The 55,043-nt window shown below is 64.1% G+C and carries 55 protein-coding genes (2 of these 55 only partly in view); 30 read left to right on the top strand and 25 right to left on the bottom strand.

Features of this window, described 5'->3' with window-relative positions:
• Positions 1-102 carry the start of a hypothetical protein gene (locus ACZ2HM_RS19315; RefSeq protein WP_470427245.1) on the bottom strand. It extends 159 nt beyond the left edge of the window, so 102 of the gene's 261 nt are visible here — the first part of the coding sequence; its start codon is at positions 100-102; its stop codon lies off the left edge, out of view.
• 284 nt (positions 103-386) lie between these two features.
• Here ACZ2HM_RS19315 and copC point away from each other — a divergent pair, with 284 nt between their 5' ends.
• Positions 387-767, top strand: coding sequence for a copper homeostasis periplasmic binding protein CopC (gene copC, locus ACZ2HM_RS19310; RefSeq protein WP_096062808.1), 381 nt, complete (start codon positions 387-389; stop codon positions 765-767).
• A 6-nt stretch (positions 768-773) separates the two neighbouring features.
• Entirely contained in the window at positions 774-1,622 is an 849-nt protein-coding gene (copD, locus tag ACZ2HM_RS19305) for a copper homeostasis membrane protein CopD (protein WP_470427244.1), read from the top strand.
• Between the two features lie 80 nt (positions 1,623-1,702).
• On the opposite strand, the gene ACZ2HM_RS19300 is transcribed toward copD, so the two are convergent.
• The 3 genes from ACZ2HM_RS19300 to ACZ2HM_RS19290 all read right to left on the bottom strand — a co-directional run bounded on the left by ACZ2HM_RS19300 (position 1,703) and on the right by ACZ2HM_RS19290 (position 5,739).
• A complete protein-coding gene (locus tag ACZ2HM_RS19300; RefSeq protein WP_470427243.1) occupies positions 1,703-2,410 on the bottom strand; it encodes a cupin domain-containing protein in 708 nt (235 codons plus the stop codon).
• 117 nt (positions 2,411-2,527) lie between these two features.
• Entirely contained in the window at positions 2,528-5,041 is a 2,514-nt protein-coding gene (locus ACZ2HM_RS19295; protein ID WP_470427242.1) for an ABC transporter permease, read from the bottom strand.
• Entirely contained in the window at positions 5,038-5,739 is a 702-nt protein-coding gene (locus ACZ2HM_RS19290) for an ABC transporter ATP-binding protein (protein ID WP_470427241.1), read from the bottom strand. The genes ACZ2HM_RS19295 and ACZ2HM_RS19290 overlap by 4 nt, the downstream gene beginning before the upstream one ends.
• Between ACZ2HM_RS19290 and ACZ2HM_RS19285 the strand changes: the two genes are divergently transcribed.
• Complete coding sequence (locus tag ACZ2HM_RS19285) at positions 5,738-6,451, top strand: arylesterase (protein WP_470427240.1); 714 nt, start codon at positions 5,738-5,740, stop codon at positions 6,449-6,451. The genes ACZ2HM_RS19290 and ACZ2HM_RS19285 overlap by 2 nt on opposite strands.
• Entirely contained in the window at positions 6,444-7,496 is a 1,053-nt protein-coding gene (locus tag ACZ2HM_RS19280; RefSeq protein ID WP_470427239.1) for an oxidoreductase, read from the top strand. Before ACZ2HM_RS19285 ends, ACZ2HM_RS19280 begins: the two co-directional genes overlap by 8 nt.
• A gap of 30 nt (positions 7,497-7,526) precedes the next feature.
• On the opposite strand, the gene ACZ2HM_RS19275 is transcribed toward ACZ2HM_RS19280, so the two are convergent.
• Positions 7,527-8,699 carry an FAS1-like dehydratase domain-containing protein gene (locus ACZ2HM_RS19275; RefSeq protein ID WP_313922040.1) on the bottom strand — a complete coding sequence of 391 codons (1,173 nt, stop codon included), beginning with the start codon at positions 8,697-8,699 and terminating at the stop codon, positions 7,527-7,529.
• 204 nt (positions 8,700-8,903) lie between these two features.
• Here ACZ2HM_RS19275 and ACZ2HM_RS19270 point away from each other — a divergent pair, with 204 nt between their 5' ends.
• The 6 genes from ACZ2HM_RS19270 to ACZ2HM_RS19245 all read left to right on the top strand — a co-directional run bounded on the left by ACZ2HM_RS19270 (position 8,904) and on the right by ACZ2HM_RS19245 (position 14,852).
• Entirely contained in the window at positions 8,904-9,437 is a 534-nt protein-coding gene (locus tag ACZ2HM_RS19270; RefSeq protein WP_470427238.1) for a nuclear transport factor 2 family protein, read from the top strand.
• Positions 9,438-9,450: 13 nt separating this feature from the next.
• Positions 9,451-10,332, top strand: coding sequence for an SDR family NAD(P)-dependent oxidoreductase (locus tag ACZ2HM_RS19265; RefSeq protein ID WP_470427237.1), 882 nt, complete (start codon positions 9,451-9,453; stop codon positions 10,330-10,332).
• A complete protein-coding gene (locus ACZ2HM_RS19260; protein ID WP_470427236.1) occupies positions 10,322-10,870 on the top strand; it encodes a nuclear transport factor 2 family protein in 549 nt (182 codons plus the stop codon). Before ACZ2HM_RS19265 ends, ACZ2HM_RS19260 begins: the two co-directional genes overlap by 11 nt.
• 435 nt (positions 10,871-11,305) lie before the next feature.
• On the top strand, positions 11,306-12,496 hold the full coding sequence (locus tag ACZ2HM_RS19255; protein WP_037475843.1) for an AAA family ATPase: 1,191 nt from the start codon (positions 11,306-11,308) through the stop codon (positions 12,494-12,496).
• Complete coding sequence (locus tag ACZ2HM_RS19250) at positions 12,493-13,509, top strand: ParB/RepB/Spo0J family partition protein (protein WP_470427235.1); 1,017 nt, start codon at positions 12,493-12,495, stop codon at positions 13,507-13,509. The genes ACZ2HM_RS19255 and ACZ2HM_RS19250 overlap by 4 nt, the downstream gene beginning before the upstream one ends.
• A gap of 155 nt (positions 13,510-13,664) precedes the next feature.
• A complete protein-coding gene (locus ACZ2HM_RS19245) occupies positions 13,665-14,852 on the top strand; it encodes a replication initiator protein A (RefSeq protein WP_470427322.1) in 1,188 nt (395 codons plus the stop codon).
• Positions 14,853-15,334: 482 nt separating this feature from the next.
• On the opposite strand, the gene ACZ2HM_RS19240 is transcribed toward ACZ2HM_RS19245, so the two are convergent.
• Together ACZ2HM_RS19240 and ACZ2HM_RS19235 are read right to left on the bottom strand one after the other, a co-directional pair.
• Positions 15,335-16,345: a hypothetical protein gene (locus ACZ2HM_RS19240; RefSeq protein WP_470427234.1), complete on the bottom strand. Its 1,011-nt coding sequence runs from the start codon at positions 16,343-16,345 to the stop codon at positions 15,335-15,337.
• Positions 16,346-16,415: 70 nt separating this feature from the next.
• Positions 16,416-16,604 (bottom strand): hypothetical protein, encoded by a 189-nt coding sequence (locus tag ACZ2HM_RS19235; protein ID WP_470427233.1) that lies wholly within the window; start codon positions 16,602-16,604, stop codon positions 16,416-16,418.
• Between ACZ2HM_RS19235 and ACZ2HM_RS19230 the strand changes: the two genes are divergently transcribed.
• The 6 genes from ACZ2HM_RS19230 (at position 16,603) to ACZ2HM_RS19205 (ending at position 23,728) form a co-directional block, all read left to right on the top strand.
• Positions 16,603-18,051: an NAD-dependent succinate-semialdehyde dehydrogenase gene (locus tag ACZ2HM_RS19230; protein ID WP_470427232.1), complete on the top strand. Its 1,449-nt coding sequence runs from the start codon at positions 16,603-16,605 to the stop codon at positions 18,049-18,051. The genes ACZ2HM_RS19235 and ACZ2HM_RS19230 overlap by 2 nt on opposite strands.
• A 27-nt stretch (positions 18,052-18,078) precedes the next feature.
• The gene (locus ACZ2HM_RS19225; RefSeq protein WP_470427231.1) at positions 18,079-18,750 is read left to right on the top strand and encodes an SDR family NAD(P)-dependent oxidoreductase; all 672 of its coding nucleotides are present in this window, start codon (positions 18,079-18,081) and stop codon (positions 18,748-18,750) included.
• Positions 18,751-18,956: 206 nt separating this feature from the next.
• On the top strand, positions 18,957-19,217 hold the full coding sequence (locus ACZ2HM_RS19220; RefSeq protein ID WP_313921692.1) for a hypothetical protein: 261 nt from the start codon (positions 18,957-18,959) through the stop codon (positions 19,215-19,217).
• A 192-nt stretch (positions 19,218-19,409) separates the two neighbouring features.
• Positions 19,410-21,047 (top strand): FAD-dependent oxidoreductase, encoded by a 1,638-nt coding sequence (locus ACZ2HM_RS19215; protein WP_470427230.1) that lies wholly within the window; start codon positions 19,410-19,412, stop codon positions 21,045-21,047.
• Between the two features lie 79 nt (positions 21,048-21,126).
• Positions 21,127-22,692, top strand: coding sequence for a right-handed parallel beta-helix repeat-containing protein (locus ACZ2HM_RS19210; protein ID WP_470427229.1), 1,566 nt, complete (start codon positions 21,127-21,129; stop codon positions 22,690-22,692).
• A 70-nt stretch (positions 22,693-22,762) separates the two neighbouring features.
• The gene (locus ACZ2HM_RS19205) at positions 22,763-23,728 is read left to right on the top strand and encodes an enoyl-CoA hydratase/isomerase family protein (RefSeq protein ID WP_470427228.1); all 966 of its coding nucleotides are present in this window, start codon (positions 22,763-22,765) and stop codon (positions 23,726-23,728) included.
• On the opposite strand, the gene ACZ2HM_RS19200 is transcribed toward ACZ2HM_RS19205, so the two are convergent.
• Genes ACZ2HM_RS19200 through ACZ2HM_RS19190 form a run of 3 tightly spaced genes read right to left on the bottom strand, consistent with a single transcriptional unit; the run spans position 23,650 to position 27,236 of the window.
• Positions 23,650-25,038 carry an amidohydrolase family protein gene (locus ACZ2HM_RS19200; RefSeq protein WP_470427227.1) on the bottom strand — a complete coding sequence of 463 codons (1,389 nt, stop codon included), beginning with the start codon at positions 25,036-25,038 and terminating at the stop codon, positions 23,650-23,652. The two genes, ACZ2HM_RS19205 and ACZ2HM_RS19200, sit on opposite strands and share 79 nt — an antisense overlap.
• Positions 25,032-26,315, bottom strand: a complete 1,284-nt coding sequence (locus ACZ2HM_RS19195) for a CoA transferase (RefSeq protein ID WP_470427226.1) — start codon at positions 26,313-26,315, stop codon at positions 25,032-25,034. Before ACZ2HM_RS19195 ends, ACZ2HM_RS19200 begins: the two co-directional genes overlap by 7 nt.
• A gap of 9 nt (positions 26,316-26,324) precedes the next feature.
• A complete protein-coding gene (locus tag ACZ2HM_RS19190) occupies positions 26,325-27,236 on the bottom strand; it encodes a dienelactone hydrolase family protein (protein WP_470427225.1) in 912 nt (303 codons plus the stop codon).
• Between the two features lie 166 nt (positions 27,237-27,402).
• Between ACZ2HM_RS19190 and ACZ2HM_RS19185 the strand changes: the two genes are divergently transcribed.
• Positions 27,403-28,416, top strand: a complete 1,014-nt coding sequence (locus ACZ2HM_RS19185; RefSeq protein ID WP_470427224.1) for an aldo/keto reductase — start codon at positions 27,403-27,405, stop codon at positions 28,414-28,416.
• 4 nt (positions 28,417-28,420) lie between these two features.
• Here ACZ2HM_RS19185 and ACZ2HM_RS19180 read toward each other — a convergent pair whose 3' ends face one another.
• The 3 genes from ACZ2HM_RS19180 to ACZ2HM_RS19170 all read right to left on the bottom strand — a co-directional run bounded on the left by ACZ2HM_RS19180 (position 28,421) and on the right by ACZ2HM_RS19170 (position 30,970).
• Positions 28,421-29,368, bottom strand: coding sequence for an acyl-CoA dehydrogenase family protein (locus ACZ2HM_RS19180; RefSeq protein ID WP_470427223.1), 948 nt, complete (start codon positions 29,366-29,368; stop codon positions 28,421-28,423).
• On the bottom strand, positions 29,365-30,558 hold the full coding sequence (locus tag ACZ2HM_RS19175; RefSeq protein ID WP_470427222.1) for an acyl-CoA dehydrogenase family protein: 1,194 nt from the start codon (positions 30,556-30,558) through the stop codon (positions 29,365-29,367). The genes ACZ2HM_RS19180 and ACZ2HM_RS19175 overlap by 4 nt, the downstream gene beginning before the upstream one ends.
• Positions 30,559-30,649: 91 nt before the next feature.
• The gene (locus ACZ2HM_RS19170; protein ID WP_470427221.1) at positions 30,650-30,970 is read right to left on the bottom strand and encodes a Rieske (2Fe-2S) protein; all 321 of its coding nucleotides are present in this window, start codon (positions 30,968-30,970) and stop codon (positions 30,650-30,652) included.
• Positions 30,971-31,087: 117 nt separating this feature from the next.
• On the opposite strand from ACZ2HM_RS19170, the gene ACZ2HM_RS19165 reads away from it, so the two are divergent.
• Together ACZ2HM_RS19165 and ACZ2HM_RS19160 are read left to right on the top strand one after the other, a co-directional pair.
• Complete coding sequence (locus ACZ2HM_RS19165; RefSeq protein WP_470427220.1) at positions 31,088-32,233, top strand: acyl-CoA dehydrogenase family protein; 1,146 nt, start codon at positions 31,088-31,090, stop codon at positions 32,231-32,233.
• Positions 32,233-33,147 (top strand): acyl-CoA dehydrogenase family protein, encoded by a 915-nt coding sequence (locus tag ACZ2HM_RS19160; protein WP_470427219.1) that lies wholly within the window; start codon positions 32,233-32,235, stop codon positions 33,145-33,147. Before ACZ2HM_RS19165 ends, ACZ2HM_RS19160 begins: the two co-directional genes overlap by 1 nt.
• A gap of 41 nt (positions 33,148-33,188) precedes the next feature.
• Here the strand turns inward: ACZ2HM_RS19160 and ACZ2HM_RS19155 are convergent, their stop codons facing one another.
• Together ACZ2HM_RS19155 and ACZ2HM_RS19150 are read right to left on the bottom strand one after the other, a co-directional pair.
• On the bottom strand, positions 33,189-34,586 hold the full coding sequence (locus tag ACZ2HM_RS19155) for an aromatic ring-hydroxylating oxygenase subunit alpha (protein WP_470427218.1): 1,398 nt from the start codon (positions 34,584-34,586) through the stop codon (positions 33,189-33,191).
• 203 nt (positions 34,587-34,789) lie between these two features.
• Positions 34,790-35,974, bottom strand: a complete 1,185-nt coding sequence (locus ACZ2HM_RS19150) for a CaiB/BaiF CoA transferase family protein (protein WP_470427217.1) — start codon at positions 35,972-35,974, stop codon at positions 34,790-34,792.
• A gap of 181 nt (positions 35,975-36,155) precedes the next feature.
• Here ACZ2HM_RS19150 and ACZ2HM_RS19145 point away from each other — a divergent pair, with 181 nt between their 5' ends.
• The 5 genes from ACZ2HM_RS19145 (at position 36,156) to ACZ2HM_RS19125 (ending at position 41,777) form a co-directional block, all read left to right on the top strand.
• Complete coding sequence (locus ACZ2HM_RS19145; protein WP_470427216.1) at positions 36,156-37,322, top strand: acyl-CoA dehydrogenase family protein; 1,167 nt, start codon at positions 36,156-36,158, stop codon at positions 37,320-37,322.
• A gap of 14 nt (positions 37,323-37,336) precedes the next feature.
• The gene (locus tag ACZ2HM_RS19140) at positions 37,337-38,230 is read left to right on the top strand and encodes an HpcH/HpaI aldolase/citrate lyase family protein (RefSeq protein ID WP_470427215.1); all 894 of its coding nucleotides are present in this window, start codon (positions 37,337-37,339) and stop codon (positions 38,228-38,230) included.
• Positions 38,227-39,489 carry an acetyl-CoA hydrolase/transferase family protein gene (locus ACZ2HM_RS19135; protein ID WP_470427214.1) on the top strand — a complete coding sequence of 421 codons (1,263 nt, stop codon included), beginning with the start codon at positions 38,227-38,229 and terminating at the stop codon, positions 39,487-39,489. Before ACZ2HM_RS19140 ends, ACZ2HM_RS19135 begins: the two co-directional genes overlap by 4 nt.
• A gap of 170 nt (positions 39,490-39,659) precedes the next feature.
• Complete coding sequence (locus tag ACZ2HM_RS19130; RefSeq protein ID WP_470427213.1) at positions 39,660-40,427, top strand: enoyl-CoA hydratase/isomerase family protein; 768 nt, start codon at positions 39,660-39,662, stop codon at positions 40,425-40,427.
• Between the two features lie 18 nt (positions 40,428-40,445).
• Complete coding sequence (locus tag ACZ2HM_RS19125; protein ID WP_470427212.1) at positions 40,446-41,777, top strand: aromatic ring-hydroxylating oxygenase subunit alpha; 1,332 nt, start codon at positions 40,446-40,448, stop codon at positions 41,775-41,777.
• A gap of 76 nt (positions 41,778-41,853) precedes the next feature.
• Here ACZ2HM_RS19125 and ACZ2HM_RS19120 read toward each other — a convergent pair whose 3' ends face one another.
• The 7 genes from ACZ2HM_RS19120 to ligK form a co-directional block, all read right to left on the bottom strand.
• Positions 41,854-42,699, bottom strand: coding sequence for a TauD/TfdA dioxygenase family protein (locus tag ACZ2HM_RS19120; RefSeq protein ID WP_470427211.1), 846 nt, complete (start codon positions 42,697-42,699; stop codon positions 41,854-41,856).
• Between the two features lie 80 nt (positions 42,700-42,779).
• Positions 42,780-43,355, bottom strand: coding sequence for a TetR/AcrR family transcriptional regulator (locus ACZ2HM_RS19115; RefSeq protein ID WP_470427210.1), 576 nt, complete (start codon positions 43,353-43,355; stop codon positions 42,780-42,782).
• 67 nt (positions 43,356-43,422) lie between these two features.
• Positions 43,423-44,175: an SDR family NAD(P)-dependent oxidoreductase gene (locus ACZ2HM_RS19110; RefSeq protein WP_470427209.1), complete on the bottom strand. Its 753-nt coding sequence runs from the start codon at positions 44,173-44,175 to the stop codon at positions 43,423-43,425.
• A 117-nt stretch (positions 44,176-44,292) separates the two neighbouring features.
• Positions 44,293-44,796: a nuclear transport factor 2 family protein gene (locus tag ACZ2HM_RS19105; protein WP_470427208.1), complete on the bottom strand. Its 504-nt coding sequence runs from the start codon at positions 44,794-44,796 to the stop codon at positions 44,293-44,295.
• 95 nt (positions 44,797-44,891) lie between these two features.
• Entirely contained in the window at positions 44,892-45,770 is an 879-nt protein-coding gene (locus tag ACZ2HM_RS19100; protein ID WP_470427207.1) for an amidohydrolase family protein, read from the bottom strand.
• Between the two features lie 110 nt (positions 45,771-45,880).
• The gene (locus ACZ2HM_RS19095; RefSeq protein WP_470427206.1) at positions 45,881-46,945 is read right to left on the bottom strand and encodes a 4-oxalomesaconate tautomerase; all 1,065 of its coding nucleotides are present in this window, start codon (positions 46,943-46,945) and stop codon (positions 45,881-45,883) included.
• A complete protein-coding gene (gene ligK / locus ACZ2HM_RS19090) occupies positions 46,938-47,612 on the bottom strand; it encodes a 4-carboxy-4-hydroxy-2-oxoadipate aldolase/oxaloacetate decarboxylase (protein ID WP_037478319.1) in 675 nt (224 codons plus the stop codon). Before ligK ends, ACZ2HM_RS19095 begins: the two co-directional genes overlap by 8 nt.
• Positions 47,613-47,718: 106 nt before the next feature.
• Between ligK and ACZ2HM_RS19085 the strand changes: the two genes are divergently transcribed.
• The 6 genes from ACZ2HM_RS19085 (at position 47,719) to ACZ2HM_RS19060 (ending at position 53,394) form a co-directional block, all read left to right on the top strand.
• Positions 47,719-48,870, top strand: coding sequence for a LysR family transcriptional regulator (locus ACZ2HM_RS19085; RefSeq protein ID WP_470427205.1), 1,152 nt, complete (start codon positions 47,719-47,721; stop codon positions 48,868-48,870).
• A gap of 64 nt (positions 48,871-48,934) precedes the next feature.
• Positions 48,935-49,891: a DUF1932 domain-containing protein gene (locus ACZ2HM_RS19080; RefSeq protein WP_470427321.1), complete on the top strand. Its 957-nt coding sequence runs from the start codon at positions 48,935-48,937 to the stop codon at positions 49,889-49,891.
• Between the two features lie 89 nt (positions 49,892-49,980).
• On the top strand, positions 49,981-51,003 hold the full coding sequence (locus ACZ2HM_RS19075; protein WP_470427204.1) for an amidohydrolase family protein: 1,023 nt from the start codon (positions 49,981-49,983) through the stop codon (positions 51,001-51,003).
• Complete coding sequence (ligA, locus tag ACZ2HM_RS19070) at positions 51,000-51,452, top strand: protocatechuate 4,5-dioxygenase subunit alpha (RefSeq protein ID WP_037475071.1); 453 nt, start codon at positions 51,000-51,002, stop codon at positions 51,450-51,452. The genes ACZ2HM_RS19075 and ligA overlap by 4 nt, the downstream gene beginning before the upstream one ends.
• A 1-nt stretch (position 51,453) precedes the next feature.
• Positions 51,454-52,350 (top strand): class III extradiol dioxygenase subunit beta, encoded by an 897-nt coding sequence (locus ACZ2HM_RS19065; protein WP_037475068.1) that lies wholly within the window; start codon positions 51,454-51,456, stop codon positions 52,348-52,350.
• Positions 52,351-52,455: 105 nt separating this feature from the next.
• Positions 52,456-53,394, top strand: coding sequence for a Gfo/Idh/MocA family oxidoreductase (locus ACZ2HM_RS19060; protein WP_037475066.1), 939 nt, complete (start codon positions 52,456-52,458; stop codon positions 53,392-53,394).
• Between the two features lie 63 nt (positions 53,395-53,457).
• Here the strand turns inward: ACZ2HM_RS19060 and ACZ2HM_RS19055 are convergent, their stop codons facing one another.
• The 3 genes in view from ACZ2HM_RS19055 to ACZ2HM_RS19045 are tightly spaced (at most 31 nt apart) and all read right to left on the bottom strand, a layout consistent with a single transcriptional unit that may run on beyond the window.
• Positions 53,458-53,685: a hypothetical protein gene (locus ACZ2HM_RS19055; RefSeq protein WP_037478237.1), complete on the bottom strand. Its 228-nt coding sequence runs from the start codon at positions 53,683-53,685 to the stop codon at positions 53,458-53,460.
• Between the two features lie 31 nt (positions 53,686-53,716).
• Positions 53,717-54,589, bottom strand: coding sequence for a helix-turn-helix domain-containing protein (locus tag ACZ2HM_RS19050; protein WP_313921665.1), 873 nt, complete (start codon positions 54,587-54,589; stop codon positions 53,717-53,719).
• A 3-nt stretch (positions 54,590-54,592) separates the two neighbouring features.
• Positions 54,593-55,043 carry the 3' end of an MFS transporter gene (locus ACZ2HM_RS19045; RefSeq protein ID WP_470427203.1) on the bottom strand. 842 nt of this gene lie beyond the right edge of the window, so the window shows 451 of its 1,293 coding nt (coding positions 843-1,293); the start codon falls outside the window, past its right edge; it ends in the stop codon at positions 54,593-54,595.

Below are 55,043 nucleotides of genomic sequence, written 5' to 3'. Positions count from 1 at the left end.
GCGGCGGGCAACGCCCTGCATCACCGCATCGTCCAGGCCTTCAAGCCGAGCGTCGGTCGGCATGGCGCGCACTTGGCCCAGCCATTGATCGAGATCATTCATCGCACATACTCCATCCTCATCGCACCATACGCGCGGCGCGCGCCAATCCCTCACGATGCAGAGGCGAGAAAAAATCATGCACCTTGGGCAAGGGGTGGGGCAAGTCCATGCGTAATGTTCCGCAGAGCTTGTCGCGATCGCGGCGGAAAACACTCCCGCCGTTCGCTTCGAGCACAGTCGAGAAGCGGCCAGCGTCGCCCTTGTGTTTCTCGACTTCGCTCGAAACGAACGGACGTGGTTTCTATTCCGACCCATTCGAGCCGTTCATCCAAGGAGTATAGTCCATGTCCCGTTTCCTGATCGCCGCTGCTGCCTTGTCGCTCGCCATCCTGCCGGGTGCCGCGCTGGCGCATAGCAAGCTGGTATCGTCCAGCCCCGCCGCCAATGCGACCGTGGCCAAGCCGACCAAGTTGACGCTGACCTTTTCCGAAAAATTCCTGGCGCCGATGAGCGGCGTGGAGCTGGTGATGACCGGGATGCCAGGCATGGCCGATCACCCGCCGATGCCGATCAAGGGGTTCAAGACCGCGCTCGCGCCCGATGGCAAGACGATGGTCGTCACCCTGCCCCGCGCCCTGCCCGCGGGCGACTATGACCTCAAATGGCATATCGTGGGGGCCGACCAGCATAAGATGGAAGGCGGCTACAGCTTCAAGGTCAAGTAAGCCGTCATGGACGGGGGGATGCTGGTCTTTGCCCGATTCGGCCTGATGGCCGACCTCGCTTTGCTTATGGGCCTACCGCTCTTCTGGTGGGCGATGGGCATGGCGGGGAGCCGGGTGGTGCTGGTGGCGCTGGCGCTGGGCGCCATGGCGCTGTCGGCGCTATGGCTGCTGGCGAGCGGGGCGAGCATGACCGGCACCCCGATGTTGCCATCCGATTGGGCGACGGCGGAGATATTGCTGACGATGACACCGATCGGGCCGGTGCTGGCAGTGCGGGCGGCGGCGTTGCTGGCCGCGCTGGCGCTGGCCTTGGCAGGCAGCACCCGCCTGGTCCTGATCCCGGCGGCGGTCGCGGCGGCGTCGATCGCCTGGACGGGCCATGCGGGCGCGACCGAGGCTATGGTGGGCACGCTTCACCGCGCCGCCGATGTCGCGCATATCTGGGCGGCTTGCGGATGGATCGGCGCGCTGGCGGCGTTGCTCCATGCGGTGACCGCGCGGCGACCGAATGTCGATCGGGTCGCGGTGATGCTGGCGAAGTTTGCGCTGTTGGGGACGGTGTTCGTCGCGACTTTGGTCGTGACCGGGGTGGTCAACAGCCTGATGATCGTGGGGATTGCCGACCTGCCCGCCTTGGCGGGGAGCCGCTATGGCTGGCTGCTCGGCGGAAAGCTGCTGCTGTTCGCAGGGATGCTGGGGTTGGCGGCGCTCAATCGCTGGCGGCTGACACCGGCGCTGGAGCGGGGAGACGGTGCGATCGGGGCATTGCGGCTGTCGCTGGCGGTCGAGACGGGCGCGGCCATTGCGATAATGACGCTTGTGGCCTTGCTGGGAACGCTTGATCCGATGGGCTAAAACCGCCGTTCGTGTCGGGCGAAGTCGAGACAGGCGCGCACGGGCTTCTCGACTTCGCTCGAAGCGAACGGGGTATGGCGTTATGCCGGGCGGTAGATGGCGTAGATTTTCTTGACGTGGACCTGGCTGTCCCAGCTGCACGAGGCGCCCTGTTCGACCAGGAAGATGTCGCCCTTGCCGAACGTGCCTTGTGCGCCCGCGCCATCGACGAAGGTGACGCTGCCATCGAGCAGATACATCAGTTCATAATGGCGGTAGGTCATCGGGCGGCGATGATAGGGGGTGGAATCCCAGGTGCCGCAGACAAACTCGCCGTCGGCCGAACGATAGTCGGTGAAGTTGCGGCAGGAAGGGGTCGGCCCGACCAGCAGTTCAGCGAGCGGCGCGCCGGACGGTTCGAGTTGGGCCAGGGTGTCGATCGGGATAATCTTGCCATCGGCCAAAGAACCACCAGTGCGGCGCACGAACAGCAGGCGCGCGCCCGACGCCACTGTCCAGCCGAACGTCGCGCCTTCGCACAGGACGATGCTGTCGCCTTCGTTCAGCCTGCGCTGATCGATCTGCACCGTGCCGGATTCGACGATGATGAATTCATCGGCGGGCATGGCATCGACCGTGCCGCTGTCCTGCGTCAGAGCGATCAGGCCAATCGTGACCGGACCTTCGGGCTGGGGAAGCAGCGCGCGGGCGGACAGGAAGGCATCGCCCTCCCCTGCCCCGACGCGTGCGTCCGCCGCCCAGGCGCGCAGATCGACGAAGGAGCGGGTCGCGTTTTGGGTGGTCGTCATGGTGGCTGTCCCTCAAAAAAATCGGATTGGGGAGAAGCTAGCCCGGCGGCAGCGGCAGGTTGCACCAAGCGCATAAGGCCGAACCGCGCTTGGTGCCGTTTGCGTGTAACCCGACGTTCAAAGCTGCCGCAGGGCGGTGGCCGGGCGCACCGACAGCAAGGGGATCGATCCGGCGAGGCCAATGCCGAGCGTCAGCAATGCGCCGCCGCCCAGCGTCGCGAGGACGATCAGCCAGTCGGGCGACCAGGTGAAATCGAAGATCTGGACGATGACGAACCAGGCCGCGCCCGATCCGAGCGCCAGCGCGACCAGCGCCAGCATCATGGCGACCAGGCCATATTCGAGCGCCTGGCCGCCCAATATCTGCCAGCGGGTTGCGCCGAGCGTCTTCAATATCACGCTGTCATAGCTGCGCGCCTGGCGCGAGGCGGCGATGGCGCCCACCAGCACCGCAATCCCGGCGAGGATCGCGACCGAGGCGGCCGCGACAATGGCGGATGACATTTGCGTCATGATCGCGCCGACCTGCTCGATCACTTCGCCCACCGCGATCACCGACACGCCGGGGAAGGCGGCGAGCAGGGCGCGCGTGACCTGATTGTCCTGGCGCGGGTCCATGGTGATGGTGGCGGCCAGGCTGTGCGGGGCGGCGGATACGGTGCCGGGCGAAAAGACCATGATATAGTTGAAGCCCATCGTCTCCCAATTGATCTTGCGCAGCGACGCGATGCGCGCGGTGATTTCCCGCCCCAGCAAGCTGACGGTCAGCGTGTCGCCAACGCCAATGCCCAGCGTCCTGGCGGCCTCCGCGTCGAAGGAGACCAGCGGCGGTCCGGCATAATCGGGTGCCCACCATTGCCCCTCCACCAGTTCGCTGCCTTCGGGCAGCGTCGTGCTGTAGGTGATGCCGCGCTCGCCGCGCAGGAACCAGGCGCCGTCGGGCAGTTCCTTCAGGTCCGTGACGCGCTGATTGCCATAGGCGACGATGGTGCTGCGCAGGGCCGGGACGATGTTGAACTGCGCGTCGGGGGCTTGGCTGCGCACGATCGTCTGGAAGCGGTCCCCCTCCCCCGATGGGATGTCGAGGACGAACTGGGCCGGTGCCGTCTTGGGCACGACGTTGCGGATTTCACTGTCGAGGCTGGTCTGGATACCCGCCAGCGTGACGAACAGGGTGAGCGCCAGGCCGAGCGCGACGATCAGCGCGGCGGTCTGCGCGCCGGGGCGGTGGAGATTGGCGAGCGCGAGGCGGAGCAAGGGCCGACGCGGGCGCGGCGCGCGCAGGGCGAGCTGGCGCACGCCCCAGCCGATGCCGAGTAGCAGGAGCAGGACCGCTGCGGTCGCGCCCAATACGGCGGCGGAAAAGAGCGGATCGCGCGCGGTGCCGAGCGCCAGCGCCACCAACAGCGCCCCCGCCGCCGTCATGGCGATCAGGCTGCGCCGGTCGATACCGTGCCGCGCATCGACCACGCCGCGAAAGAGAAGCGCGGCGGGCTGAGTCCGGGCGCGGGCGAGCGGTGGCAGGGTGAAGAGGAAGGCGATCAGCAGGCCATAGGCCGCGCTGGTGACGAGCGGCAGGACATGCAGCCGGAAACCGGGGCTGACCGGCAGCACATCGCCCGCCAGTGCGACGATGGCAGGCGGCAGGAGCGCGCCGACGATCAGGCCGCAAGCAATGCCTAGCAGCGCAATGCAGCCAATCTGGAGCAGATAGATGCGCGCAATGTCGGTCGAGGTCGCGCCCAGCACCTTGAAGGTCGCGATGCCGGGGCGTTTGAGCGCGAGATAGGAGGCGACGCCATTGCTGACGCCGATGCCCGCGATCACCAAAGCGGCGAGGCCGATCAGCGAAAGAAATTGGCCCATGCGGACGATGAAGCGGCTGGCGCCGGGCGCGGCGCGGTCGCGGTCCTTATATTCCCATCCGGCCGAGGCGTAGCGCTTCTCCAGATCCTCACGCACCGCCTGCGCGTCTGCCCCAGGGGATAAGCGCAAGCGATATTTGCTGTCATAGAGGCTGCCGGGCTGGATCAGGCCGGTGCGGCGCAAGCCTTCCAGCGAGACGATCGCCACCGGGCCGAGGGTGAAGCCTTCGCCCAGCCGGTCGGGCTCGTCGGCGATAATGTCGGCGATGGTGAAGGTGGCGGTGCCATAGACCAGCCGGTCGCCGGGCTTGACGTCGAGCCGGTCGGCCAACGCCGGGCCGATGAGGATGCGGTCGGGACCAAGCGGCGCGCGGTAGGCGCCGCCTTGCAGGGCCAGCGTGCCATAAAGCGGATAGGCGCTGTCCACGCCCTTGAGTTCGGTCAGCACGGCGGCCGAGTCCGGCCGCTCGCCCCGCGCCATGGCGCGCAGGCGGATGGTTTCGCTCAAGCGACCGAGGCGACGGAAGGCCGCCTTGTCGCCCTCACCCGCTTCCCGCTGGGTCATGGCGATTTCGACGTCACCGCCGAGCAGCCCCTGGCCGCGCTGGCTCAGTTCCTGCGTGATCGCCGAGGTCAGGCTGCCGATCGCGGCCAGCGTCGCCACGCCGAGGAACAGGCAGAGGAAGAGCAGGCGCAATCCCCGGAACCGGCCGAGCAGATCGCGCCGGGCGATGCGCCAGCTCGACGCCCAACTAAGCGCGTTCACGCCGCGCGGTCCGAGACGATCTGGCCGTCGCGCATTTCCACGATCCGGCCGCAACGGTCGGCGAGCGCGGGATCATGGGTGATGATGACGAGCGTCGCGCCTGCCGCGCGCTGGCGATCGAACAGCAGGTCCATGATGGTGACGCCGGTGGTCGCGTCGAGATTGCCGGTGGGTTCGTCAGCGAACAAGATGGTCGGGCGCGGCGCGACGGCGCGGGCGATGGCGACGCGCTGCTGTTCGCCGCCCGATAATTGCGATGGATAATGATCGATCCGGTGGCCAAGCCCGACCGCGCGCAATTCGTCGGTGGCGCGGGCGAAGGCATCGGACACGCCCGCCAGTTCGAGCGGCACGGCGACATTCTCCAGGGCCGTCATGGTGGGGAGCAGGTGGAAACTTTGCAGCACGATACCGATGCGGCCGCGCCGCGCGCGCGCCAGTGCATCCTCATCCAGCGCGCCGAAATCGACGCCGCCAATATGCACATCGCCGCCGGTTGCGCGTTCGAGGCCGCACAGCACCGCCATCAGCGAGCTTTTGCCCGATCCAGATGCGCCCAGGATCGCGATGCTCTCGCCGCGCAGCAAGGTGAGGTCGACGCCCTTCAATATCTCGACCGGCGCGTCGCGCGTGCCAAGCGAGAGGATGACATTGCGCGCACGGATCGCGATAGTGGCGGGATCGATAGGCATATGCATGAAGAAGGAGCGCTCCTTGGCGGGAAGAATATCGCAATATGGGGCGTTGGCGCTGATTGTCCAACTGGCGAGCGGCTGTTCGGATGGCACACCGCCGCCGCCCCAGGTCGCCAACAGCGCGCAGGCCGCGCCCGCCGCTGCGCCGGTGGCCGATGGCAAGCTGGTGGTGGCGTTTGGCGACAGCCTGTATGCGGGCTATAATCTGGATCAGGGCAAGGGGCTGGCCCCGGTGCTGGAACAGGCTCTGGCCGCGCGCGGCATGCAAGCGCAGGTCGTCAATGCCGGGGTGTCGGGCGATACCAGCGCGGCGGGTCTGGCGCGGCTAGCCTTCACGCTCGACGGGCTGGCGCGCAAGCCGGACCTGATGCTGGTGGGCCTTGGCGGCAACGACATGCTGCGCGGATTGAGCCCGGAGACGACGCGCGACAATCTGGACGCGATCCTTGCCGAGTTGAAGAAGCGCGATATTCCGGTGCTGCTGACCGGCATGCTCGCCTCCCCCAATATGGGGCCGGATTATGCCGCCGCCTTCAACCCGATCTTTCCGACGCTGGCGACGAAATATGACGCCACGCTCTATCCCTTCATGCTGGACGGGGTGATCGGCGATCGGGCGCTGCAATTGCCCGATGGCATTCATCCCAATGACAAGGGGGTGGAAGTGATCGTCGGCAAGCTGACGCCGATCGTCGAAGGGGTCTTGCGTGACTGATGTGATCCGGGTCGGACTGGTCGGCTATGGTCTGGCGGGTCGCGTCTTTCATGCGCCGTTGTTGCGCGCCGTTCCGGCCATGCGGTTGACGACGATCAGCACCAGCCGGGTGGACGAGGTTGCGGCCCTGGACCCGGTCATTGCGTGCGTCGCAACCCCGGCCGAGATTTTCGCCGACCCCGCCATCGACCTGGTGGTGATCGCTACGCCCAGCGCGACCCATGCGCCGCTGGCGGCAGAGGCGCTGCGCGCGGGCAAGCATGTCGTGGTGGACAAACCGTTCGCGCTGTCGTTGCAACAGGCGCTCGATCTCGCCGCCTTGGCGGGCGAATGCGGGAAATTGCTGGCGGTTTTCCACAATCGCCGGTTCGACAGCGATTTCCTGAGCATCCGCGCGGCCATTGCCGAAGGCGTGGTCGGGCGCATTACCCATTTCGAATCGCATTTCGACCGTTTCCGGCCGGACGTGCGCGATAGATGGCGCGAGGATGGATCGGCTGGGTCAGGCATATGGTTCGACCTCGGACCACATCTGGTCGATCAAGCGCTGGCCCTGTTCGGGCGCCCCGATGGCGTGAGCGCCGACATTGCCGCCTTGCGGGACGGATCGCCATCGGACGACTGGGCGCATGTCGTGCTGCGCTATGCCGGGATGCGGGTCATATTGCATGCCAGCATGAGCGCGCCTGCAGGAGAGGCCGGCGGCAGCCCGCGCTTCCTCGTGCATGGGCAGGGCGGTACGCTGGTCAAGATGCGGCTCGACCAGCAGGAAGCGCAGCTCGTGGCCGGATTGCGCCCCGGCGATCCGGGCTGGGGTGCGGATGATGATCCGGTTGTCGTCTATGATAGGCAAGGCGGCAGGACTGTGCGGCCTGCGCTCGCGGGCTGTCAGCAAGATTATTATGCGCAGATGGCGGCGGCGATCCTGTCGGGCACGCCCCTTCCCGTCACGCTGGAAGACGCCGTTGCGGTGCAGGAAGTGGTGGAGGCAGCACAGATTTCCGCACGAGACGGCAGGCAGGTGGCGCTACCGCTGACCGACTGACCCTCCCCTTGTCGGGGAGGGTCGATCCGATCAGCCAGGCTTTTTGGGCAATTCGACTTCGGCCTTGGCCGTCGCCAGCGTCACACCGGCCTGGTTCATCAGGCGACAATCGAGCTGCACCATATGGCGGCCTTCCTCATCGACGAACTTGTCGAGGATGGTGCCGGTCGTTACCGTAATGTCGCCCGTCAGCGCAGGCCCGCGATAGTTGCAGGCGGAATGGCGCACCATGCCCCACTCCCCTGCCCAACCCGCGAAATAATCGGTGATCCACGCCCCCATCGACGCGCCATAGCCATAGCCGCGCGGCATGCCGATGAAGCGCGCCCAACGCGGGAAGAGATGCCCGCGCGACGGGCCGAAATAAGCGCCATCGGTAAATTCAGGGTTGATCGCTTCCATCACCGGATCATTTTCATGCCCCGCCATTTCCTTGACGAAGCCCAAGGCTTCCATGTCGAGGTCGGTACGGCGATGGGTGCCGCCCCATTGGGTGAAGCTATAGGCACGCCATTCCGTGGTGAAGGACACGATCGAATGCGGGCCGATCACCCGTTCGGGCAAGGCCGCGCCGATCGTGACATCGTCCCACCAGCGCCGGTCATGGCCCAGATCGTGCAGCATCTGGATCCATTCCATCTTGCGCGCTTCAAGCGATTCCAGGTCGTCATCTGTCCACACCGGATCATCGAAGCCATCGGTCGGCGCATTATCCTTGCCCGCTTCCTGATTGTAGCGGATCGTCGTCGAACGCTGCTTACAGATCAGGTCGCCAGCCTGATTATAATAGAAATTGTCGCCGCGCTGGAAACAGGTGGGGCCAGCGAATTTGGTGTCCTTGACGGTATAGTCGAAGGGAATCCGCTCGTTCCAGATGCGGTCGCCGCCCTGCATGCGCGGGCCATAAAACCACCATTCGTCACCGCCGAACAGCAGGTGACTGTTGGGGATGCCGCCGACGCAGGCGGGTGCGGAGCCATGGCCGCAATCCATCGTCACGGCAAAACTCTGCGGCGCGACCAGCCCGCCCCAGCGGCTTTGCGCGGCATAGCCCGCATCATAATGGAGGCGGTTGGGATAGTGCATCGCCTGCACCCAGCGGCGGATATCGTTATTGGCGATCGGCTCCACCATGCGGGCGGGCTGGATCGGCTTGCCCAGATATTGGTCGATATCCGAACAATCTAGCGTCGGGCTGCTCACACTGTCTCTCCTGCTCATGATCCGCCCCTTCCTGAGCAGGGGCACGCCCTAATGATGCACGCGCAGGCAGCGATGGAAAACCGGCTTGGCCGACCGATGGCGGGGTTATCGCCGGGCCGATATCCGGGCGCGCTGCTGTCGAGCGGGTGCGAAGCCGTCCATATCGGGTCCATGGCAATCGCTGGAATGAGGGAGAATGGAGCCATGGCTGATGGCGAAGCCTGGCGGCCACTGGCCGACCGGATGGAGATAAGTGACTGCCTGGCGCGGCTGGCCCGGGGCGAGGACCGGCGCGATGCGGCGCTGATCCGCAGCAGCTTCTGGCCCGATGCGACGGTCGATTATGGCATTTTTGCGGGCGATTTCGACGCCTATCTCGCCTGGGTGGTGCCGGGGTCCGACGCGATCGCCGCGACCCAGCATATATTGGGACAAAGCCTGATCCAGATCGACGGCGATGTGGCGAAGATCGAAACTCATGTCAGCGCCTATCACCGGATCGATGCGGGCGAAGGCGCGCGCGATATGTGGCTTGGCGGACGCTATCTCGACGCGATGGCGCGACGGGCAGGTGTCTGGCGGATCGCGAAACGGACCATGCTCTATGACTGGTTTCAGGATGCAGGCGCGGCGGCCGACTGGTCGCAAGGGCTGATGGGGATGCCGTTCAGCGCGCCGCATTTCACCGGACGGGCTGTGGGCGATTTCAGCGACACGTTTTTCGCGCAAGCCGATTGAGGACAGATAGGCGATGGGACAATTGACAGGCAAGGTGGCGGTGGTGACGGGCGCAAGCCGGGGGATCGGCAAGGGGATCGCGCTTGCGCTCGCCGAGCAAGGCGCGACCGTTTATGTGACCGGACGCACGGTCACACCCGGCGCGCATGACCTGCCCGGCACGGTCGGCCAGACCGCGGCGCAGTGCGATGCGCGTGGCGGGCGGGGCATAGCGGTCGCGGTCGATCATGGCGACGACGCGCAGGTGGCAGCCCTGTTCGACCGGGTTGCGCAGGAACAGGGTCGGCTCGACATTCTCGTCAACAACGCCTTCGCCTTGCCCGAAGACCTGACCACCCCCCTGCCCTTCTGGGAAAAGCCGCTGTCCAACTGGCAGATGGTGGATGTAGGCGTGCGGTCCAATTTCACCGCTGCCTGGCACGCGGCGAAGATCATGACGCCGCAGCGGTCGGGGCTGATCGTCGCGATTTCGGGCTATGTCGGCGTCACCTACACCTATGGCACGATATTCGGCACGGCCAAATCGGCAGTCGACCGGATGGCGCGGGACATGGCGATCGAACTGGAGCCCCATGGCGTTGCCTCACTCTCGCTCTGGCAAGGGCTGACCTTTACCGAACGCGCCAACCGCAATCTGGCCGCCAACCCCGCCATGAAAGCGCGCACCGTCACCAACCCGCTGGTCGGCTGCTCGCCTGAATTTCCGGGCCGCGTCATCGCCGCGCTGGCGGCCGATCCCGCGATCATGGCGCGGTCGGGCGGTACCTTCATTACCGCCGAGGTCGCGCAGGATTATGGCATTAGCGATATTGACGGGAAGACCATCCCGTCACTGCGCGCCGAACGGGGATCGCCGATCTGGCGGCCAATCGCGGAGGCTGGCCATGGACGTTGAGCGTATGGCGCGGCTGGACGCGCTGCTTGATCGGCAGGATATTGCCGCCTGCATCGTCCGCTTCGCCCGCGGCATGGACCGGTTCGACCGGGCCTTGTTCCTGTCGGCCTTTCATTCCGACGCGACCATTGCGGCCGGGCCGTGCGTGGGTGGGGCCGAGGCGCTCTATGACTGGGCGACAGGGTTGCACGAGGCCGGGCAGGAGGCGACGCATCATAATCTGTTGAACCAGACGATCGACATCGACGGCGCCCAAGCCCATGTCGAAACCTATTATCTGTTCGTCGGGCGCAACCGTGATGCTAGCAATTGGGTTGCGGGCGGTCGCTATCTTGATCGGCTGGAAAAGCGGGAGGGCCACTGGAAGATCGCGCTGCGCACCAATATCATCGAATGGTCGGGCCTGGTCCCTACCCTGCCGCTGCCCTTTGCCGACTGGCCCGGCATCGCGGCCAATGGCGTATCGGCGCGCGACGGCAGCGACCCTTCCTATCTGAGGCCGCTGGTCAATAACCGGCCTGGCCACGTCCCTGAATGACCGGTATCCAACGTGTTATCACCGCGGATGCATCGTGGTTTCGGAATCGCTTGGTCGTGCTATCAGATTGGATCAGACGTGGGATCGGTTTCATCGGTCGTGCTGCGACTCGCGATGACGGTTGCGTTACAGGTGCGTGACGATGGCGCTAACTCTGCTAATCTCCGAATAAATCCCCTAAGCCGATTGACGGGCGAATGGGGGTCAGGTTTGCTGTCCAAACCACACACAGCGCGTGGATAGAGGTTGAAGGGCTATCAAGGGGCGCTAGACCGTTTCGATGCGTGTCACGGCCGGGGTTGTCGTTTGAGGCAATCGCAGTGCGACAAGTGGCAATTCCCTGCGATGATCTGCTACGGTTTGACTTTGATGCGAAAATGAAGGCATTAAACGCCAACCATTTTCAACAGTCGTGATTCGGCGCTGAGGGGCATCATGTCGTTTACGGTCAACACATTGCGGAATGTCACCACTGCTTGCCAGCAAATGCGCGATCATATCAAGACGATCGTGTTTCGGCCGGACAATCACAAGACGCTCGATATCAGTTTTGGCCCGACGGTCGCCGCTGAACTGATCGGCCGGACACCCGAAGCGCTGGCAAAGGCGGAGGCCAAGGGCCGCCTGCCCCAGCCCAAGCAGCAAGCCAATGGCCGCCGCTACTACACGCTCGAAGACCTGACCCACATCCGCGAGGCGCTGGGCATTCATGTCGGTAAGCAACCCGACGAGGATGCCGTCGTGCTGGCGGTGCAGAATTTCAAGGGCGGGGTCGGCAAAAGCACGATCACCAAGCATCTCGCCGATTATCTGGCGTTGCATGGCTATCGCGTGCTGGTGATCGATTGCGATCCGCAGGCATCGACGACGACCATGTTCGACATTCAGCCTGAAACGCTGATCGACGATGAACAGACTTTGGGCGCATTCCTGTCGCCGCGCAGTACTTTCAGCGACTTTTCGCAGACCATCCGCGACACCCCCTGGCCGACGATCAAGATCGTACCATCGAGCTTGGGCTTGCAGGATGCCGAATGGGATCTGACCGCGACCCTGCGCGAAGGCGGCCAGGCCGTTCGCGAGGGTTTGCAGGCGCTGCGCATTGGCATTGCCAGCGTCACTAAGGATTTCGACGTGATCCTGCTCGATCCGCCGCCAGCCATGGGCTTTCTCGGTCTCAACGTGATGGCCGCCGCGACCGGGCTGCTCATCCCGGTGCCCGCGCGGCAGCTCGATTATCTGTCGACCATCCACTTCATGGATACGATCGCGGACAATATCGAGATTCTCGAAGAAAATGGCACGCCGGTCGATTATGGCTTCATCCGGGTTGTCTGTTCCGCCTTCTCGCCGAGTAAGCCGGGCGAGAATGATATGTGGCGGATCATGCAGGCGACCTATGCGGGATTGCTGCTGGGACAACCCATCCTCGCGTCCGAAGAAATCAAGAATGCGACTCAGGCCTTCCGGTCCATCTACGAATCCAAGCCGTCTGCGTCGCACCAGACCTATACGCGGTGCCGGGACAATCTGGACGCGGTCTTTGCCGAAGTCGAACAGCAAATTCGCCAGCAATGGCCATCGACTAGCCTGACCGCTGATTCCAGCGTGGGTGTGGCGGCATGAGCCGTCGTTCTCTCATCAGCGAAGCTTTGGCATCGGCGCTGAACGATCCGGCCCCTCCCCCGGCGACGAGCGAGCCAAGTCCGGCCGCTCCGCGCACCAATTTTACCAACAAGCGGTTGGAAGCCTTTGGCGAAGCGGCGCGGATCGTCAAGCGACCGACGATCCGGTTGAAGCCGTCTGAATGTTCGGTCTGGCCGGGCAATGCGCGCGACTATTCGATGCTGGACGAGCATCGGTTGCGCAGCCTGATTGACTCGATCCTGGCCGAGGGTAGCAATCGCGTGCCCGCGGTGGTCCGGCGCACGCCCAATGCCGAACTGCCTTACGAGCTGGTTACCGGAACGCGGCGACACTGGGCGATCGCCTGGCTCAACGCCAATCACTATCCCGACATCGAACTGATCGCGATCATCGAGGATCTGGACGATGAGGCCGCGTTCCGGCTGGCGGACATCGAGAATCGCGAGCGCGAGGATATTTCTGACCTTGAGCGCGGCATGAACTACAAGGCGGCGGTCGATAATTTCTATGGCGGCGTGCAATTGCGCATGGCCGAGCGGCTCAAAATTTCGAAGTCGCAGCTCTCGCGCTATATTGCCCTCACCGAAATCCCCCCTGCCCTCGTCAGCGCCTTTCATTCGCCGATGGACCTTCAGGCGAAATATGCCGAGAAGTTGCTGCCGCTGCTGCGCGATCCAGCTTCGCGCGCGAAGCTGGAGGTGGCGGCTGAGCAGATCGCGTCCGAACAGAGTTTTCGCCGATCCGGGGATGAGCAGCCAATTGTCGGGCCGGAGGTCATGGCCCGCTTGCTAAAGGCCATGGTTGCCAAGGGCCGTGTCCAGAAAGCCGCGATCGAAAGCCCCGTTGGTGCTGCGATCGGTCAGGTGGAAAAGGATCAGCAGAAGATATTGACGCTGTCCCTGTCGCCATCGGACTTGTCGGTGGACGAGATATTGGCGGCGCTGCGCCCCATCATCGAAAGAGCGAAGATTTGTACGGCCAAGCGGCGCTAGGCGTGGGTGTGAAAAGCTAAGAATAGCTATATTATCGTTATATTTCATATTGTTATATGGATTTTCCCCCTGGGGGGAAGGCAAATGGGATCATCGTGGTGGAACAGGAGGGCGAACTCAAGACGGCGCTGAAAGAGCGCAAGGTCCAGTTCGAAATGTTCTTCACTCTGCCTGATTTTAGCGATATTTCGCTGCGCGATTATCAGGAAACGATGCAGCGGCCCTTCTTCAGCCTGTCGAAGCGCAGGCGCGTCAAGCCCATCGAATATATCAGTCCCGACAAGTCGGTAACCGTCCATGTCTCCGCCAATCCCACCTATGGCATGGCGACAATCTGGGACGCCGACATCATGATCTATCTTGCGTCCCATCTGAATGAATTGCGCGAGCGGGGGCAGAATGAATTGTCGCCGGTCATTCGAATCCAGCCCGGCGATCTGCTGAAACGCATATGCTGGGGCACCAGCGGGCGTGCTTATGAGCGCCTGGTCAGCGCGCTCGATCGACTGCAGGCTACCACGATCAAGACCAACATCCGCGCCAGCGCCAAAAGCCGGGAAACGACATTCTCCTGGATCGACAGCTACACCCATCTGGTCGACGAGCGGACGGAACGGTCGCTTGGCATGGAGATCACCCTGTCGAAATGGTTTTTCGATGGCGTGATGGACAAGCGCAATATCCTGTCCATCTCCCCGCTCTATTTCGAAATTACGAGCGGCCTTGGCAAATGGCTCTATCGCGCGTCGCGCAAACATGCGGGCGGCAACGGTGCCGAGGGCTTCACCATCGGCTTTGAAACCCTCCATCAGAAAAGCGGTAGCGAGAGCAGCTATCCCGTGTTCAAGCGCAAACTGCTGGAACTGGCCAAGGGCAATGACCTGCCCGATATCAGTTTGGAGGTCATCGACGGCGAGAGCGCACGACCAAAGATGAAGATGGTCATGCGTCGCCACCTCGACGAACAGCCCGGCCGCAAACGTAAAGCGCCTGCGCGTGTGGTCAGCACGAAGGATGATATGGTCGATGCCGGCCTGGCGCTTGGACTCATCTCTCGCGTGTCGGAAGGCATGCGGGTTGCGGATCGGCCTGCGCGCGCCAGCGCACCGACAGGTGGCGCGCGAGCCCCCTCCCCTGCCCGCAGCTCCAGCGCCAGCAAGATGCTCGATCCAGACATTTACGCGGCCATTCGGGCCGATTTTCCGGGTTGGGACTATGACGAACTGATGCGGCGATTCGACGCCTTTCTTGGCGAAAATCCCGCCGAACTGCCGCGCAACTATTCCAAGCGTTTCTATGGCTTCGTAAAGGAGCATCATCGCCGGAATAAATATCGGCTTTGATGGAAGACGGGCGGCTAGCGCCCTCCCCTATCGGCCTTCGACGTGTTTTCGAAATTTCATGAAATCGATGGCCGATCTGTCGGCATTTGCCCGTATCGTTCAGCAGCCACGTCAAAGACCGCGCAATTGCGTGACTTAGGCAGATCGGCTTTCGAGCCTTTCGAGTCGTAAGCGCTTTATCACGATGATTCTGAAAACACGTCGCACAGCAAGATGACGATCGCTCCAAACTAGTGAAGCCATATAGGCCTTGGTCTATCCGCCCCGCCCGGTCCTTGGTGAAGACTGCACGATGCAGCAAACGTGCTTTTAGAATCACGCCTTCGCGCATCGGATGATGCCTCCCCCACCAGCCCCGTATGAAATTTGCCGACTGACTCAGAAGAACAAAAAGAGAAATTGCGAAAATTGGCCGTAGGAGGCCTCTGGGGCGCTACAGCTTCTTCGGTATAGTTTGATACCTGGCGTGGCCTTGTTGGCGCTCAGAAGGCTTCTGGCGAGGCCTCATTTTTCCCGTCACCGGACCAAAATTCATCTTCATGCCAATCTTGATGCAGGGTGGAGGAGGGCAGGGGGCTGTAAGATAGAGACACAGGTATCGCGTAGCTGCGATAGCTTGCCTGCCCAGATTGCTCGATCAGCAATCCAAGGTCGGAGGCAATCGTCAACAGCTTGATGGCGCCTGCCGATGTTAGGCCCAGCGCGGCGGCCACCTGCCGACTGGTCAGGCGCGGCCGTGCCATGGCGAGCAGCAGCACATCCTTCAATTTCCCCGGACGCCGCCGTCCGGCAACATGGCCCATCGCGCGCTTCGCATAGCCCCTTAACCGCATCTCCAGATCAAGCTGGACCTGCGCACCCGCCGCAATCGCCTTCAACCAAAGCAGCGACAATTCGCCCCCCTGCGCCAGTAGCCAAGGGGCGTGGCTGCGCTCAAGGCCCATCGCCGTCATCCCTCCGGCCGATCCATCCCATCGCCCCGGCCCCCAACGATCGCCGATCAATAGGCTCGCCACCAAGTCGCTCCGGCCCAGGGGGGCGTGGCGGCGCCAGAGGCGGGCCAGATCGGCACCGTGAAGTAGGGGCGGGGAGGGGGGCAGGGCGCGGGCGTCTCGTTGCCATCGTTCGATCGCCATCAGCTGGTCCCCGATGGTGCGCCCGCCAGTTGGCGGATGGCGGTCTTGTCCGAGCCAGCGCAACAGCGCAGGTCCATCGTGCACCAGTGCCTCCAGACTGATGGCAGTACAGATGCTATCGCGCGCGGCGCTTAGATCGAAAGGCGAGGTGGAAACCGCGCCCCTTGCGCCTACCTCGATATCCAGGTCGTCCAGCACCTGTCCGTCGATGCGGGCCAAGGCCTGCCGCTCGGCGATCAGGCATCGTGTTCGCCAGGGATGGCGCACCGGACTGAGCCGTCGCCGATCTTCGATCCGTTCGATTGCTGCCTGCGCCTGGGCATAGGCGATAAGCAGATTATGATCGAGAGACGCCATGGCTATGATCCGATACTAGGCCGCTAGGTTCGATTCATATCCGAATTGAAAAACGATATAAATAGTCTAATTACAATTGGATATGACGTATAAATAAACGATAATACAGATATAAAAAGTCATAAATAGGATCGCCGTGTCGATCCTTCGGCAGGCGGTCATCCGGTGCGTTGACGCTGGGATGGGTGCCGATCATCTGTGCATCCTGTTGCTGCCCCGCTGCGTTGATGGCGGACACGCTATTTAGAGGTGCCTTCATGACCATTGCCCTTTCCGACCGCGATCTGCTGCGCCAGCAATGCCTGATCGACGGCGCATGGACCGGTTCGCCCAGCATTGCGGTAACCGATCCGGCGACGGGCGAGACGATCGCGTCCGTTCCCGATCTGGGCGTTGCGGAAACACAGGCGGCGATCGCGGCGGCGGACGCGGCGCTCCCGGCCTGGCGGGCGAAGACGGCGGCCGAGCGGTCGCGCATCCTGCAGCGCTGGTTCGACCTGCTGATCACGCATCAGGATGATCTGGCGATGATCCTGACGCGCGAGCAGGGCAAGGCGCTGGCCGAGGCCAAGGGCGAGATCGGCTATGCCGCGAGTTTCATCGAATGGTTCGCCGAAGAGGCCAAGCGCCTCTATGGCGAAGTGATTCCCAGCCACCGCGCCGACAGCCGCATCGTCGTCGTCAAGCAACCGGTCGGCGTCGTCGCCGCGATCACGCCCTGGAATTTTCCGGCGGCCATGATCACGCGCAAGGCGGCACCCGCTCTGGCGGCGGGCTGTACGATGGTGCTGAAGCCCGCGACCCAGACACCGTTGACCGCGCTGGCGCTGGCGGCGCTGGCCGAAAGGGCAGGGGTGCCCGCCGGCGTGTTCAACGTCGTCACCGGATCGTCGCGGGTAATCGGCGGCAAACTGACGGCCAGCCCGCTGATCCGCAAATTGAGCTTCACCGGATCGACCGAGGTCGGCAAGACGCTGATGGCGCAATGCGCGCCGACGATGAAGAAGCTGTCGATGGAGCTGGGCGGCAACGCGCCCTTCATCGTCTTTGCCGATGCCGATCTGGATGCGGCGGTCGAAGGGGCGATGGCGTCCAAATATCGCAACAGCGGCCAGACCTGCGTATGCGTCAACCGCATCCTGGTGCAGCGCGAGGTCGCGCCTGCGTTCGAACAGAAGCTGGTGGCCGCCGTCAAAGAGCTGAAAGTGGGGCCGGGCACGCAGGAGGGCGTCGCCCAAGGGCCGCTGATCGACGACAAGGCGGTCCAGAAGGTGGAGGAGCATGTCGCCGACGCGCTGGCCAAGGGCGGGCGGATCGTCACCGGCGGGCATCGCCACGCATTGGGGCGCAGCTTCTACGAACCCACTGTCGTTGCAGACTGCACGCCTGACATGCTGCTGGCCCAGGACGAAACCTTTGGTCCACTCGCGGCGCTGTTCCTGTTCGATACGGAGGAGGAGGCGGTCGCGCTTGCCAATGATACCGAGGTCGGCCTGGCAGGCTATTTCTATACGCGCGACCTGGCCCGTGCCTGGCGGGTGGGGGAGGCGCTGGAGGTCGGCATGGTGGGCATCAACACCGGGCTGATCTCGACCGAGGTGGCGCCCTTCGGCGGCATCAAGCAATCCGGCATGGGCCGCGAAGGCTCGCGCCATGGCATCGAAGATTATGTCGAGATGAAATATATGTGCATGGCGGGCCTGTAAGGCGTGGACCAAGGAGAGGGTAGGGCAATGACAGGCATAGTGGCGATAACCGGCGCGGCGGGCGCATTGGGGCGCAAGACGGTCGAGATATTGGGGGCCGCCGGGTGGACGGTCGTGGGCATCGATCTGGGCGAGGTTGCCGCCGACGGCGTTGCGCTGGCGCTCGGCGGGGTCGACCTGACCGATGAAGCGGCGATGGCCGGGGCTGCCGCGCAGATTTCGGCCGAACTGGGCCAGCTCGACGGACTGGTGAATATCGCGGGCGGCTTTGCCTGGGAAACGGTGGCGGACGGCAGCGTCGCGACCTGGGATCGGCTCTATGCGATGAATGTCCGCACGGCGCTGATCGCCAGCCGCGCATTGCTGCCGCTGCTTACTGCGAGCGGAGGGGCGATCGTCAATATCGGCGCGGCGGCGGCCACGAAGGCGGCGGCAGGGATGGGGGCCTATGCCGCGTCCAAGTCCGGCGTCGCCCGGCTGACCGAAGCGCTGGCGGAAGAGGTGAAGGCGCAGGGGGTGCGGGTCAATGCGATCCTGCCCAGCATCCTCGACACCCCGGCCAATCGCGCCGACATGCCCGACGCGGACTTTGGAAACTGGGTAACGCCGACGCAGCTGGCGGGGGTGGCGGCTTTCCTCCTGTCGCCCGCTGCGGACGCGATTACGGGCGCGCTGATCCCGGTGACGGGCCGGGTTTGAGGTGCTTAATGTGAACCGGAGATGAAAAATATCCAAACCTATCGGATATTTCACCAATATGCGGTGAAAATCTTACACTAAATTCCGTGTTAGTGCGGCGAAAGCCCCTATTTTTCGGCGCTTTTTGGAATTGGCACGCTCCCTGCAATGCTGTCGGCATGATCCACAACGGATCGCCACACATTGTTCAGGGAAAGAGAAACATCATGAAGACCATCGCTTTTGTCGCCGCCATCGCCGCCGCCACTGTCGCCGTTTCGGCTGCTGCCACCCCCGCTTTCGCCCAGCCCACCGGCACCTATGGCCAGGCCAAGGTCCGCTACGACCAGAAGACCGAGCGCTATTGCTTCAAGGAAGTCGTGACCGGATCGCTGATCCCCGTCACCACCTGCCAGTCGAAGGAAGAATGGGCGCAGGCCGGCCTCACCATCAGCCACAAGTCGACGGTCCAACTCGCGCAGCGCTGAATGTCTCCGGCCCGGCGGCCGCCCGATCTGGCGGCCAGCCATCCTGACGGCGGGCGTTGTCCATCCTATGATGGGCATCCCCGCCGTCGCGCATTTGGGTAAAGGCCCGCGCGCGCCTTGCCACTATCGCTAGTTGCCCCGCGCCGTTGGAAGACGAGAATGGCGGGACAAAAGACAGGGGAGGGAAGGGCGATGAACGACATCGACGTGATCGTGCTGGGGTCGGGCGCGGCGGCGCTGACGGCGGCCGTGACGGCCCATGAATATGGTGCGCGGGTCGCTGTGTTCGAGAAATCGGACAAGATCGGCGGCACATCGGCTTGGTCCGGTGGGCAAATCTGGATACCCAATCATCCCCATATGGCCAAGGGCCGGACCGACAGCCGGGAAGAGGCGCTGACCTATTTGAGCGCCCTCTCGCATGGCATGATCGACCCGGCGATGGCCGAAACCTTCGTGGATACAGGCGCGGACATGATCCGCTTTCTGGAGGCCCGCACGCCGGTCCACTTCTACAGCATTCCCGATTTCCCCGATTATCATTCCGAATTTCCCGGCGCCAAGCGCACCGGCGGGCGGACGTTGGAATGTCCGCCTTTCCCCTATCAGGAGCTGGGCGACTGGTCCGACCGGATGGAGGCGTCGCCTTATTATCCCGACTACACCATGACCGTCGGTGAAACGACGCTGGGCCAGCCCGTGCCCCAACCCGCCAGTGCAGAGGTCAAGGCACAGCGGCGCGCGGTCGATGCGCGCGGCATGGGGGCGGCATTGGTCGGGCGGTTGATGAAGGCCTGCCTCGACCGGGGCCTTGAACCCCAAACCGGCAAGCGCGCGATGGAATTGATCATGGACGGCGCGGCCGTGGCGGGGGTGCGGTTCGAGGATGGCAGCACGGCGCATGCGCCCAATGTCGTGATCGCGACCGGCGGCTTTGAATGGAACAAGGATCTGGTGCGCGCCTTCACCCGTGGGCCGATGACACATCCGGTGTCGGTGCCGACCAATAGCGGCGATGGCCTGAAGATGGCGATGCGGGTCGGCGCGATGCTGGGCAATATGCGCGAGGCCTGGTGGATGCCGGTGATCGAAGTGCCGACTGACCTCAACAGCATGGGACGCCAGCTCTTCACCTATGAACGAACCATGCCCGGCGGGCTGATGGTCAATCGCAAAGGCAAGCGATTCACCAATGAAGCGTCCAATTACAATGCATTCGGCGCAGCTTTCCATGAGCAGGATGTCAGCGCCTTCACCTATGCCAATCTGCCCTGCTGGTTCATTTTCAACGCCGCCTTCTATGGCCATTATCCGTTCCTCGTCGGCGGGCTGACCGATAGTTTCGAGGCGGGGGCGACACCGCCACAATGGGTGCCGGGCGCGCCGACGCTGCGCGCGCTGGCGGAACGGGTCGGCATCGACCCCGACGGCCTCGAAAAGACGGTGGCCCGGTTCAATCAGCATGCCGAACAGGCCAATGATCCCGATTTCCAGCGGGGCGAGGCGAATAACGACCTGTGGTGGGGCGACCCGCGCTGGCGCGGGGACAAGCGCGCGACGTTGGGGCCGCTGGGAGATGGCCCCTATTATGCGATCGAGGTGAAATCGGGCGCGCTGGGGACCAAGGGCGGCCCGTTGACCGATACGCGCTCGCGCGTCCTCGACGTCGACGGGCAGGTTATCGAGGGGCTGTATTGCGCGGGGAACGCGATGGCCTCGCCCATGGGGATGACATATGGCGGCGCCGGTGGAACGCTCGGCCCGGCCATGGTGTTCGGCTATCTGGCGGGCAAGGATGCGGGCGAACGCAGCGGCGGGACGATGGGCTAAGGGCGCGTCGCCCGTCGTTCAGCATCGATCTATTCCGGGTCTGCCAGAATGGGAATCAATGCTGTGGGACAGGGGACGCATGCCGCTATTACGGGACGAAAAATTGAAGATCGGCCGCCGATCGGGTGCGCTGATGCTGGCGGCGTTGCTGCTCGCGACGGGCGCAACCGCTGCGCAGGCGGCGACCTATTATATCGACGCCAATCTGGGGCAGGACAGCAATGCCGGGTCCGCCACCGCACCCTGGCGGTCGCTGGGGCGGATCAAGGCCACGTCCTTGCAACCCGGCGATCATATCCTGCTGGCGGCAGGATCGGTGTGGAAGGAGCCGCTGGTCATCACCCGGTCGGGCCGCAAGGATGCGCCGATCACGGTCGGGCCGACCGGCATGGGCCAGCGCCCGCGCATCGATGCTGGCGGCGTCGCCGCGCATGGCGTCGCCATCCTGAACGCCGAATATGTGCGGATCAGCGGGCTGGAGGTCACCAATGACGGCCCGCCCGCCGGGTCGCGCTTTGGCGTGCTGGTGTCGGCGCAGGACAGCGGGGTGACGCGCGGCATCCGCATCAGCGACATGTATATTCATGACGTGCGCGGCACCAACGATCGCAAGGATAATGGCGGCATCGTCTTCAGCGCGCTCGGCCCCAAGCGACCGACCCGGTTCGAGGATATCCGCATCGAGCGCAACATCGTGTGGCGCGTCGACCGGTCTGGCATTGCCGGCATCAGCGACCAGGTGACGAAGGCGCGCTGGTTCCCCAGCGCCGGGGTAGTGATCCGCGACAATCTGGTCGAGGATGTCGGCGGCGACGGCATCGTCCCGCGCGGCACCGACGGCGCGCTGATCGAGCATAATATCGTGCGCTATGCGGGTAGCCGTGCGCCGGGCTATACCGCCGCGATCTGGCAATGGAGCACCGACCATAGCCTCATTCAGTTCAACGAGGCTGCCTTTACCCGCACCCGCTATGACGGGCAGGGGTTCGATTCCGATTTCAATTCGCGCCGCACGACGATCGCCTATAATTATAGCCATGATAATGCGGGCGGCTTCCTGCTCGTCTGTTCGCCAAAGCGTAGCGATCAGGACAATCTGGGCAATCGCGGCACGGTCGCCCGCTCCAATGTCAGCCGCAACGACGGCACGCGTGCCTTCCAATTGGCGGGCACGGTCGCCGATGTGCTGATCGAGGGCAATGTCGTCCATGTCGGCCCGAAGCAGGACATACAGATGGTGATCGCCACCCAATGGGATGGCTGGGCCAGCGACGTCCGCTTCCGCAACAATGTCTTCGCGGTGGCAGGCACCGTGCGCTACGGCCATGAGGTCGGTCGCAACGGGCCGGATTATTTGATCGAGCCGGGTTTTGGTCCCGCCACCCATATCCGTTTCCAGGGTAACCGCTTTCTCGGCCGCCATATCGACCCGCCGCAGGATGAGAAGGGCGTGATGCAGCCCGACTATGCGCCGCCGGAGGTCGACTGGGCGGTGCCTATGTTCGATCCGGCGAACCCCGATGGCTTTGCCGCCTTCATGGTCCGCCATCGCGGCTGGATGGAACGGATGCTGGCCCGTGAACTGGGCGCGCCGGTTGTCCCGCTGGAGCCGATGCAGACATCCTTCGTCGAGGCGCGGCGATAGCGGACAGGCTGGCGTCGCGGGCCGATCCCCCTATAGTCCTGCCCATGGACAAAGGGTGGATGAGGCAGCGATGATCCTGAGCGCAGACGCGCTGGCCTTGCTCGCGGCAAGTCACCCGGCGCCGGAGGATTTCGGCCCGCGCAGTGAGCGGCCCTGCCTCGCCTTCGCGCTGGCGGGGAGCGATGTCGGGCTGGCCGACTGGTTGCGGGGGCTGCCCTGCCCGGTCATTGGCATCGGTGCAGGGCCATTGGCCAGCGCCTGCGATATCGTGCTAGCGGACGAGGCGAAATTGGCGGCGATCATCGCCAATGTCGCGGCGCGGCCCTTTGCGGCGATGCTGCTGGTGCAGCAATTGCGCCTGAGCGAACAATTGCCGATGGCCGCCGCGTTGACGGCCGAGAGCCTGGCTTTCGCGACGATCCAGCGCGGTGGAGAATTTCTGGCGTGGCGGGCGGGCGCTGCGCCTGCACCGTCGCACGCCGACGAGGCTGAGCCACCGGTGATTGTGGAGATAGAGGGCTGTCGATTAACGCTGCGTCTCAACCGCCCGGTCAGCCGCAACGCAGTCAATGTGGCGATGCGCGATGCCCTGTATGAAGTTCTGCGCGTCGCTCTGCTCGATCCGGCGATCACGACCATCCACCTGTCGGGTGCGGGGCGCTGCTTTTCCGTAGGCGGCGACGTGGCGGAATTCGGTCTCAGCCATGACGTCGCCGAAGCCCATTGGGTCCGCACGCTGCGCCTGCCCGCCACCCTGCTCGCGCAACTCGCGCCGCGCGTGACGGCCCATGTCCATGGCGCGGTGGTGGGGGCAGGGGTGGAGATGGCCGCCTTTGCCGAGCGGGTCGAGGCGCGGGCGGATAGCTGGTTTCAACTGCCCGAACTCAAATATGGCTTGCTGCCGGGGGCAGGGGGGACGGTCAGCCTGCCGCGCCGGATCGGGCGGCAGAAGACGGCCTATATGGCGCTGTCGATGCGGCGCATCTCGGCATCGCTGGCGCTCGAATGGGGGTTGGTGGACGCTATCGTGCCATAGACAAGGCGGCCCGCGACCCATGTCGCGCGCACGGTCACGGCGGCCAGATCGACGCGGGCAGCGGCCCAATGGCGGTCGATCAGGCACAGGTCGGCGCGTTCCCCGACGGCGATCTTGCGCGGCATGGCAGGGGCGTGGGGCTGCCCCGTATAGAGCGCCAGCGCCTCTTCGGGCGTCAGCACCTCGTCGGGCCCAAGGTCATCGGGGCGCTGTACGGCGGCGGCCATCGACGCCCAAGGGTTCAACCCGCCAAAGGGTGCGTCGCTGCCCGCCGCCAGCCCCACGCCCGCCGCACGCAGGCCGCGCAGACGATAGAGCCAGGGGCGATCCTCCGGCCCAACATCGCGACGATAGGCATCGCCCCGCTCGGCGATGAAATGCGGTTGCGACACCGCGACCAACCCTAGCCGCGCCATCCAATCGGCATTGTCGGGCGTCACGATCGCGGCATGTTCGATCCGGTCGCCGACCATCGCGCCTGCTTCCTCGATCGCCGCGAGGGTGACGACCAGTTCGGCCTGGGTCACGCAATGCGACGCGACGGGGCAGTTTGCTGCGTGCGCCCGCGCGACCTCCGCGACGAGCTGGTCGAGCGGCGGCAGGTCATGGTCGTGATAATGGAGCTTCACCGCCCCCCGGCGGGCCAGGCCGACCGGCGGCGCATCGTCCAGCGTCGGACCACCCATCACCAGCAGATGTTGCAGCAGGCCTGCTTGCGCATAGCGCAGATAATCCGCCCGGTTGTTGCGCGGCGTGACCTCGGTCAGCCCCGTAACGCCCAGCGCGGCGAGCCGATCGCCCACCGGGCGCAGGTCCAGCGGCGTGACCGGCAAGCGACCGCGCAACCAGCCATCCCCATCGATCAGCCGACCATCGGCAGGCGCGCCGTCGCCCAGTTCACGCAGCGCCAGGCTGTTGAAGATCCACATCCGCCCACTGCGATGCTGGATGCGGACGGGGCGGGCGGGGCCGTTGCGGTCGAGCCACTGCCGGTCGATCTCCCCCGCCACGCTGGCATGATAGCCGATACCGCGCAGCCAGCTGTCGCCCGGCGCATCCTGCAGGGCCGTGATCAGGCCTGCCGTGTCCTGCACGTCCGGTGGCCCGCAGCGCACGGACATCAGGCTGGCTGCCGTGGCGTTCAGATGGATATGATGATCATGCAGTCCCGGCAGCAGCGCACCGCCACGCGCATCGAGCGTCGTCTCGTCGGGCAGTTGGGGCAGGGCAGGGGACATCGCCGCTATCACGCCATCGGCCAGGCGGACATCGCAGCGCTGACCGTCAATTTCCGCATCGCGGATCAGCATGACGCCAGCACCCGGTCATTGTCCGCACCCGGCACCGCCGCCGTGCCGACCGGCGCGCGCAACGGATACAGCGGCGCATCGTCGGCGTCGGCCTGCGCCTGCCAGTCGCGCAGCAGGGCAGGGGATGCAAGGCCCGCATGGCAGGCGAACGCCGTGGTGCCCGCCAACGACAGCGCGATCAGCCCGGCCTGCCCCTGTCGCCATGCCACCAGCGCGGCGAGTGCGGCATGCAGCCCGGTCAGCGGATCGGCGATGGCATCGCCCGCGAACAGCGCTTCGCCCCATCCTTCGGCCATGACCGCTGCCAGGCCACCCGCCACCGCCGCATCGTCGCCAAAGCCGATCCGGTCCGGGTCGTCATGCGCGGTAAGGCCGATCCAGATCGCGCCGCGCGCCACTTCGGCGTCGCGATCAATCCCCAATTGGCGCAGCGCACGGGGGCGCGAGGCTTCGATCACGATGTCCGCCTGTGCAACCAGCGCGGCCAGCGCGCGCCGGTCCGCTTCGTCACGGAAGTCGAGCGCGACGCTCGCTTTGCCCGCATTGAGCAGGTCGTAGAAACCGCCATGCCCCGATCGCGCCCCGTCGAGCCGGGTGCGACTCTCCACCTTGACCACCTGCGCGCCCGCCAGCGCCAGCAGCGATCCGCACAAAGGACCGGCCCAGAGCGAAGATAGGTCGACAACCAAGGGCGGGCGATCAGGCGCGGTGCGGGCGGATCGAAGGATCGGAAACAGCCGGGCAGGGGGGTGGGGCGGCACCACGGCAGCGATGGCCATGCTCATCTCGACCCCGCGCGCCAGCAGCGTCGCGCTGTCACACCCCGCCGCTGCCCGCTCTATCGCGGCCCAGTCCGACAGGTCGGCCGCATGGTCGGCGAGCAGGATGGGCAGCAGGTCGCGGTCCGCCTCCCGCGCCAGATTGAGCGCGATCTCGCCATCATTGACCCGCATCAATCGGCAGGACCGGTTGGCCGACATCCGTCCGCCGCGCGTCAGGCCCAGCAATCGCGCCCGTTCACCCAGCAGCAGTGCGCCGTTCAGCGGCCAGGATTTGTCCGGTGCAATAGCGCGCAGGGCCATCATCACGCCGTCGGCCGCGCCAGCCAGCGCCGCGGGGCAGACCAGCGCCGGGCCATCGGCGCGGCCCGTCACCGCCATCAGCCCCGCGCGACGCCAGGCCAGCGGCGCAGGATCGGCCCGGCCATCCAGCGCCATATCCTCCAGCCCTAATTGCGCCAGCAGCCTGCGCGCATAGGTGGTGGCGGCACCCGTCACGAAGGCGGCTCAGCCAACCGTCCGGCGAAACAGCGCCAGCGTTCGCGCCCAGGCCAGGTCCGCCGCCGCCTTGTCGAAACGCGGCGTGGTATCATTGTTGAACCCATGTTCCGCGCCATCATAGATATGGGCGGTGTAGCGCACCCCGGCCTGTTTCAACGCAGCCTCATAATCGGGCCAGGCCGCGTTGGTGCGGACATCGTTGCCGCCATAATGGATCAGGAGCTCCGCCTTGATCTTGGGCACATCGGCCAGCGTCGGGGGGCTGCCATAGAAGGGCACCGCCGCGCGCAGGTCGGGTATCCGCGTCGCCAGCATATTGGCGATCCAGCCGCCAAAGCAAAAGCCTACCGTAGCGATCTTGCCATTGCTGCCCGCCATGGTCCGCGCATAGGTGGCCGCCGCGACGAAATCCTCGCCGATCTTGTTGCGATCCAGCGTCGCAAAGGCGGTGCGCGCCTTATCCTCATCCCCCGGATAGCCGCCGATCGTCGTCAGCGCATCGGGCGCGACCGCCATATAGCCATCGACCGCGAGCCGCCGCGCAATATCCTCGATATGCGGATTGAGCCCGCGATTTTCATGCGCGACGATGATGACCGGCAGCTTTGCGTCCTTCTTTGCCGCGGGCCGCGCGACATAGGCGCGCACCGTGCCATGGCCATCGGGCGACGCGATGTCGACATGGCTGATCGCAATCCGCTTATCGTCGGGCTTAATCACCTGCCCGCGCGCGAAATCGGGGCTGAGCGCCGCGAGCGTCGCGGTGGCGGCCACCGTGCCGCCGACATGCAGCGCGCATTGACTAAGGAAGCCGCGCCGGTCGATTGCGCCATGCACATAAGCGTCGAACAGGTCCAGCACCGCGCGCGGAAAGGCGGCCGCTCCTATCCTGTCTCCATTGCCTGCGTCCTGCGTCATCGCACTATCCTTCCGTTCCAAGCCCCTGCCGCAGACTATCGCCGCCTTTCCGCCCCAAGCCAATAGGCTGTGCCCCATGATGCAACCTTATCGCCCCGCTGGCCCGGAGCATGATCGCCCGCTAAGGGGAGGGCCACGCCAACGGACACAGGATAACGCCTCGCTCATGAGCCTATTGCCCTCGCCCCGCACCATCGGCCCCTTTACGGTCAAGGCCATCGGCCTTGGCTGCATGAATCTGAGCCACGCCTATCTGCCTCGCCCCGACGCGCAACAGGCCGAGCGGCTGCTGCGCCATGCGCTCGATGTCGGGGTCGATTTCTTCGATACCGCCGCGCTCTATGGCTTTGGCGCGAATGAGGAATTGCTGGGCCGCACGCTGATGCACCGGCGCGATGCCTTTACGCTGGCGAGCAAATGCGTGCTGGGTGGCAAGGACGGGCAGCGTGGCATCGACGGATCGCCAGCAGCCATCACCGCGACGTTGGAAGAGTCGCTGCGGCGGCTGCAGGTCGAGCATATCGACCTCTATTATCTTCACCGGCTGGACCCCAATGTCCCGATCGAGGAGTCGGTCGGCGCGCTGGTTCGTGCCGTCGAAGCGGGCAAGATCGGCGCGATCGGCCTGTCGGAAATGTCCGCCGCGACGCTGCGCCGTGCGTATGCGGTCCATCCGATCGCCGCGATGCAGACCGAATATTCGCCCTGGACGCGCAATGCCGAAGTCGCGGTGCTGGATGCCTGCGGCGACCTCGGCGTCGCCTTCGTCGCCTTCTCGCCAGTTGCGCGCGGCGTGCTGGCGGGCGGGGTGGGCGCGGATGGCGTGGCGGAAGGCGACATTCGCGCCGCCATGCCGCGTTTCCAATCGCCGCATTTCGAGCGCAATATGGAACTGGCCGCCGCCTTTGGCGCAATCGCGGCGGATGCGGGCTGCACCATGGCGCAACTCAGCCTGACCTGGGTATTGTCGCGCCGTCCTTGGGTGATTGCGATCCCCGGCACGACCAGCGTCGCGCATCTCGACGAGGATATGGCGACGCTGACGCTCGACCTGTCGGCCGATACGCTGGCTGCGGTCGACGCGCTGTTCACCTTCGAAGCGGTGTCCGGCCCGCGCTATCCCCGCGCGGCACAGGCGCAGGTGGACACCGAAACCTGGGACGGCGAACCGATGGCCTGAGGCGTCAGGCGGCGAGCATGCGCCGCCCGGCGGCTTCCTCCCAATGGTCCGCGTCGCCGCCCAGCGCGGCGTTTAGCGTCGCGCGCTTGAGGAACAGGTGACAGGGATGCTCCATGGTCAGGCCAATGCCGCCATGGAGCTGGATCGCCTCCTCCGCGATCAGGCGATAGACGTTGGCGGCATGGGCCTTCATCGCGCCCATGCGGGTCGCGTCGGCATTGCTGTCGTCGGCCCGCGCCCAAAATAGCGCTTCCGCCGCCACCAGCGCGGTCTTCATGTCAGCAACGCGGTGCTTGAGCGCCTGGAACAGCGCCAGCGGCCGGTCAAACTGTCGCCGCGTTTCGAGATAGTCGATCGTCATGCGCAATGCGGCATCCGCTCCGCCCAGGCTGTCGGCTGCGAGGGCCAGGCTGCGCAGTGCCGACAGGCGATTGCCCAGCGTCACCGCCGCTTGCCCTTGCGCCAGCACTATGCCTTTTTTCTCACCGACATCGACATCGAACAGCCGCCGCGTCTTGTCCCACGTCGCCCGCGCCGTCAGGCCAAGGCCCTGCGTCTGTAGCAACGCCACTCGCTCCGGCTCGATCAACAGCAGATGGCTGGCCCGGTCGGCATCGGGCACGGCGGTCAGGCCTTCGCTCAGCGACGTGGTCATCACCTCGCCCGCCATCGCCCGGCCCAGCAATTCATCCTGCCCGCCCGCCGCGCTGAGTGCTTCGATGACCAACATCTGCGCAATCGTCGGCCCCGCCACCAATGTCCGCCCCAGCGCCTGATGGATCACGCCAACCGCCTCGCGGCCAAGGCCCAGCCCGCCCTGATCCTCCGGCACGGCCATCATCAGCCATCCCATATCGGTAATCAGGCTCCAGCTCTGCGCCGCATCGGGGGTCAGGTCGCCATCAAACGCCTTGGCGGCGGCGTCCTGCAATTCGCTTCGCGTCATGCTCATGCTGCGCTCTCCTTCACCGTCCAGCTTTTGGGTTCGCGCGGCATCCCCAGCAGGCGTTCGGCGATGATGTTGCGCTGCACTTCGTCGCTGCCGCCTGCGATCGTCCAGGCATAGCTGTTCATGAAATCGGCCATCCAATTGCCCGTTTCCATGCCGCCGCCAAAGGTGATCGACGCATGATATTGCGCGTCCAGCCCCCCGATCCGCAGCCCAAGCGCCGTAAAGTCGCGCAGCGTGCGCGCATAGGCCAGCTTGACGATGGAGGCGTCGCCCACCTTTTCCTCACCCGCTATGCGATTGGCGAGAAACTGGTCGGCGACGGCGCAGGTCGCATCGACCTTGCTGGCCAGCCGCCCGACATCGCGCAGCACGCCCGCATCCTCGCTGCGCCCATGCGCGCGAATAAGGTCGCCGATCCGCCACATCGCCCCGCGCATCCGCGCGCTCAGCTCCAGCAGCGTCAGTCCGCGCTCGGACGACAAAGTCGATTGCGCCACGGCCCAGCCCTGGCCTTCCTCGCCCAGTCGATTGGCCACCGGAATCTCGACATTGTCGAGGAAGATTTCGGCAAATTCCTCGTCGCCATGAATTTGGTGGATCGGCCGCGCAGTGACCCCCGGTGCCTTCAAATCCAGCAGCAAATAGGTCAGCCCCGCTTGCTTGACCCCTTCATTGCTGGTCCGCACCAACAGCAGGCATTGGTCGGCAAACTGCCCCATGGTCGACCAGAGTTTTTGCCCGTTGACGACATAGACTTCGCCCTTGCGCTCCGCCCGCGTGCGCAATGCGGCAAGGTCCGACCCCGCGCCCGGCTCCGAAAAGCCCTGACACCAGATTTCGCCCTCAAGGATGCGGGGAATGTAGCGCTGCTGCTGTTCCGCGCTGCCCCATTCGAACAAGGTCGATGCGGCATGATAGGTGGACATGAAGGATAGCAGCAGGCGCGGCGTATCGGCGCGGGCAAATTCCTCGTAAATCACCTTCTGCTCGGCCAGCGATCGCCCGCCGCCCGGCCAACCTTCGGGCCAATGCGGCACCGCATAGCCACCCTTCACCAGCGTCGCGAACCAACGGCGTTGCATGGCGAGAAAGGCGGCTTCGCTCGTGCTGTGCGCGCGCCAGTCCTTTGGCGCATGAACGGCGAGCCATTCGCGCACCTCCTGTCGCAAGCCGTCCAATGCGTCGCTCAAGTCCCGTGCCTCCACAAAATACGCATCTGCTAGGTCGCAAATATGGCCCCCCACGCAAGGGGCGTACCCGCAATATCCCCAAGGCGATGGCCTAGATCGCGACCTCGATCATCCCGTCCACCACGCGCACGGCATAGGTGGCGATGGGGTCGCTGGCAGGGCCAGTTAGTGCTTCGCCTGTTTCCAGGTCGAACCGCGCACCATGCGCCGGGCAGGCGATCCACCCCAGCCGCATCCGCCCGCAGGCCAGCGGCTCCTGCGCATGGGAGCACATATTGTCGAGCGCATGGATGCGCCCCTCGAAATGGCACAGCATGATCGAGCGGCCCGCCGCTTCCACCGCATGGACGCTGCCATCGGGGATATCGGCCAGCGGCAGCAGGGGAATGTAAGAGGCGGCGTCCGTGTCCATGCCTGTGCATGGTACCGCTCCGCCGCTCTTGTCCAAGCCTGCCTTTGCCATATCACCGGGGCGTTCTCTTGAGCGGTCGTCTATTCTCGCCCTGCGGCATCCCGTAATCACTGGCCCATGGACTTTGCATGGACAGATCAGGAAACGGCCTTCCGCGCCCGGCTGCGCGCGCTGCTGGCCGATACGCTGCCGGACGATTGGGAGCGTTTCTCGCAGCATGGCCCGGCCTCGCCTGCGTTAACCCGCTATGCCGAAAGTTTTTGCGGCACGCTGGCGGAGCAGGGCTTGCTGATCCCGCATTGGCCGGTCGCATTGGGCGGGCAGGGGCTGGACCCCTGGCACCAGACCATCCTTGCCGAAGAACTGTGGATCGCGGGCGAACCGCGCGGCGGCCAATATATGAACGTCAATTGGATCGGCCCGACGCTGATCCGCTACGGCTCGCACGATCAGCAGGCGCGTTATCTGCCGCCTATCGCGGAAGGCAAGGCGCTGTGGTGCCAGGGCTTTTCCGAGCCCGGCTCCGGTTCTGATCTTGCCTCGCTGCGCACGCGCGCGGAACGGGATGGCGACTTTTATCACGTCACCGGCCAGAAGATCTGGACCAGCTATGCGGGGTTGGCCGACACCTGCTTCCTCGTCTGCCGCACCAGCGACGATCGCAAGCGTGGCATCTCCATCCTGCTGGTGCCCATGGACACGCCCGGCATAACCGTGCGCCAAATCCCTTCGCTGATCGGTGAAGGCGATATTCATGAAGTGTTTTTCGATGACGTGACCGTGCCGGTCACCGCTCGCCTGGGCGATGAGGGCCAGGCGTGGGAGATTATCGGCTATTCGCTGACCAACGAACGGCTGGGCATACCCCGTTATGCGCTGGCCCGCGCCGCGCTCGACCGTGCCGTGGCGGTGCTAAAGGAGCAAGGGGGGTTCGACAGCGAAGCGGTCAGGATCGAAGCTGCCCATGCCGCTGCGCTCACTGAAGCCGCTCGCATGGCGAGCTATGCTATCGTGGACCGCCGGGCCAAGGGTGAGGCGATCGGCGCGGAATCGAGTTCGGCCCGCTTTGCTACCGTCATGGCCGAACGGCGGGTGTGCGAATTTATCGTCGAATATCTGCCCGAAGCGCTCGCCGACGCGCACCCCTATCTCAAAATGCACCACCAGCGCGGCATCGTTGCGGGCATCGCGGCGGGGGCTGCGGAAATCCAGCTCAACATCATCGCCACCGACGTCCTCAAACTGCCACGGGAGCCGCGCTGATGGACCTGTCCCTCACCGACGATCAGGTCGCGATCCTCGACGCGATCGACACGCTGACCCGGCCCTATGCGGGCGCATCGCTGCATGAAGCAGGCTTTGCCCTGCCCGATGCGCAGCTCGACCGCGAACTGGCGGAAGGCGGCTTCCTCGACATCGGCTTCGATCCCGATCTGGGCGCAGTGTCAGCCGCGCTGGTGGTCGAACGCCTCGCCCGCCTGCCGCAAACGGTCGAAGCGGCCGCCAGCGCGCTGATCCGCCCGCTGCTGGGCGATGATCTGCCGCGTCCGCTCTGCCTGATCGAAGAAGGCCGCACGACCCGCCCCATTCGCTTCCTGCGCGAAGGGGCGACCGTGCTGATCGTCGGTCTATCGGGCGTTTCGACCTTCACCGCCACGGCAGAGCAGGTCCGCCCTGAACCCGAAGCGCTTTACGGCTACCCGATGGCCACGCTAATCGCCACGCCCGCCGACCGCATTAGCCATGCCGTTTCCATCGAGGACGTGCTGACCCGCTGGCGCGTCGCGCTCGCCGCCGAAGCCGCCGGCTTGCTCGCCGCCGCGCTCGACAGCACCGTTGCCCATGTGACCGACCGCCAGCAATTCGGCCGCCCCCTCGCTACCTTCCAGGCATTGCGCCACCGGCTGGCGGAAGCGCAGGTGCGCGCTAACGGCGTGCGCTGGCTGGCGCTCAAGGCCGCCGCCACGCTCGACCCCGGCGACGCTGCGCTCGCCGCGCTTCACGCCCAGGAATCGGCCCGCGCGACCGTTTACGACTTCCACCAATTTTTCGGCGCGATGGGCGTGACGCTCGAACATCCGCTGCACCTATGGACCTATCGCCTCAAGGCGCTGATCAGCGACCTTGGCGGACGCGGTGGGCAGGGACTGGCGGCGGCGGAAGCGCTTTGGCCCTAGAAATTCAGCGTTCCCCGGCCTCCGCCGGGGAACAAGCGGCCCTAAAACCCCAGATCCAATATCGGCCCGTCGAAATTCCCCGCCAGTTTCTGCGTCGCCGCGCTCAGCTTTTCCGGCTCCACGCCCTTCAGATAGCCATCGATGATCCGCTGATAGTTGGAAATCAGCCCCTCAATCTCCTTCGACAATCGCATGAAATCAAAGCCTTGGGCGTGCAGCCCCTTCTGCTGGATCGGGATATTGCTATAGTCCTGACGCGGGATCATCGGGAACTGGTCGCTGTCATAGGGCAATGTTACCGCCTCCATCACTGGCGGCGGTTCCTGGCCTTCGGGGAAGTGGGTCAGCGACCATAGCTCGAACAGACAGCTTTCCGGTCCCAGCGGGCGGATGCGATAGGCGGCCATGCTCGACAGGAATGGCAGCAGGAAATAATTGGGGAAGATGAACTCCACCGCTTTCACCGGCGTATTGACCGCGATGTGATTGAGGTCGGGCGCCGGTTCGCCGCGCGCCAGCCCCGCCTGCGTCACGCAATGGTTGAGCGTGCCGAACCACTGCATGATCGCCTGGCCCGGATCGTGGGGCAATTCGACGTCGATCAGCGTGCGCGCCACCGCCACATCCTTGGCGTGGCACATGCCCGCCATGCCATCGCTCAACAATTGCAGATGATCGACCTGATCGACGATATTGTCGCGCATCGACCGGTTGGGATTGATCGGCACACCAATCCCGCCCGTGTCCATGCCATACATCATATTATAGAGGATCGGCACCTTCTGCTGAAGCTGCGGGTGCGTGCGCATGACATGATAGCCCTCCATGAAGGCTTCCATCGCGGTCTTCCAGTTGGCGGGCAGCACCGTGGCGAATTGCCATTCGGCGCGCATCTTGTCGGCATTATAGGCGTCCAGACCCGCCGCCAGCGGCCCCAATTGCTGCCGGAATCCCGGCGCATCATCATCGAAATTGATGAACACGCAGCCCATTTCGATTTCGCTGCGGCACGGGCGCAGCGCCAGATCGGCTTCGTCCAACTGCCCCTCGCTGAACAAATGGCGGCCATAGACGAAGGTGTTCTTCCCCTCGATATTCCAGCGCCAGCCATGGAAGGGACAGATGAACCCCTTGCCCTTGCAATTGCCATGGCTCCCCTCGGTCAGCGGCACGCCGCGATGGCGGCAGGCATTGTGGAAGGCGCGAATGCCATCCTTGGTCCGCACGATGATGACCGATTGACCAAGATTGCTATATTCGATCCAGTCGCCGACTTCGGGCACCTGCTCCACGCGGCACGCCATCTGCCAGACATGTGGCCAAAGCTCTTCGCACTCGCGCTGGTAGAATGCCTTGTCATAATAGCGTGGCGTCGGGATGCGTTCGGGGTCGGTAATCTCGAACGGAACCGATGTCGTCGCTGCCAAATCCTCTGCCATGTCACCCTGTCCGCTATTAGCTTTAAGGGCGAAGGGTAAAGGCTGGGGAGGGGCGTTCAAGACGGATCGGGCGGGCACCCCGCATCATCGCCGTGGCGGTGCAAATCCAAAAAAATCCTCCCCGGCGGGGGAGGGGGACCGCGCGCGAAGCGCGTGGTGGAGGGGTGTCGCGTTATCGATAGCGTGACACCCCTCCGTCAGGGCTACGCCCTGCCACCTCCCCTGCCAGGGGAGGAATGGCGTAATTCCCCCCGCACTTCATCCCCATGCGCGCCCAGCCCCGGCGCACCGCCGGCTACTTTCCCCGGCGTCGCGGAAAACCAGGTCGGAACGCCGGGAAAGCGCACCGTGCCATGCTCGGTCTCCACTGTTTCGAAAAAGCCGATGGCGTTCAGATGGTCATTCTCGAACAGCTCATCCGTCGTCCGCAAAGGCGCGGCGGGGATATGCAGCGACGCCAGCAAATCCAGCCATTCCTGCGTCGTGCGCTGCGCGAATGTCCCACCCAGCAAGCCATAGACCCGGTCGATCTGCTTCGCCCGCTTGGGCAGGCTGTCGAACTCTTCGCTCGCCCATTCCGGCTGCACCGCGCCGATAAAGGCGTTCCAATGCTTGTCATTATAGACCAGCGCCGCGATATGCCCGTCCTTGGTCGCATAGGGTTTGCGGTTGCGCGCGACCACGCGGTGATAATGGGCCGGGCCGATCGGCGGATCGAACATCGCGCCACTGGCATGTTCGGTCAGCATGAAGGCGGCCATCGTCTCGAACATGCCGACTTCCACCTCCTGCCCTTCGCCGGTGCGCTCGCGGTGGAACAGCGCCATCATGGTCGCGTACAGGCCGGTCAGCCCCGCCACCTTGTCGGCAATGATCGTCGCCATGAAGTCGGGCTTGCCGGTCATCAGCGCCTGTAGATGCGGGATGCCGCATTCGGCCTGGATCGTATCGTCATAGGCCGGCTTGTCCGCCTCCGGCCCGCGCCGACTATAGCCATAGCAATTGGTGTAGACGATGTCGGGCTTGATCGCCCTGACCGCCGCATAGTCGAACCCCAACCGCGCGATCGCCTTGCCCCGCATCGAATGGATGAAGATATCCGCCGTCGCGATCAGCGCGCGCAGCACATCCTTGTCCGGCTCGCTGGTCAGGTCCAGCACGATGCTGCGCTTGCCGCGATTGACGTTGGTGAACACACCGCCCAGGTCCGGCGCATTGCCACCATTGATATAGCGGGTCTGGTCGCCACCGCCCGGCGGCTCCACCTTGATGACGTCTGCGCCCATATCGGCCATGATCTGCGTCGCATAGGGGCCAAAGACCATCCCGGTCAGATCGACCACCCGCACGCCTGTCAGCGGCCCACCATGGCCCTTTGGCTCGCCCATGTCTCTCTCCTGTTCCATGCCGTCGGGCTAGGACAGGCGGCGCGGCGACGCCATGGCCAACCACTTCGCCCCACCGATATGTCGGATGTTGAACAGCCGTTCGATTGTGCGCCTTATCCCCCACTGATAACCAAAAGGCCGACAATCAGGACCGCCCCTTGCGGCAATCGGGACCAGAAACGTGGATTTTGCCTTTACCGACGACCAGCAGAATATTCGCGACGCCGTGCTGGCCCAATGCAGCCAGTTCAGCGACGATTATTGGCTCGCACGTGATCGAGATGGCCAATATCCGATCGAATTTCACACCGCGATGGCGCAGGCGGGGTGGCTGGGCGTCGCCATGCCGGATTCAGTGGGCGGCGCGGGCCTTGGCATCACCGAAGCGGCCATCATGATGCAGGCGGTGGCCGAAGCGGGCGGCGGCATGACGGCAGCCTCCACCATCCATGGCCCGGTGTTCAGCCTCGAACCCATCGACCTGTTCGGCACCGAGGAACAGAAGCAGCGCATGATCCCGCCGATCCTGTCGGGCGCGGAAAAAATGTGCTTTGCCGTCACTGAGCCCAATACCGGGTTGGACACGACCAAGCTCAAGACCCGCGCTGTGCGCGAGGCGGGCGGCTATCGCGTCAATGGCGAGAAGATCTGGATCACCAACGCCCATGTCGCCGACCGGATGATGCTGCTCGCGCGGACGACGCCGATCGACGAGGTGGAGAACAAGACCCACGGCCTGTCGCTCTTCTATACCAAACTCGACCGCGATAGAATCGAGCATCAGCTGATCCCGAAGATGGGCCGTCATGCGGTCGGCTCCAACATGCTGTTCATCAACGACCTCTTCATCCCCGAAGAGGACCGGATCGGCGAAGAGGGGCAGGGCTTCCGCATCATCCTCAAAGGGCTGAACCCCGAACGCATATTGCTCGCGGCCGAAGCGGTGGGCATTGGCCGCAACGCTATCCAGCGCGCCGCCCGCTATGCCCGCGAACGCATCGTGTTCGACCGGCCGATCGGCATGAATCAGGGAATTCAGCACCCGCTCGCCAAATGCTGGGCGCAATTGGAAGCGGCCAATCTGATGGTGATGCAGGCCGCTACCAAATTCGACAAGGGCGAGGAATGTGGCGTCGAAGCCAATGCGGGCAAATATCTCGCCGCCGAATTTGCGTTCGAGGCGTGCCATACCGCCATGCTGACGCTGGGTGGCATGGGCTATGCGCAGGAATATCATGTCGAACGGCTGCTGCGCGAAGTGCTGATTCCGCGCACCGCGCCGGTCAGCCCGCATATGATCCTTAACTTTCTCGCCGAAAAAGTGTTGGACTTGCCCAAATCCTACTGACCGGAGAGAAGATCATGTCCACCCCCGCCACCCTTTCGATCAAGATGCGCTCCTGGCTGTTCGCTCCCGGCGATAGCGAGAAGAAGATGGCCAAGGCCGCCGACAGCGCGGCGGACATCGCGCTGTTCGATCTGGAAGATGCCGTCACGACCGACAATAAGGTGCTAGCGCGCCAACGGGTCCACGATTGTCTGGCCAGCCGCGCCGAAGGCCGGGACCGTTTGTGGGTTCGGGTCAATCCGCTGGACGGTCCCCATACGCTGCTTGACCTCGCCGCGATCATGCCCGCGCGCCCCGGTGGCATCATGCTCCCCAAAGTCGACGGGCGGCAGGATGTGGAGCGGCTCGACCATTATCTCTCCGCGCTTGAAGTCGCCAATGGCATCGATGAAGGCTCGACCCCGCTGATCGTGCTGGTCACCGAAACGGCGAAAGCGATGTTCCATACGGGCGATTATAAGGGCGCGCCGCGCGTCGTTGCGCTCACTTGGGGCGCGGAGGATCTGGCCGACTCGATCGGCGCCAGCAGCAACCGCAATGACGATGGCAGCTATGGCTTCACCTATGAACTGGCGCGGTCCATGTGCCTGCTCGGCGCAGCGGCCGCCGGTGTGACGGCGATCGAAACGATCCAGGGCGATTTCCGTGATCTCGAAGGCCTGAAGGCCCGTGCGGAAAAAGTACGGCGTGATGGCTATCGCGGCATGCTGGCGATCCATCCGGCGCAGGTCGACGTCATCAACGCCGCCTTCACGCCCACCGAGGAGGAAATAGCGCAGGCGATTGAAGTGTTTGATATATTTGCGAAAAATCCGGGCGTCGGCGCGATCGGTTACAAGGGCGGGATGCTTGATCGTCCCCATCTCAGCCGCGCTGAGCATTTACTCCGACAAGTAGGGCGATTGTGAAAAGCGAAACTCTTGTCCGCTTCGCTGTACACTTAAAGGCCGGTGACCATATCGTCATCGGCCAGGCCTGTGGCGAACCCACCACCCTAGTCGAGGCGCTGATCGACCAGGGCCGGGATATTCCGGGCCTGTCCGCTTTCATCGCTACCAGTTTTTCCGGCCTCTTCACCCCGGCCACCGCCGACAGCTTCGCCCTGTCCAGCATGGGCGCGATCGGCGCGCTGCGGTCCATGACCAAGGCGGGCAAGCTGCAGGTCATTCCCGTCCATGTCAGCCAGGTCGGCCCACTCATCACCGCCGGGATCATCCCCTGCGACGTAGCGATGATCCAGGTCAGCCCGGCCGACGAACAGGGCAATCATAGCTGCGGCCTGATCAGCGATTATGTCCGCGCCGCCGTCGACAAGGCGCGGTTCGTCATCGCCGAAATCAACGAAGCGGTCCCCTTCACGCCGGGCGAAACCATCCCGGCCTCGGCGATCGACGTCGCCATCCCCGTCAACCGTCCGCCGGTCGAAGTCGCCCCCGCCGCGATCGGTCCCACCGACGAAGCCATCGCCCGCCACTGTGCCGCCTATATCGGCGACGGCGCGGTGATCCAGACTGGGGTTGGGGCTGTGCCCGATGCGATCCTGCGGCTGCTACACGACCGCAAGGATCTGGGCGTCCATTCCGGCATGCTTGGCGATGGCCTTGTCGAACTGGTGGAGGCAGGCGTCATCACCAATGCGCGCAAGGAGGTCGACCCCGGCGTGTCGATCAACGGCGCGCTCATCGGCACGAAGCGCCTCTACGACTGGGCGCACCGCAACCCGGCCATCCGCATGTGCGCGACCAGCTATACCCACGAGGCCGCTGTGCTGGGCCGCCTCTCGCGCCTGGTCACGATCAACAGCGCGCTGGAGGTGGACCTGACCGGACAGGTCAATGCCGAACAATCGGGCGCAGCCTATCTGGGCGGCACCGGCGGGCAGGTAGATTTCGTCCGGGCCGGTAGCCGCTCGCCGGGCGGCCGCTCGATCATCGCGCTGTCGGCTTCAGCCAAGGGCGGCACGCTCAGCAAGATCGTCGCCCAGCTTTCCGGCCCGGTCACCACCGCCCGTACCGACGTGGACGTCATCGTCACCGAATATGGCGCGGCCGAACTCAAGGGGCAAAGCCTCGCCGAGCGCACTCGCCGCCTGATCGCCATCGCCCATCCAGACTTTCGCGAGGAATTGAACCGGGCCGCCCATATCATCGCGCAAAGGGGGTTTTAGATGATCACGCGGAGGCGCGGAGACGCGGAGAGTAGATGGAGTGCCGCAGGCTTTGAATCAGGCTTCTCCTGCCCGTGGAAAGATCAGATCGGCTTCGCCGCACACGCTTCTTCTCTGCGCCTCCGCGACTCCGCGCGAACCCTCTCTTCTTCTAGCATCGAAGCCCGCCCATGACCGACGCCATCCTCTTCGACGCCCGCCCCGATGGCATTGCCGTCTTGACGATCAACCGCCCCGACCAGCGCAACTGCCTCAGCCGCGAAGTGCGCGAAGGCTTGCGCGCCGCATGGGACAGGTTCGAAACGGACCCGGCGCTGCGCGTCGCCATCCTGACAGGATCGGGCGACAAGGCCTTCTGCGCGGGTGGCGACCTCAAGGAAATGGTCGAAACCGGCATGACCGTTCCGCCGCGCGCCATGTTCCCGCTGCCTTACGACACGATCGAATTGACCAAGCCCACGATCGCCGCCGTCAACGGCGTCGCTTTCGCGGGCGGCTGGATGATCGCGCAGGCCTGCGACCTGTGCGTCGCCAGCACCACTGCGCGCTTTGCCATCACCGAGGTCAAGGTCGGCCGCTCGTCCCCCTGGGCCTCACCGCTCATTCACATGATCCCGCAGCGGATCATGATGGAGATCATCCTGACCGGCAAGCCGATCACCGCCCAGCGCGCTTATGAGATCGGCCTCGTCAACCGCCTAGCCGAACCCGAAGCACTGCTGGACGCCGCCATCGCTTTGGCCACCGAAATATTGGACGGCGCGCCTTTGTCGGTGAAGGCGGGCCGCGACACGGTGATGCTTGCGACCGAGATGGGCCGCTCCGCTGCGCTCCAGGCCGCCCGTGCAGCGTCGGAATACACCTACCAAAGCGAAGATGCACAGGAAGGCCCGCGTGCCTTCGCCCAAAAGCGCCCGCCCCAGTGGCAGGGCCGATAGATGACAAGCGAGGATGCCATGACAGATCTGACACAGCCGGTCACCGTCCCGGTCGACGCCTATATATCGCCCGATTATGCGCGCGCCGAACAGGACCGGTTGTGGCGCAAAGTCTGGCTTCAGGCCGCCCGGCTGGAGGACATTCCAAATGTGGGCGACTTCGTCACCTACGACATTCTCGAAGACTCGGTCATCGTCATGCGGACCGGCCTCAACGAACTGCGTGCCTTCCACAATGTCTGCCCCCATCGTGGCCGCCGTCTGATCGACACGCCGGCGGGCGCTCGCAACGCACGCGGCAACCGCACCAGTATCATCTGCGGCTTCCACGGCTGGACCTTCGATCGAACCGGGCAATGCACCTTCGTCAACCATCAGGATGATTGGCAGGGCAAGCTGACCGCGGAACGCACCGCGCTGGGCAAGGTACGGGTCGACACATGGGGCGGCTGGGCATGGATCAGCCTTGGTCCCGACGGGGAGTCGCTGACCGACTATCTGGGCGTCGTGCCGGGCATGCTCGACCCCTTCGGCCTCCAGAATATGCGCTATCGCTGGCGCAAATGGATCATCTTCGACTGCAACTGGAAGGTCGCGCTCGAAGCCTTCAGCGAAACCTATCATGTCCAGACCACCCACCCCGAATTCAATGCCTTCGGCGAATTTCGCGGCTGGGCGCGCCAACATGGCCTGCACAGCAATATCGGCTATGACGCGCCCAAGAATATGGACGAAAACCAGGCCAAGTTGCGCGTCGGATCGGGTGAAGACCCGCGCCTCTCGACGGCGGAGATGCAGCTCTTCACCTGGGAAAATGCCAACACCAATACGACCATGACGCTGGTCAACGCGGCGCAGCGGCTGAAGGACGAACTGCCCGAAGGCACCCCCGCGCCGCAGGTGTTGCAGCATTGGTTGGCCACCGCCCGCGCCGACGACGCCAAGCGCGGCGTCATCTGGCCGGTGGTCGAGCCATCCCATACCGCCAGGAGCGGCACCGCCTGGCAGATATTCCCCAATTTCCAGATCGGCCATGCCGTCAACAACATGCTCTGCTATTCGGCCCGTCCCTATCAGGGCGATCCGGACAAATGTATTTTCGAGGCAGCAGTCTACGAACTCTTCCCCGACGGCGAAGCGCCCGCGACCGACTGGGAATATACCAAACCGGAGGAATGGCCGCCGGTCCTGCAACAGGATTTCACCAACATGGCCGCCGTCCAGCAGGGCATGAAGAATGTCGGCTTCCGCGGCACCCAGCCCAACCCCTATATGGAGCGCTCGGTCGCCAGCCTGCACCAGAATCTGGCGCGTTACATGGGCACCGGGGCACCAAAGTCGATCGACTAAATATCTGAGATACCTATTGAGAAGCCCGCCGCCATATCTGGCGACGGGCTTCTAACTTGCCGGCGCTCAAGCCGTTTTATTCGAACGGCTCTTCGCCCTGTAACTTGGTGCGATGCATCATGCGGTTGGAGCTAGGATCATAGGCTTCGGCGCGGTGCATGGTGCCGGTATTGTCCCAGATCACCAGATCGCCGACGCTCCATTCATGGCTGTAGCTGAATTCTTCCTGCGTTGCCCATTCGCGCAGGCCAACCAGAATTTTGGCACTTTCTATGGGGGTCACGTCTTTGACACGATGGGCGGTGCAGCCAAGGACCAGCGACTTGCGGCCCGATTTGTGGTTCCACACCAGCGGTAGTTCATTTTCGCCGATCCGCTGCATCCCTTCAATCTTGGCGAGGCTGGGTTCCGGTTCATAATAGAAGACCGTCGCCCACACTGAATGAATTACGCGCAGCTTCTCATATTCCGCCTTCTGCGCGTCGCTCAGCGCTTCATAGGCGGCATAGGTGTTGCAGAAGCCGGTATTGCCGCCCCACGGTGCCTTGACCTTGCACGATAGCAGCGACGCCAAGATCGGCGTGTCGTTCATCGTGCCGTCGATATGCCAGTAGAGCGAGCCTTTTAGATATTCGGCGCTCTGCGGATTTTCCTTCACGTCGAGCGTGATCTTGTGGATCTTGTGGTTGGTGCCGTCCTGCATTTCGGGCGCGAATGTGCCGAGCGTCTTGGTGAAGGCGATCTGTTCTTCGTCGTCGAAATCGATCTTGGGAAACACCAGCACGCCGCGCTGTTCCAACAGCTCGCGCAGCTGCGGTCCCAGATCCCCCGCCAGCAATTCCGCCTTGCTGTTCAGGATGCGGCTACCGATGTTCGGCTTGATCTCTTCATGCGCCATGCGCGTGATTGCGGTGCTTGCCATGTCCGACTCTCCTCAGTCTTCCCTATGTCTTGAACACATGTTCAGCACGGGGTCGAAAAAAAGTCAACATGCCTCATTTTTCAGGCGAGGAGCTTATCCAGCCAGCGTTCGACCGCCTGGCGCGCATCGTCATGCCCGGCGCTGACGTCCAGACCCTTTTCCATGACCAACGCCCGTCCTGCACTGGCGAGCAGCACACTCATGGCCGCAGCCGTCATACCTTGCTCGGCCAGTTTCGGCCCAAGCAGCCGGTCGAGACAGGCGGTCTGGCGAGCGCGCATCGCTTCGCTGTGGCGCGTGATTTCTGCGCGGATTGCCTTGCGGTGATTGGCCAGCGCGACAAATTCCATCGCCAGCGCGGTGCGGCTGGTATCGGTGAAGAAACGCCACAGCGCACGCACCGGATCGTCGCTGGCCAGCGCCTGGTCGATCATCGCATCACTTTGCTGCGCGCCGCGCCGGAATACGGCGAGCAGCAGGTCATCGGTGGTTGGGAAATAATAATGCACCAGTGATGGTGGCAATTTCGCGCGCAAGGCAACGCGCCGCGAACTGGCGGCGGCATAGCCTTCATCGCGGATCACCTGTTCGGCAGCGTTAACGATGCGGGCACGGGTTTCGGAGCTTTCGGCTCCAATGCGACGTTTCTGGACCATGGTGCCAGCATAAGAGCCGGTGACGCGTGCGCAAGGCGCTTGGGGCACGGCGCTCTTCTGTTCGGGCTTAATGCGATCCCATATAGCGGCCGCCATTGGTGCTGATCGTCTGGCCGGTGATGTAGCTGGCCTCCTCCGACGCCAGATAGGCGCAGGCGGCGGCAATATCCTCCGGCTTGCCCACGCGCTTCATCGGCAGGGTCTGGGCAAAGGCATCGACGTCGATCGGTGCTGCGCGCAGCATGGGCGTGTCGATGAAGCCGGGCGGCACCATGTTGAACGTCACGCCGCTGGCGGCGAATTCCAGTGCCAGCGCCTTGGTCATGCCCATCAATCCGCCCTTGGACGAGACATAATGGCCCTGGGCAAAGGAACCGGACTGGACCGAGGAGGAGGTGATGTTGATCACACGGCCCCATTGGGCGGCGAGCATGTCGGGCAAGACTTCCTTGGTCAGCAGATATGGTCCGCGCAGGTTGATGTGGATGACCTTGTCGAACAGGTCGTCCTCAATCTCCATGAACGGGGTGAAGGGCGCGATGCCGGCATTGTTGACCAGGATGGCGACGGGGCCGAGCGTGGCGCGCGTTTCCTCCGCCGCGGCATGGATGGCGGCCTTGTCCGAACAGTCGGCGGCGATGGCAATGGCGGTGCCACCGGCATCCCTGATCATCTGCGCGGTTTCGGCGGCACCTTCGGCATTGATGTCCCAGATAGCGATCTTCGCCGTGTCTTCGGCTAGGCGGATGGCGATGGCCCGCCCGATACCCGACCCCGCGCCCGTCACCACCGCGACCTTGCCATTGAGAGAGCGTGTCATCGAAAAATCCTTCCTGCCATGCCGACCATTTCGTCGTTTGAACGGGTGATCAACATCGCCGCCGACGCTGTCAAGCAAGGCCTGGTTTGATCGCCTCGGCGAACCGGCGGCGGAGCGTCAATGACGCGCAAACAAAGCCGCGGGAAGCACTGCGTAAGTCGCGTCCTGAGTGGGATCAGGCTTTTCGCCATGATCGGCGGCCGGAAGCAGCAGCTTCATGTCGAACTGGACGTCGCGCCGCGCGAACAGCCAGCGGCCGTTCTCCTTGCGATAATTATCCACATAGCGGACGCTTTGGACGTCATGCGCGAGGCCACCCTTGCCATCGGGGATCAGGTGCCAGGCGATGGCGTAGACTTCACCTTGCGCCGTGTCGCCATCGACGCTGATCAGATGATTGCAGATATGGTGACTGCCGATATGCATGTGGGGCAGCGACCGTTCGAGAAAGGCATAATAGTTCGTGACCGGGCCGCTCGAATAAGGGCCGTGATTATCGATCGCATCGTCCGTATAGAGCGTGCGCAGCAGCGCGAGATCCTTACGATCGACGCCACGCGAATAAAGCTGCGCCAGCTGCCGTATCTCTTCCTTGGCGACCAATATGTGCAGCGCGTCCATCCGGCCTCTCCCTCTATCCAGGGGGAAGGGTCTAAGCCGGATGGTGTCGGCGCGTCACCACCGCCTTGGCTGATATCGGCCCGGCGATCCTGCTCCTAGCCCATTGCCTCTTCCGGCCAATAGAGCCGCATCGGATTGTCGATCAGCAGCTTGCGTTGCAACTCTGCCGTTGGCGCGATGCGCGGGATCATGTCGACCAGATGGCCATCGTCGGGGATGGCGTCCTGCATATTGGGGTGGGGCCAGTCGGTGCCCCACAGCACGCGGTCCTGATAGTCGGCGACCAATGGCGCCACCGCATCGGCAAAGGCGTTCCATGGGGCGCCATTCGGATCGAGGCGGTCAGGACAGGTCGCCTTGAACCAGATGTCGTCACGGCTGTCGAGGAAGGTGCGAAAGGCCTTCATATCCGCGCCGTCCGGCCCCTGGGTCACGTCGGGGCGGCCCATATGGTCGATCACGAGGGGCACGGGGATGGCATCCATGAAGGGGCGCAATTCTTCCAATATGTCCGCCTCGAAATAGATGACTACGTGCCAGCCCGCTGGCAGGCGGCTGGCGACTTCCAGAAACTTGTCCTTGGGGGCGTCGTCGACCAAGCGCTTGAGGAAATTGAAGCGGATGCCGCGGATGCCGCCGTCATGGAGGGCCAGGAGGTCAGCCTCCGAGATCGCCGGATCAACGACAGCGACGCCCCGTGCTTTGCCGTTAGACTTGGCGATGGCGTCTAGCGTCGCGCTATTGTCGGTGCCGTGGCAGCTGGCTTGGACAATGACGTTGCGGTCGAAACCCAGATGGTCGCGCAGGGCGAACAACATGTCCGGTCCGGCGTCTTCGGGCAGATATTTCGCCTTAGCGCTGAACGGGAAGTCCGCCATCGGCCCGAACACATGGCAGTGCGCATCAATCGCGCCGGGCGGGGGCGTACAGAGCGGTTTGGACGGGTTGCCGTGCCATGAAACGATCCGAGTCATATCTTAAAAACTCCGTTCGCCCTGAGCCTGTCGAACCGTAGGTCGGCGAAGCCAACGGCTGTTGTTTCTTCAAGAAAAGTGGAGGGCTTCGACAGGCTCAGCCCGAACGGTCAGGAAAAAATGGTGCCATCCATGAGCTTGCGGGCGGTGCGCAGCATGGCGGCGCTGGTGACCGAGCCGCTCTCGTCCAGTTCCATGACGCAGGTGGTTTCACCGGTGGGATGTTCCACCGATAGCGTCTTGCGCGACCCATCGGGAATGTTGGCGACGTCGGCGGCGGGCGACCCGTCGATCAGGCAGGCCGTCGCGACGCTGACTGCACCCAGCACGCCGATCGATGCATGGGCGCGATGCGGAATGAAACTGCGCACCGTAACCGCGCCACCATTGCGGGGCGGGGCGACCAGCATCATCTTGGGCACCGACTTTTCTGTGACATCGCCCAGGTTCATGCGTTCGCCGACGGCGAGGCGGATCTTTTCGATGCGGGCTTTCAAATCGCTGTCCTTGTCCAGCGTATCGCGATCTTCATAGCCGGTAATGCCGACGTCGCGCGCCTGCATCACGACGCAGGGCATGCCATTGTCGATCAGGGTGACGCGGACGCCCTCGACTTCGTCATAGGCGTTGCCAGTGGGAAGCAGCGCGCCGCATGAGGAACCGGCGGTGTCGCGAAACTCCAGCGGGATGGGGGCGGCGCTGCCGGGGACGCCGTCGATGCGGGCGTCGCCATGATAGCGGACAGTGCCGCCGGGCGTCTGGACCGTGGCGATGGCGATCTGGCTGGTATTTTCCATGAAGATAGCGACCCGCGTCTCTTCCGGCTGCGCGGCGACGAGGCCGCGCTCGATCGCGAAGGGACCGATCCCGGCGAGGATATTGCCGCAATTTTGCGCGTCGCTGACGATCGCCTGGTCGACGAAAACCTGCAGGAAGAGATAGTCGATATCGACGCCATCCCTGGCGGACTTCTTCACGACCGCGACCTTGCTGGTCAGCGGGTCGGCCCCCCCCATGCCATCGATCTGGCGGGGATCGGGCGATCCCATGGCGCGCAGCAGGAAGGCGTCGCGGGCGGCGGTGTCGGCGGGGAGGTCGTCGGCCAGGAAATAGCCGCCCTTCGACGTGCCGCCGCGCATCCACATGACGCGGGCGGAGGTGAGGGCGTCAGACATATTTAAGGCCCATCTCTTCGAGGCGGGGGCGCATATTGTAGATGTCGAGGCCGAGCTCGCCTGCGGCCAGGCGGACGCGCTTGGCTTCTTCGGCGGCTTCGCGGGCCTGTGCTTTTTCCAGCACGGCAACGGCGTCGGCGCGCGGCACGACGCACACACCATCATCGTCGGCGATGATCACGTCGCCTGCGTTGACCAGTGCGTTGGCGCAGACGACCGGGACATTGACCGATCCAAGCGACCCCTTGATCGTGCCCTGGGCGTGGACCGCTTTCGACCAGACCGGGAAATTCATCTGTTTCAAGTCGCGCAGGTCGCGGACGCCGGCGTCGATGATCAGGCCGCGGCAGCCGCGCGCCTGGGCGGAGGTCGCGAGCAGGTCGCCGAAATAGCCATCGGTGCACGGGCTGGTCGGCGCGAGGACGAGGATGTCGCCTTCCTTGAGCTGTTCGATCGCGACATGAACCATCCAATTGTCGCCGGGAGGGGCGGAGATGGTGACGGCGCTGCCCGCGATGCGGGCGCCGGGATAAATGGGGCGCATGTGCGGGGCAAGCAGGCCGGTGCGGCCCTGCGCTTCATGGACGGTGGCGACGCCGCATTGGGCGAGACCGTCGATGACGGAAAGGTCCGCCCGTTCGATATTCTGGACGACGATGCCGGACATGGGCGCTTGCTCCTCTTTCCTAAACCAGACAGCGACATGGACAATAGTGGCGCCATGCTCAAATCCGTTCTGGCGCGGCCGCATAAAATTTTGCTAATTGTCAAAAATGCAGGTCGATCAGTTCAATATCCGGCATCTCGCCGCGATGGCCGCCGTGGTGGAGCAAGGCAGCGTCAGCCTGGCGGCGCGGGCGGTGAATTTGACCCAGCCTGCGGTGACCCAGGGCATCGCCAAGCTGGAGGCGCAATTGGGCGCGGCTTTGTTCGAGCGGCGACCGGGCGGGATGGTGCCGACGCCGGTCGCGCTGCGCTTCAAGCCGCGCGTCGATGTGGCGTTGCGACTGATCGGCAGCAGCCGGGTGACGGCCGCGCAAATCCGGGCCTTCGTCGCGCTGGCGCGCGGTGGCAGCTATGCGGCGGCGGCGGTGCAGGCCGGGGTGGCGGAGCCTTCGTTGCATCGCGCGGTCGGCGATCTGGGGCTGGCGCTGGGGGTGCGTCTCGCCGAGCGGCGGGGGAGGGGGTTGATGCTCACCCGCGCCGGGGTGACGCTGGCGCGCCGATTGCGGCTGGCACTGGCTGAGCTGCGCCAGGGGCTGGAAGAGATTGCCGAACTGATGGGGGAGGATAGCGGGCGGATATTGGTAGGGGCCATGCCGCTCAGCCGGGCCCGGCTGCTGCCGCTGGCGATCACCAGCTTTCGCCGGGAATTTCCGCAGGTCGATATTTCGGTGGTCGAAGGGTCGCATGCCGAACTGGTGGGACCGTTGCGCGATGGTGAGATCGACATGATGGTCGGCGCGTTGCGCGATGCGACCATTGGACAGGATCTGATCCAGCAACCCTTGTTCGAGGATCGACCGACGATCTTCGCGCGGGCGGGGCATGTGCTGGAGCAGGGCTGGAATGGCGATGATCTGCGGCGCTTTCCCTGGATATTGCCGCCCGAAGGGACGCCGCTGCGGCAATTATGGCAGGCAATGTTCGCCGCGCTGGGCGGCGACTTGCCTGCCGTGCCGATCGAGTGCGGCTCCGTGATGACGGTGCGGCAATTGCTGGTGAGCGGCGATTATCTCACCTTGTTGTCGGTCGATCAGTTGCGGGTCGAACTCGACAGCGGGATGCTGGCCGATATCGGTCCGGCGCCCGGCGAGATCAGCCGGACCATCGGCGTCACCAGTCGCGCCGATTGGCGACCGACCCGGTTGCAGCAACAGTTTATGGCGGCAATCGAACAGGCCGTCGCAACCATGAATTCGTAAAATCTTATGATACGCCCCCGGATATGATTGGCCGGGCGGGATACAATCCGGCATGCCCTTTCCCATGGAGCAGGAAGTCGGTCTTATCGGGTTTGGCGAGGCAGGGTCCACCTTTGCGCTGGCGGGGGCTTGGGCTGCGGCCGCCCATGTCTATGATGCCAAGACCGATGCGGCGGCCACGCGTGACGCGATGCTGGCGGCCTATAGGCAGGCGGGCGTCCTGCCCGCGCGCTTTCTGGAAGACGCGCTGGATGGCGTCGGGCTGATCCTGTCGCTGGTGACGGCGGACCAGGCGCTGGCGGTGGCCGAGGCTGCTGCGGCGATGATTGCGCCAGGCGCGCTTTATTGCGACATGAACAGCGTTGCGCCGCAGACCAAGCAGGCCGCGGAGCGCGCGATCGCGGCGGCGGGTGCCCATTATGTCGATGTTGCTGTGATGGCGCCGGTTGATCCGGCGCGGTTGAATGTCCCCCTGTTGTTGAGCGGTGGCCGTGCCGACGAAGCGCAGGCGCGGCTGGCGGCGCTGGGCTTTGCCAAGACCCGTATCGTGGGTGCCGATGTCGGGCGCGCATCATCGATCAAGATGATCCGCTCGGTTATGGTCAAGGGCATGGAAGCGCTGACCGCCGAATGTGTGCTGGCGGCCGAGGCGGCCGACGTGCTGGACGAGGTGCTGGCATCGCTCGACGCGAGCGAGAAAGCCAAGCCCTGGGGTGCGCGGGCCGACTATAATCTCGACCGGATGCTGGTGCATGGCCTGCGCCGTGCGGCCGAGATGGAGGAAGTGGTCAAGACGCTTGAAGGCGTTGGCACGGGGGCCGCGATGACGCGCGGCACGGTCGAGCGGCAGCGGGTGATCGGGGCGCTGGGCGTGAAGATAGTGCCGGAAGGGCTGGGCGCGAAGATTGCGCATATTGTTCGCGACTCTCCTGTCCGTCATCCCCGCGAAGGCGGGGATCCATCTCCTGCGTTTGCGATGGAGGAAGCGTTGGGAGATGGGTTCCCGCCTTTGCGGGAATGACGGGGGTTTTGGGGCGGGCGTGGTGCGCTGTCGCCTGAGACCCCGGCTTGCGCTGGGGTGACGGAATAAGGATTGAGGAAAGAGACGCGATGAGCCTGATTATCGATTGCCATGGCCATTATACGGTGTTGCCGAAGGGGCATGACACCTGGCGCGAAGAGCAAAAGACTGCGTTCAAGGCGGGTACGCCCTGTCCGCCCTATCCCGACATCAGCGACGCGGAAATTCGCGAGACGATCGAGGCGAACCAGTTGCGCCTGATCAAGGAGCGCGGCGCGGACCTGACGATCTTTTCGCCGCGCGCGTCGGCCATGGCGCCGCATGTCGGCGACGAGGCGATGGCCAAGGAATGGGCGATGCGCTGCAACGACCTGATCGCGCGGGTGGTGGCGATGTTCCCCGAAACCTTCGTTGGTGTATGCATGTTGCCGCAGTCGCCCAAGGCCGACATGAGCAACAGCATCGCCGAGCTGGAACGCTGCGTCGAGATGGGCTTCATCGGCTGCAACCTCAATCCCGATCCGGGTGGCGGGCATTTCACCCATCCGCCGCTGACGGACAAATATTGGTATCCCTTCTACGAAAAGATGGTCGAGCTGGACGTGCCCGCGATGATCCATGTGTCGGGGAGCTGTAATCCGGCGATGCACGCGACCGGCGGCTATTATATCGCCGCCGACACCATCGCTTTCATGCAGTTGCTGGAAGGCGATCTGTTCAAGGATTTCCCGACGCTGCGCTTCATCATTCCGCATGGCGGCGGCGCTGTGCCCTATCATTGGGGGCGCTATCGCGGCCTTGCCGACATGTTCAAGAAGCCGGACCTGTCCACGCATCTGATGAACAATATCTTCTTCGACACCTGCGTCTATCATCAGCCGGGTGTCGATCTGTTGGCCGACGTGATCGACAACAAGAATATCTTGTTCGGATCGGAAATGGTCGGCGCGGTGCGCGGTATCGATCCGACCACTGGCCACTATTTCGATGACACCAAACGCTATGTCGATGCGCTGGAGATCAGCGATGCCGAGCGCGCCGCGATTTTCGAGGGCAATGCCCGCCGGGTGTTCCCGCGCCTTGATGCCCAGTTGAAGGAGAAGGGACTATGATAACAGAAGATCCCAAGCACCAGGATATCCATGAATATCTGGCCGAGATGGAGGATATTCCCGGCACCCGTGTCTTTACTGCCAAGCGGGCGCGGCAGGGCTATCATATGAACCAGTTTGCGATGAGCCTGATGAAGGACGAGAATCGCACCCGGTTCAAGGCCGACGAGCGCGCCTATATGGACGAATGGCCGCTGACCGAGGACCAGAAGGAAGCAATGCTGGCGCGCGATTATAATCGCTGCCTCGATCTGGGCGGCAATGTCTATTTTCTGGCGAAGCTGTTTTCGACCGATGGCATTCCGTTCGCCGAAGCCGTCAGCACCATGACGGACATGGAATTCCCGCAATATCGCGAGATGATGATGAACGGTGGTCGTTCGCCCGAAGGCGTGCGGTCGATCAGGGCCAATGAAGCTGCGGCTGCGGCCAAGAATGAGGATCGCTGATATGGCGCGAATTACTGCTGGTGTGGCGTCGAGCCATGTGCCGCTGCTGGGCGTGGCGTCGGACTTCAACAAGGATCGGGACGAGTATTTTGGCCCCATTTTCGCGGGCTATGATTGGACGCGCGAATGGGAGAAGGCCGAAAAGCCCGATGTCATCATCCTCGTTTATAATGACCATGCGTCCGCCTTCGACATGAAGATCATCCCGACCTTCGCGATCGGCTGTGGCGAGCGCTACAAGTCGGCCGATGAAGGCTGGGGCCCGCGCGCTGTGCCGGACGTCGAGGGGCATCCTGACCTTGCCTGGCATATCGCGCAGAGCCTGGTGCTGGACGAATTCGACATGACCATCATCAACGAGATGGATGTCGACCATGGCCTGACCGTGCCGCTTTCCATGATGTTCGGTAAGCCCGACGCCTGGCCGTGCAAGGTCGTGCCTTTGGCGGTCAACGTCGTCACCTATCCGCCGCCATCGGGCAATCGTTGTTGGGCACTGGGCGAGGCGGTGCGCAAAGCGGTCGAGAGTTTTCCCGAAGATCTGAATGTTCAGATCTGGGGCACGGGCGGCATGAGCCACCAGTTGCAGGGGCCGCGCGCGGGCCTGATCAACAAGGAATGGGACAATAAATTCCTGGACGGGCTGATCGGTGACAGCGACCATCTGCGCCGCATTCCGCATATCGAATATCTGCGCGAAACCGGCAGCGAAGGTATCGAGATGGTGATGTGGCTGGTGATGCGCGGCGCGCTGGGGAAGAAGACCCGCGCGCTGCACCGCCATTATCATGTGCCTTGCTCCAACACCGCGATCGGCCATCTGGTGCTGCGCCCGGACAATGGCGAAGGGCTGGACATGACCGGAAGCGATACGGTTACGGCGATCGCGGCGGAGTAAATCGGCGGGGTGGGCGCATGAGATCAGGCGCAGCGCCTGCCTCACGGCCCCACCCCAACCCCTCCCCTGAAGGGGAGGGGCTTTTTGATTGGTACGGAGATTATTATGCGTATTGCTTTGGCTGGCGCGGGTGCCTTTGGCGAAAAGCATCTGGATGGCCTCAAGAATATCGATGGCGTGACGGTGACGTCGCTGGTCGGTCGCCGGCTGGACGCGACCCAGGCGATTGCCGACAAATATGGCATTGGCCATGCGACCACCGAATTAGCCGAGACGCTGGCCCGCGACGATGTCGATGCGGTGATCCTGTGTACGCCGACGCAAATGCACGCGGCGCAGGCCATTGCCTGCATGGACGCGGGCAAGCACTGCCAAGTCGAAATTCCGTTAGCGGATAGCTGGGCCGATGCGCAGGAGGTGCTGGCCAAACAACAGGAAACGGGCCTTGTCTGCATGGTCGGGCATACGCGACGGTTCAACCCCAGCCACCAATATGTCCATAATCTGATCACCGCAGGCGATCTGAACATTCAACAGATGGATGTGCAGACCTATTTCTTCCGCCGCAAGAATATCAATGCGAAGGGCGAAGCGCGGAGCTGGACCGACCATCTTCTGTGGCATCACGCGGCGCATACGGTCGATCTGTTCGCTTATCAGGCGGGCAAGATCGTGTCGGCCCATGCGATGCAGGGGCCGATCCATCCCGAACTGGGGATCGCCATGGACATGTCGATCCAGTTGAAGAGCGAGAGTGGGGCGATCTGCACCTTGTCGCTGTCGTTCAACAATGACGGGCCGCTCGGCACCTTCTTCCGCTATATCGGCGACACGGGCACCTATATCGCGCGCTACGACGATCTGGTTAATGGCAAGGAAGAGCCGATCGACGTGTCAAAGGTGGACGTGTCGATGAACGGCATCGAGTTGCAGGACCGCGAGTTCATCGGCGCGATCCGCGAAGGCCGCGAGCCCAATTCGAGCGTCGCGAAGGTCTTCGACTGCTATCGCGTGCTAGGCGAATTGGAACAACAGCTGGTCTGATCGACATCCCTTCGGGGTCGCACGAAAGGGCGCAGTCGGGGCAACCGGCTGCGCCCTTTTGCGTCAGGCCGTCAGCAGCGGATGCGCCATGCGCAGATCGTCGAGCATATTTTCTATGAGCGCGACGTCCGCAATCGTACCGGTCGGCGTCGCGTTCCAGTTGCAATGGGGGTGGGTGGCGCGGCTATACACGCGCAGCGGGCCGATCACCCGGCGCCAGTGATGCTTGCTGCTGCCATGGTCGCGCACCAGTCGGGCCACGAGCAGGTCGATGAGCTTGTCGGCCGTCATGCGCCAACCCTTAAAGGCGCAGGCGGGTGCGTCAACTCTCGCGCGCGGCGCGCCAGCTGCGCGGCGGCTGGCCGACATGGCGGGCGAAGAAGCGCGAAAAATAGGCGGGATCTTCGAAGCCGACGGCATAGGCGATGTCGGTGACCGACAGCTGGGAATAAAGCAGCATCCGGCGCGCCTCCAATAACGCGCGGTCGTCGAGCATCTGCGCGGGCGAGCTGTTCGCGACGCGCGCGCAGGCCTGGCGCAGGGCCGTGAGGCTGACGCCGAGCGCGCGGGCATGGGCGGATACCGGCTCGCGCAGGCGGAACCGCTGGTCGATCCGTTCCCGCAGGCGCGCAACCAATGCGGCCTGGCGCGGGGTGCCGGGCTGAACCTGCTGGCCCAAAGTGGCATGACGTAGCGCCAGCACCATGAGATGCAGCAATGCGGATTCGACCGCAGCGCGCTGGCCTGGCCCGGCCCAGCTTAACTCCTGATCCATGCGGGTGATGGCGTCTTCTGCTGCGGCGCGGTCCGATCGAGGGAGCGCGACGGCTTGAGGGTGGGCGAAGAGAGGAACGAGGTCCGCATCGCGCAGGACGAGGTGGCGCAGATAGCTGTCGGCGATGGTGACCACGGCCCCGCGCGATTCACTGGCCCAGGTAAAACCATGGACGATGCCCGCCGGGATGAGCAGCAGGCAGGGGGCGTCGAAGCGAACCGCAGCCTCCTCCGCCTGCATCGCCCCGCCCCCTTCGGCGATCAGGATGATATGATTGAGGTCGCGATGGACATGGGGGCGGATTGTCCATTCGCTGGGTCGCGAGCGGTCGTCCAGACTTTCGACATGCACGAACCCCTCCGCAACGCTGCGCTGTGGCTCGCCATAAAGATAGAAGCTGGGGAGGGGCGAGGCGGTCATGGCTTATCGGCGTTGGCGCAGCGCCAGCAGCAATCCCGCGCCCAGCAACGATCCCGAAGCCATGACAATGGTGACGAGTGGCAGGGTGAAGTCGAGGCTGAACAGAAAGCCCGCCAATATCGGCCCCAACGCTGCGCCGCCCCGGCCCACGCCGATGACGATACCGGTCCCGCCCGCGCGCACGGCGGTCGGAAAGGACTGGGCGATCAGCGCATAGAGACCCACGACCGCAGCGTTCGTGAAGAAGCCGGCGGATGCCGCAATCAAGCTGAGGCCAGACAGTGTCGTCTGTTCCTGGCCGAACAACGTGACCATGATGGTCGATGCAACCATGGTAATGATGACCAGAGGGCGGACAGCGATGCGCCAGCTTAGGACGCTGAGCAGTAACGCACCCACTAGCCCGCCGACATTGGCCCAGACCAGCACGCTACCTGCGCTGGACGGAAGATAG

The organism is Sphingobium sp. KKT206 (genome assembly GCF_055640555.1).
This window is presented reverse-complemented; position numbering and strand designations above follow the sequence as displayed.

Excerpts from the sequence above, each read along its gene's own strand:
- copC (WP_096062808.1), top strand. The coding sequence starts at position 387 with ATGTCCCGTTTCCTGATCGCCGCTGCTGCCTTGTCGCTCGCCATCCTG.
- copD (WP_470427244.1), top strand. The coding sequence starts at position 774 with ATGGACGGGGGGATGCTGGTCTTTGCCCGATTCGGCCTGATGGCCGAC.
- ACZ2HM_RS19300 (WP_470427243.1), bottom strand. The coding sequence starts at position 2,410 with ATGACGACCACCCAAAACGCGACCCGCTCCTTCGTCGATCTGCGCGCC.
- ACZ2HM_RS19285 (WP_470427240.1), top strand. The coding sequence starts at position 5,738 with ATGAAGAAGGAGCGCTCCTTGGCGGGAAGAATATCGCAATATGGGGCG.
- ACZ2HM_RS19290 (WP_470427241.1), bottom strand. The coding sequence starts at position 5,739 with ATGCATATGCCTATCGATCCCGCCACTATCGCGATCCGTGCGCGCAAT.
- ACZ2HM_RS19270 (WP_470427238.1), top strand. The coding sequence starts at position 8,904 with ATGGCTGATGGCGAAGCCTGGCGGCCACTGGCCGACCGGATGGAGATA.
- ACZ2HM_RS19265 (WP_470427237.1), top strand. The coding sequence starts at position 9,451 with ATGGGACAATTGACAGGCAAGGTGGCGGTGGTGACGGGCGCAAGCCGG.
- ACZ2HM_RS19260 (WP_470427236.1), top strand. The coding sequence starts at position 10,322 with ATGGACGTTGAGCGTATGGCGCGGCTGGACGCGCTGCTTGATCGGCAG.
- ACZ2HM_RS19255 (WP_037475843.1), top strand. The coding sequence starts at position 11,306 with ATGTCGTTTACGGTCAACACATTGCGGAATGTCACCACTGCTTGCCAG.
- ACZ2HM_RS19250 (WP_470427235.1), top strand. The coding sequence starts at position 12,493 with ATGAGCCGTCGTTCTCTCATCAGCGAAGCTTTGGCATCGGCGCTGAAC.
- ACZ2HM_RS19245 (WP_470427322.1), top strand. The coding sequence starts at position 13,665 with ATGTTCTTCACTCTGCCTGATTTTAGCGATATTTCGCTGCGCGATTAT.
- ACZ2HM_RS19240 (WP_470427234.1), bottom strand. The coding sequence starts at position 16,345 with ATGGCGTCTCTCGATCATAATCTGCTTATCGCCTATGCCCAGGCGCAG.
- ACZ2HM_RS19230 (WP_470427232.1), top strand. The coding sequence starts at position 16,603 with ATGACCATTGCCCTTTCCGACCGCGATCTGCTGCGCCAGCAATGCCTG.
- ACZ2HM_RS19235 (WP_470427233.1), bottom strand. The coding sequence starts at position 16,604 with ATGAAGGCACCTCTAAATAGCGTGTCCGCCATCAACGCAGCGGGGCAG.
- ACZ2HM_RS19225 (WP_470427231.1), top strand. The coding sequence starts at position 18,079 with ATGACAGGCATAGTGGCGATAACCGGCGCGGCGGGCGCATTGGGGCGC.
- ACZ2HM_RS19220 (WP_313921692.1), top strand. The coding sequence starts at position 18,957 with ATGAAGACCATCGCTTTTGTCGCCGCCATCGCCGCCGCCACTGTCGCC.
- ACZ2HM_RS19215 (WP_470427230.1), top strand. The coding sequence starts at position 19,410 with ATGAACGACATCGACGTGATCGTGCTGGGGTCGGGCGCGGCGGCGCTG.
- ACZ2HM_RS19210 (WP_470427229.1), top strand. The coding sequence starts at position 21,127 with ATGCCGCTATTACGGGACGAAAAATTGAAGATCGGCCGCCGATCGGGT.
- ACZ2HM_RS19205 (WP_470427228.1), top strand. The coding sequence starts at position 22,763 with ATGATCCTGAGCGCAGACGCGCTGGCCTTGCTCGCGGCAAGTCACCCG.
- ACZ2HM_RS19200 (WP_470427227.1), bottom strand. The coding sequence starts at position 25,038 with ATGCTGATCCGCGATGCGGAAATTGACGGTCAGCGCTGCGATGTCCGC.
- ACZ2HM_RS19190 (WP_470427225.1), bottom strand. The coding sequence starts at position 27,236 with ATGACGCAGGACGCAGGCAATGGAGACAGGATAGGAGCGGCCGCCTTT.
- ACZ2HM_RS19185 (WP_470427224.1), top strand. The coding sequence starts at position 27,403 with ATGAGCCTATTGCCCTCGCCCCGCACCATCGGCCCCTTTACGGTCAAG.
- ACZ2HM_RS19180 (WP_470427223.1), bottom strand. The coding sequence starts at position 29,368 with ATGAGCATGACGCGAAGCGAATTGCAGGACGCCGCCGCCAAGGCGTTT.
- ACZ2HM_RS19170 (WP_470427221.1), bottom strand. The coding sequence starts at position 30,970 with ATGGACACGGACGCCGCCTCTTACATTCCCCTGCTGCCGCTGGCCGAT.
- ACZ2HM_RS19165 (WP_470427220.1), top strand. The coding sequence starts at position 31,088 with ATGGACTTTGCATGGACAGATCAGGAAACGGCCTTCCGCGCCCGGCTG.
- ACZ2HM_RS19160 (WP_470427219.1), top strand. The coding sequence starts at position 32,233 with ATGGACCTGTCCCTCACCGACGATCAGGTCGCGATCCTCGACGCGATC.
- ACZ2HM_RS19155 (WP_470427218.1), bottom strand. The coding sequence starts at position 34,586 with ATGGCAGAGGATTTGGCAGCGACGACATCGGTTCCGTTCGAGATTACC.
- ACZ2HM_RS19150 (WP_470427217.1), bottom strand. The coding sequence starts at position 35,974 with ATGGGCGAGCCAAAGGGCCATGGTGGGCCGCTGACAGGCGTGCGGGTG.
- ACZ2HM_RS19140 (WP_470427215.1), top strand. The coding sequence starts at position 37,337 with ATGTCCACCCCCGCCACCCTTTCGATCAAGATGCGCTCCTGGCTGTTC.
- ACZ2HM_RS19130 (WP_470427213.1), top strand. The coding sequence starts at position 39,660 with ATGACCGACGCCATCCTCTTCGACGCCCGCCCCGATGGCATTGCCGTC.
- ACZ2HM_RS19125 (WP_470427212.1), top strand. The coding sequence starts at position 40,446 with ATGACAGATCTGACACAGCCGGTCACCGTCCCGGTCGACGCCTATATA.
- ACZ2HM_RS19120 (WP_470427211.1), bottom strand. The coding sequence starts at position 42,699 with ATGGCAAGCACCGCAATCACGCGCATGGCGCATGAAGAGATCAAGCCG.
- ACZ2HM_RS19115 (WP_470427210.1), bottom strand. The coding sequence starts at position 43,355 with ATGGTCCAGAAACGTCGCATTGGAGCCGAAAGCTCCGAAACCCGTGCC.
- ACZ2HM_RS19110 (WP_470427209.1), bottom strand. The coding sequence starts at position 44,175 with ATGACACGCTCTCTCAATGGCAAGGTCGCGGTGGTGACGGGCGCGGGG.
- ACZ2HM_RS19105 (WP_470427208.1), bottom strand. The coding sequence starts at position 44,796 with ATGGACGCGCTGCACATATTGGTCGCCAAGGAAGAGATACGGCAGCTG.
- ACZ2HM_RS19100 (WP_470427207.1), bottom strand. The coding sequence starts at position 45,770 with ATGACTCGGATCGTTTCATGGCACGGCAACCCGTCCAAACCGCTCTGT.
- ACZ2HM_RS19095 (WP_470427206.1), bottom strand. The coding sequence starts at position 46,945 with ATGTCTGACGCCCTCACCTCCGCCCGCGTCATGTGGATGCGCGGCGGC.
- ligK (WP_037478319.1), bottom strand. The coding sequence starts at position 47,612 with ATGTCCGGCATCGTCGTCCAGAATATCGAACGGGCGGACCTTTCCGTC.
- ACZ2HM_RS19085 (WP_470427205.1), top strand. The coding sequence starts at position 47,719 with ATGCAGGTCGATCAGTTCAATATCCGGCATCTCGCCGCGATGGCCGCC.
- ACZ2HM_RS19080 (WP_470427321.1), top strand. The coding sequence starts at position 48,935 with ATGGAGCAGGAAGTCGGTCTTATCGGGTTTGGCGAGGCAGGGTCCACC.
- ACZ2HM_RS19075 (WP_470427204.1), top strand. The coding sequence starts at position 49,981 with ATGAGCCTGATTATCGATTGCCATGGCCATTATACGGTGTTGCCGAAG.
- ligA (WP_037475071.1), top strand. The coding sequence starts at position 51,000 with ATGATAACAGAAGATCCCAAGCACCAGGATATCCATGAATATCTGGCC.
- ACZ2HM_RS19065 (WP_037475068.1), top strand. The coding sequence starts at position 51,454 with ATGGCGCGAATTACTGCTGGTGTGGCGTCGAGCCATGTGCCGCTGCTG.
- ACZ2HM_RS19060 (WP_037475066.1), top strand. The coding sequence starts at position 52,456 with ATGCGTATTGCTTTGGCTGGCGCGGGTGCCTTTGGCGAAAAGCATCTG.
- ACZ2HM_RS19055 (WP_037478237.1), bottom strand. The coding sequence starts at position 53,685 with ATGACGGCCGACAAGCTCATCGACCTGCTCGTGGCCCGACTGGTGCGC.
- ACZ2HM_RS19050 (WP_313921665.1), bottom strand. The coding sequence starts at position 54,589 with ATGACCGCCTCGCCCCTCCCCAGCTTCTATCTTTATGGCGAGCCACAG.